The sequence below is a fragment of the Crocosphaera watsonii WH 8501 genome (assembly GCF_000167195.1).
Lineage (GTDB): Bacteria > Cyanobacteriota > Cyanobacteriia > Cyanobacteriales > Microcystaceae > Crocosphaera > Crocosphaera watsonii.
In genome coordinates this window covers 1-57,671 of sequence record NZ_AADV02000003.1, presented here as the reverse complement: position 1 = coordinate 57,671, position 57,671 = coordinate 1, and the positions used below count along the sequence as shown (strand labels likewise).

Here is a 57,671-nt window from a genome sequence, read left to right as displayed (position 1 = left end):
AAGCCATCCATATCCCCCGTCTTACATCACCCCACGTTACCAATAACTCCCGTTGACGTACCCAAAAATAGATAGCAATAACAATAATTCCTGCCACACAGGTTGCCAGAGGATCGATGAGAAACATCACCCCTAAACAGCCGATCGCCCCTAACCAAGATAAGGCCCAATGAACTTTAAAAGAAGGGCGAAAAGAAGGACTATTTAACAACCCTTCTAACCCGGCCGAAACATTTAAGACTAAATAAGTGGTTAAGAAAAACATACTCAATACCGGGGCAATTAAATTTAAGTCCCCAATAAAAACAGCGGCGATCGCTACGGCAAAGGTGACTAAAGTACCTATTCTCGGTTCATCCTTGTCACCACTTCCCTGCCCCAAAAACCGCATCCAGGGGGGTAAAATACCGTCTCTGGCTAAGGCTTGGAGGATGCGTGGGGCCCCTAATATACTGCCAATAGCACTACTGAGGGTTGCCCCCCAAACCCCTAAAGAAATAGCTGGTCCCCAAACCGCCATCTTTTCCATGATGAAGGGTTCGTCGATCAAGGTACCACCACTAGCTCGGGTGGCTAAAAAAAGAGGTAAAGTAAGATAAATAACAAATCCGGTACCAACGGCCGCTAAAGTTCCTGTGGGTAAAGCTTTAATGGGATCACGTAGATCCCCTGACATATTCACCCCGGCCATGATCCCTGTTACCGCCGGAAAAAATACCGCAAATACATCCCAAAAGGGTTCTTTATCCGTTACCCAGAGTTCCATGGTAGTCTCTTCTACAGGCTGTCCAAAGTAAAAAGACAATAGGGATAGAATAATCGCCCCCATGATAAAGTATTGGGCTTTGATGGCGATATCCGCCGAAGCAAAGGCTAATACTCCTACCCCAATAGTAACTATTAAGGCAATATAGAGTTGATTGAGATTATAGGCGGGAAAAGCTGTGACCACACTTTCGGCAAAACCGATGGTATATAGGGCAACGGATAAAGCTTGGGCAAAATAGAGGGGAATACCCACTGCTCCTCCTGTTTCCACCCCCAAAGAGCGACTAATCATATAATACGCCCCTCCTGTTCTTACCACACGATCCGTGGCGATCGCACATACAGAAAGGGCTGTTAAAAGGGTGATGGTGTTAGCTAAAATAACGATTAAGGCGGTTCCAATTAAACCGGCATTCCCCACCACCCAACCGAAGCGTAAATACATGATTACGCCCAGGATGGTGAGGATAGAAGGGGTATAAACCCCCCCGAAGGTTCCTAAACCCGATGGGGGATCTTTTAGGGCTGGTTTGGAAAAAAAAGGCAGTTTCACAGATGACTCTAACCATAATCTAGTTGCTCTCCGTTATTATGCCAGATTTTTTAGAGTTGGGACCTACACATTATTTTCAGATTGTTGAGTTTCTGGAGTTTCTGTTTGCTCAACGACTTCTGCCGATGTTTTGCCTTCAGTTGAAGCTCTTTTTTTGCGATCGGCTTCCAAGCTATCTTCAATAACTGTCAATAACTGCTGCATTTTATCTAGGTTACTGCGATAGAGATCGAGATCCTTTCGCAGTTTTTCTGGGGAAAATTTGAGGGCTTCAGAAACTTCTTTGATGGTTTCGGTACGTTTTTCCTCATCTTTGAGCAGATCAGAGTCAATTTCCATCAATAGGGTATATAAACCGATGGCCAACAAACGACTGTACTTAAATTTGGGGTTAGCTGCGATCGCCCCAAAGGTTCCCCATAAGACACCTTCTCCTACTTGGTTATCGGTAACATGAGTTAGTTTGTCTTTGAAATCAACAATAGAGAGTCCTTTGGCTTCATTTAAGATCGCCTCAGCTTCTTGATGATATTTCTCACTACTGCCATCTACTGCTTGACATAAGGCGTTGAAAATGGAAGGTTTATCGCTTTCGGGACTGTATCCCTGCATAAACCTTTGAAAAGAGGTGACAACTCCCAGAGCGTAGATGGGATCGTAGCTAAAATCGATGTTGACGGACAGGAGGTGCATTTCTACCAGCAATTCTTCTACAAACCGCCGATAAATAGAATTTATGGGCTGGGTGTGGTAGCCATAAAATTTACGCTTGGTATCAGAAACAGTACGAATATTATCCACGAAGTAGAAATAAATAAATTTTCAATAGTCACTTCTATCTATTGTCCCCTGTAAGGAGTCCTTTGCCAAGTGATCAGAGTTCGGAGTTCGGAGTTCGGAGTTCGGAGTTCGGAGTTCGGAGTTCGGAGTTATAATTTTAGCGACGAAATCATTAGGGTTTGAGACTTGTCAATTTTGCCAATTCTGTATCAATTTCCTTATGTCGAACTCAGGTCATCATGAAAGCATCAGCAGTTATAAACAGTTATAAAAATGGAAACGCCGATGCACTGCCCACCTTACAGTAGTGTCCTAATCTTTTTTTGTACTGCTATAACCTCAATAGAGAATGTGGGAAGAATTTTTATGTTGAACGTTTTAGAAAAAAATTATTGTTTATAATCGAGCCATAATGGTTAAAACTGTTCCCTTTCTTGTCTTTCTCAACCCCCATAATTAACCCCGTAGGGGCGAACGGCCGTTCGCCCCTACCTAGAACCCATCAACCTGAGTTCGGTGTTAGGAGTTAGGAGTTCGGAGTTATAATTTTAGCGACGAAATCATTAGGGTTTGAGACTTGTCAATTTTGCCAATTCTGTATCAATTTCCTTATGTCGAACTCAGGTCATCATGAAAGCATCAGCAGTTATAAACAGTTATAAAAATGGAAACGCCGATGCACTGCCCACCTTACAGTAGTGTCCTAATCTTTTTTTGTACTGCTATAACCTCAATAGAGAATGTGGGAAGAATTTTTATGTTGAGCTTTTTAGAAAAAAATATTGTTTATCATTAACCCATAATGGTTAAAACTGTTCCCTTTCTTATCTTTCTCAACCCCCATAATTAACCCCGTAGGGGCGAACAGCCGTTCGCCCCTACCTAGAACCCATCAACCTGAGTTCGGTGTTAGGAGTTAGGAGTTAGGAGTTCGGAGTTATAATTTTAGCGACGAAATCATTAGGGTTTGAGACTTGTCAATTTTGCCAATTCTGTATCAATTTCCTTATGTCGAACTCAGGTCATCATGAAAGCATCAGCAGTTATCAACAGTTATAAAAATGGAAACGCCGATGCACTGCCCACCTTACAGTGATGTCCTAATCTTTTTTTGTACTGCTCACTAACCTCAATAGAGAATGTGGGAAGAATTTTTATGTTGAGCTTTTTAGAAAAAAATTATTGTTTATCATTAACCCATAATGAATGCTTAAAACTGTTCCCTTTCTTATCTTTCTCAACCCCCATAATTAACCCCGTAGGGGCGAACGGCCGTTCGCCCCTACCTAGAACCAATCATGAAAGCATCAGCAGTTATAAACAGTTATAAAAATGGAAACCGAGACTTCTCAGGGCAAAAACTGAGGGGAAAAAACTTTGCTGGACAAAACTTATCAGGTGCCAACTTTAGTAACTGTGATATCCGAGGGGCAAACTTTAAAGGAGCAACCCTTATAGGGGCAAACTTTACTGGAGCAACAGCAGGTCTACAAAAACCCTGGATGATATATTATTGGTGGCATTCTTGTTTATTGGGCTATCTAGTTTCTTTTCTGCTATTGCTGGAGGCTTAGTTGTTTATATTTTTGATATCTCTAGTGTAGAAAACCAGGTGATAGGATGGACAAGTTTACTAATATTCCTGATTCTTTCTATTGTGAGTTACTTTCGTGGACTAGGGCGCGGACTAGTGCAGCTTGGCGAAAGTAATCCACCAGATTTTTACAGAAACTTTCGTGACTAGCCACGACAATGTGTTTCAATGAAACTAACGGAAGAATCTCGAAGTTGATGTCCATGATAAAAGCATTGCCAATTAACCTCTCCAACCTACAGAAAACAGTACTCCAACAAATAGTGAGAGGGACAACAAACCCCTATCGCCTTGTTAGACGAGCCAAGCTAATCTTAGCCGCAGCATCAGGAGAGAGCAATAGTTCGATTAGTCGAAGATTAGAATTAGACCGAGTACAAGTGCGTCAGTGGCGATCGCGATGGTTTGAGGAGAGAGAAAAACTGAGTGCCGCCGAAGAACAACAGGTAACGGAGAAAGCATTAATGGTCTTGATCAAAGGAATTTTAAGCGATCGCCCAAGACCTGGAACAACAAAATCCTTTACGGTCGAACAAGTAGTCCAGATTGTAGAGATCGCTTGTGAAGAATGTGAAAAATCAGACAGACCAGTGAGCCATTGGACACCTTCAGAGTTGGCGGATGAAGCCATAAAAAGAGGAATTGTCGAAAAGATTTCCCCCCGTAGTGTGGGGCGTTTTTTAAAAAGAAGCGACATTACAACCACATCTCGTTCGTTACTGGTTAAATGCCAAAATTGATGATCCCTTAAAATTTAAAAAGCAAGTCAAATATATCTGTGAACTTCATCAAGAAGCTAAAACTTTGTTAGAACAAGGAATTCATTTAATTAGTACAGATGAAATGACAGGGATTCAAGCTCTTGAGAGATTATTTCCGAACAAAAGAATCAAGCCTAAACAAGTAGAAAAAATCGAATTTGAATGTGAAAGACACGGAACTTTAAGCTTGATTGCGAACTGGGATGTGGCAAGAGGAAAAGTTGTTAGTCCCTCTATTGGACCGACAAGAACAGAACAAGATTTTTCTGAACATATCCAGAGAACGATTAAGATTGATGAAAAAGCAGAATGGATTTTTATTGTAGATCAACTCAACACTCATAAATCGGAAAGCTTAGTCAAATTAGTAGCAGAAAGCTGTGGAATTACTATTGATTTGGGGAGAAAAGGAAAGGAGGGGATTTTGCAATCTATGGACAGCAGAGCAGATTTTTTATCAGATGAATCTCATCGAATTCGCTTTGTTTATATTCCCAAACATACATCGTGGCTTAATCAAATTGAGTGTTGGTTTTAGATCTTAGTCAGGCGTTTACTCAAAAGAATTACTGTCCGTTCAACTGAAGAACTATCCCAAAAAATTCTCAATTTTATTGATTACTTTAATCAACATTTTGCTAAGCCGTTCGTTTGGAAATTTAAGGGCTTTAAAGATCATAAGTGACTGGTGGATTATTTTTGCTAAGCTGCACTAGGGTTGATCCTTACGAGTTATTGTTAGAGCAGGGTTATCAATGGGTGAAACAGTGGCCAACTCATCTACAGCAACCTATTAGTGATGAGTTAAAGCAGGTTTTAGATAAGTTATTACAGAAGGATAGAAGCGATCGCTATCAGTCAGCAACGGAGGTTTTAACCGCATTAGAAACTATTGCGCAACAGCAACAGAGTCAAACACCATCTTCTTCATCTCCAACTATTGCGCAACAGAAACAGAGTCAAACACCTTCTGCTGCTCCCTCAACTGTTGCACAACAGTTGAGTCAAACACCATCTTCTTCATCTCCAACTATTGCGCAACAGAAACAGAGTCAAACATCTTCTTCTACTTCCCCAACTATTGCGCAACAGAAACAGAGTCAACCTATACAACCAACTCAGATACAAACTCCTTCTCAACCGCAACAGAAAAATAGACGAAAGTTTTTACAATATTTGGGATATGGAGGGATAGGTGTTGTTTCCGTTGGGGTGTTTGCTGTAATAAGAAAGTTATTGACTCCTTCTCCTATTCCTCCCATTCCTTCTCCGACTCCAACTGTAGGGGGTTTTCCTCTAGAAACCTTTAGTTTTGAGACGGTGAAAGTTGATCCCCAAGGAAACATTATTCAACGACAAACCAAACAAGGGACACAGTTTGCTGTTGACTTAGGGAATGATGTCTTTTTGGATATGGTACAGATACCAGGGGGAACGTTTATGATGGGTTCCCCTGAAAGTGAAGAGGGAAGGGATGATGATGAAGCGCAACAGCAAGTGACGGTAGATGATTTTTATATAGGTAAATATGAAGTTACCCAGGAACAATGGCAAGCTATTATGGGAAATAACCCTGCATCCTTTAAGAAAGGGGGTAAATATCCTGTAGAAAAGGTTTCTTGGAATGATTGTCAAGAGTTTTGTGAGAAACTGTCAGAAAAAACGGGGTTAACGTTTACCTTACCCACAGAAGCGCAATGGGAGTATGCTTGTCGTGGAGGGACAACTACCCCCTTTTATTATGGGGAAACCTTGAGTACAGATATTGCTAACTATAACGGTAAGTATGTGTATGGAGAGAGTAAAAAAGGGGTTTATCGCCAAGAAACAACGGAAGTCGGTAGTTTTCCAGCTAATGGCTTTGGGTTGCATGATATGCACGGTAATGTCTGGGAATGGTGTCAAGATGATTATGAAAAAAATTATCAGGCTAATAATAAGAATTTTCAACAAGACGCAAACAAGGTAACTGCAAACGCAGTGATGCTGGTTTCAGCCTCTTTTGCACCCAATATTCTTCTTGCTAATAATTCTCAATGTAAGAGTCTGCGAGGCGGTTCTTGGGTCAGCATTCCTAATAACTGCCGTTCCGCGATTCGCGTCAACGACTATAGGCGCGAAGACCGCAACGACAATGGCGCTTTTCGGTTAGTATGTGTGTTCGGGAGAACTCTCTAACCCTTTACCCTTTTACCCTTTTGCCCTTTACCCTCTCAACTTTACCCTTATAGACGCGCGTCAGCGCGGATCGATTTTTTGGGGAAAAATGGGGTTTAGGTTGGTTTAACCTTGTGTGGGTTTAACCTTGTGTGGGTTTAACCTTGTGTGGGTTTAACAGTGTTAAACCCCTACGGGTGATTTTGGGTAAAAAATAGGCAATTTATTCATCAATTGTATGATATCACAATTTTGTTTTGATGGTTAATTGTAGGGGCTTAATATTATTAAGCCTAAACCCAGTTATACTCAACTTATAAACCCACGACACTGTTAAACTGACAAGAAAGTTAAAGATTTATCTGTTAATCAATGATCTACCTAGATGAAAATGCACTGATTCCGCAAGCAAAATTAACTCAATATCTACTGGTTAAATTAACTAAAAACGATAAATCAGGCTATTTAGCTCAAGCAGGTTATACAATAGATAATTGGAAACAACTAGAAGAAAAACTGAGACAACAATTAAGCTTACCTGCAACTTTAGATCACGAAACGAACTTTGGTACAATTTATAAAATAGAAGGAGTTTTAAAAGGAGCTAATGGCATAAATCTTAATATTGCCACTTTTTGGATTATTGATAGAGAGACAAAAGAAACTAAATTTGTGACTTTATTACCTAACTAACAAGGAACTTATTATGCAACTACCACTATTCTCAGAAGTTAGACTAACTACTGATTTACCTAACTATAATTTAACTAAAGGTTGTTCTGCTATTATTGTAGAACACTGTAAAAATCAACAAGAAGAAGGTTATTTATTAGAACTGTTAAATGAAAATGGTCAAGGATATACTATTATTGCTGTAACTTCTAATCAAATTGAGCCAATTAATTCATATTATAATATAACAGAAACAGCCAGATAGTTAGAAGAAACATCATGAAAGTTCAATAATGGATAATTACCTCTTCTGTCAAGGGAAGAGGATAAAAAAAAAGAAATGTATCTTTTTTTCTTCTTGAAAGGAGAGGGTTTTTAACAAATTATCAATTATCCATTGATAATTAACTGTTCCAAAATATGATCAAAAAGCTAATAATTATTTTTGATCATTGCAAAAAAACTATCATCGATATCATAGCCAAAAAGTTGAGCTAGAGATTTCAAACGAAACTGGGAATAAAGACCTTGTTTTTGTAACCAGTCAGAAAGAACAAATAACTTATTCATAACAAAAATTTCTAACGCTTCGGGGTTGTATTGAATCCCTTCAACACGGTTAAATTGATGGGGAACTAACATAGCTGTATATCTGGGTAATTCTCCTTGTTTTGCGTCTAAAACAAAGGGTAACCAAGGATAAATAGTGTCTAAACGAACAAACCATAAACGAACTTCAGGAATTTCTGAAAGTTCTCTAGGATCATTAGGTTCACGAGGGTATTGAATTTCAAAGGATAAGGTTTGTTCTAGGGTTGCGATCGCCTTTTTTTCTAATATTGGCTCAATTATTTCTCTGACAGGAGTAATATCTAAAGCAGCTATGTGATCCAGTTGTACGGTAATAGTTTGAGTCATAGAATTTTGAGATAAATTTTAGTTTAAATCCCGTTGTTAATTGACTTGAGAGCATTTATATAATACCGTCAATAATATCAACTAAACATTGAGGACTGTTATGAAAAAGGCACTAAATGTTTTAATGGCATTATTGCTGATTATGGGTCTGACATGGACACCCACTATCATTGTACCTTCTGCACAAGCGGTTATTGAACCTGAATTGGAGGAAACAGTTTTAGAGATTATTCGTAAACACCCCGAAGTTCTGATCGAATCGGTTCAAGCATATCAAAAACAACAACAAGAACAACAACAACAAGCCAGACAGTCCTTTGCATCACAACTGAAAAGCAAACCTCAAACCATTATCGCTGACTCGCCCAGCACCGGATCTCTAAGTGAGAAGATTATTCTCTTAGAATTTTCTGATTTTCAATGTCCTTATTGTGAAAAAGCTTACGAAACCGTTAAAGAATTTATGGATAAGCACGGTGATGAGGTTACTTTAGTGTATAAACATTTTCCCTTATTTACCATTCATCCTCAAGCTTTGCCCGCAGCTAAAGCGTCTTGGGCTGCACAACAACAAGGAAAATTTTGGGATTATTATGATGCTTTATTTGAGCAACAAGACAACTTAGGAGAAGATTTCTATATTGAACTTGCTGAAGACTTGGATCTTGATATGGAGCAATTTGAACGCGATCGCAATAGTAGAAATGCTGATCTTGCCATTGAAAAAGATATGGAACTCGCTCAAGAAATTGGAATTCAAGGAACTCCTTTGTTTATTTTCAATGGTCAAGTTTTTTCAGGGGCAATTCCTTTATCTACCCTAGAAGAAGCTTTGTAAAATTATATTACTCTCTCTCTTATAAAACAGATGAAAATTGTCTGGCTCAGTCTTGGTATTATTATCATTAGTTTCCTGATTCTTGAAGGTAGCTTAAGATTATTTTTTGGACTAGGTAAACGTCCTCTTTATATAGCTGATGATGAAATAGGCTATTTATTAGCCCCTAATCAAAAGGTTAGTCGTTTAGGAAAATTGACGATTATCAATCAATATTCTATGCGAAACGAAATGATTGAACCTAGTCCTTTGAATGATACCATGCGACTGTTTTTCATAGGAGATTCTATTGTTAATGGGGCTTGGTGGACAGATCAAAACGAAACTATTTCCGCCTTGGTACAAAAAGACATTGAAAAAAAACTATCACAAACCATAGAAGTTTTAAACGCTTCTGCAAACTCTTGGGGGCCAAGAAATCAATTAGCCTATTTAAAAAGGTTTGGAACTTTTGATTCTCCAGTAATTCTTTTAGTAATTAATACCGATGATTTATTTGCCACAAAACCCACCCCTTTAAGAGTGGGAAAAGATATCAATTATCCCGATCAACAACCGATTTTAGCCGTAGAAGAAATTTTAGAAAAAGTGTTTTCTCGTAATCCTAACATCCCAGGAATGGATAAAATAATGGGAGAAAGAGGGGATCGAGTGGGATTCAATTTAGAAGCGATCGAGAAAATGAAAGCGATCACCACTGAAAATGAGAGTCAATTTATGATGGTTTTAACCCCTCTTAAACGAGAAATGAACCCAGAACCCAGAGATTATGAAAAAGTGGCTAGAAAACGCTTACAAGACTGGGTAGATACAAATCATGTAGAGTTTATTGACTTTTTACCGATCTTTGCCAAACAGGAAAATATTGACACTTTATATCGAGATCATATTCATCTGAGTCCTTTGGGTGAGCAATTAGTTAGTGAACATATTAGTGAATTAATTATTAATTCTACTAACCAATAGGAGGTTGATAGCTATTAGAAGTAACTTGTTTAAATTTAAGCATTAATTTCAAAGTTTGCTTGTAACCTATCTGGTTATTTTGTTCTTCAAACTGAGCAAGAGCAATTTTAAAATTTTGCCAAGCAAAGTCCTGAAATCCTAAAATTGCAGCAGAAATTCCTCGGTTAATATAGGCATTGGTTGACTGAGGGTTTAAAGTAATTACCTCTGTAAAATCTTGAAAAGCCGCCTTATGATCCCCTGATTTTTGATAAGCATAACCTCGTTGATAATAGGCTTGTTCGTTCTTTGGATTTAAAATAAGAAGATGAGTAAGATTAGCGATCGCTCTTGAAAAATCTTCTAGTTTTAAATGAGCTAAAGCACGATCATGATAAATCAAGGTTTTATGCTCCAAAGAATAGTCCTGATCTATTTCTAAAGCTTGATCATAACTATTTAAAGCTTGCTGATAATTACCTAATTGAAAATGGACTAATCCTTGATTATAATAAGCACGATAATCACCTTTCTGCCGTTTAATAACCTCTTGATAAGCAGCTAAAGATTGATGATAATTTTCCATTCGATAATCAGCTAATCCTTTATTAAGATAAGCTTCCATATTATCTGAATTCATCTCTAAAGCTTTTTCACAGTCTCTTTTAGCAGCTTGATTATTATTCAATTGTAAATGAGCTAAACAACGATTACTATAAGCAAAAGCCATCCACTGACTCTTATCATTAATAACCTGAGTAAATTGAACAATAGCTTCTTGGTATTTTTCTTGTCTTAAATAGTCAATACCTTGAGAAAAATTCGGGGATATTGTTGATTTACCTACACTTGGTGAAGAAAAACCTAAACAAAATAACATAGCTGCGATTAAGATAGAAAACTTGAAGAAATTCTTAACTAGATTGTTCATGGTTTAAGCTTCAGGTGATAATTTCAGTGCTTTCAATCATGCTAGAAAAAATCTCACGATCTTTCCATAGACAGAAGGTCAAAGATTAAGTAAACCTAATCATACTTGCTTGATTTTTAATATTTTAATATGGAATTTTCAATAAGTAATTCAACGATCATAAATTATTAAGAGTTGAATTACTTGACAGAATAAATATTATAATGTATAAATTTGGCACGATCTATTAAAAAAATAATTGTATTCTAGTCTAGAACTAAATATTAAATAATATGACAAAGCCCACCTTATCAGTTATCATTCCCATGCGGGATAATGTTCCTCAAGTTTGGATAGAAGCATTGGCAAAAGTTGAGGGAAATGTTGAATTTATTTTAGTTTATCCCCCTGAAGTTCCCTTACTGAGTAATGATGATCCTCGTATTCATCAAATTACAAGTCCCATTAGAGGAGAAGTTTTACAAAGGATTACTGCGTTATTAAATGCGTCAGGTACTTATGTTTTATCTATTAATTGCGACGAGTATTTATACCCGAAAATAGAAGATGTTGTTGTTGAATATTTCCAAACATTTCCTAATAGTTACTTATTTAAGCTTAGACAAAAGTTTTATCCCTACGGTAGCCAAGAAAAATTATTAGAAGAATGGCAACCATTTACTAATTTAGCAAAGATCCAAGTTAGAAGAGCAGAAGATCGACATTTACCAACAACAGAAACCTTACAAGAAATTCCTATTTGTCCCTTAGAAAACAAATTTAATCTTCTTTGTCTTATTAAAGAACGCAAATATCATCATGGACCCCATCAAGAGAATTTTGACAAAAAAGTATGGAGAAATAGCTTAGTACAAGAGCAAATTAATGACATTGTTAAATTATTTACTCTTTTTGGACCATTCAAATATGTTCCTTTTTGGTGTGCTGATCGACTCCTGGCTTTAGGAATGCAGGCTAAATTGTATCCAAAAGGTCTTGCTAAAAAAGGTGATATTATTGGACACATTCTACCCTTTCCTGAACAGTTTAGGACAGAAAGTAATCCCCCAGAATTTCAGTACACTACCACTAACCGACGCTATGTGTTGGCCGAAGTTTTTCCTGGTAAAACTATACCCTCAGTATGGGTATTTGTGGAACTTAGTTGTTGGTAGTCTGAGAAAGTTAGTTAGGCTCAAACCCAGAAAAGAGTCATTGTTTAAACTGAGACCATTCTCTAATCAATCTTGAGAAAATTTTGGCAATTAAAAGGAGGCAAAAGACTAAGGAATAACGGTGCTATTACTTGTACAAGTCCATTGATTATTTCTCCTTGTGGGTCTAATATCATCAATATTATCTTCTGTGTGATCATTTCCTCGGCAGATAACTACTGCAAAATTATCTTGCTCAGGCATGAATCTGACCCCGGCAGTATAATTTCTTAAACTGTCTGTATATTCATCTATGGCTACTCCCGAATTTCTCACAAAATCTGCGATCGCCAAACACAGAAGCCTTACAGGAAGTGGGTTTGAACAGAGCGATCGCAGATTTCCCCAACCAACAGTCTGTTGTCAGATTTTAAGTTAAAATCAACCCGAATTAGACAAAGATGAAAAGATAAATCAATCACTCATTTTTTCAAAAAAATTATTAATAAAATCTCTAATAGTACTAGATTGTTAGAATAAAATATGCTATAATTTAATTATTAAAGCAATTTACCTTAAACTGATTTAATGAGTCCCAGTCATCCCCGAACCCCTCGTCAAGTAATCAACTTTAGTAAACAGAAAGGAAAAGAAATAATCGCTAATTTTGATGGGGGACTAATCACTTCAGATGCGGGGATTGTCTGGATAGCTGAGTTGGATAAAAAACTGGGAATTACGGAGAAGTTTGGTAACTGTTTTCAAGATCATCGTCATCAATCTTATGTAGATCATTCCGTTCATGAGTTATTAGCACAAAGGCTTTATGGAATTATTTTAGGCTATGAAGATGTCAATGACCATGATAAATTACGTCACGATCCTGCCCTTAAGATCGCTTTAGAAAAGCTTAATGAACTTGAAGATAAAAAGGGATGGTTAGCTGGAAAAAGTACAATTAATAGATTGGAATATTGTCCTGAGACTATTCTCGACCAAAAAACGAGTCGTTATCATAAAATAGAACCCAACTTTGAAGCCATTGAAAAATCTTTTGTCGAATTTTGTTTAGAGTCTTATAAAAAACCTCCCTTAAGTATTATATTAGATATGGATGTCACGGATGACCAAGTACATGGTAATCAAGAAGGGGCATTTTTTAATAGTTATTATCACGGAGTATGTTATGCTCCTTTATATATTTTCTGTGGGCATCATTTATTAGTTGCTAAACTTCGTTCATCTAATGTAGATCCAGCCGATGGAGCCTTAGACGAATTACAAAGAATTATCGGACTAATTAGAGAAAAATGGTCAGAGACTCATATCCTATTTAGGGGTGATAGTGCCTATGCCCGTGAATAAATCTTCTATTTTTGTGAAAATCAGCCTTTAGTTGATTATGTTATAGCTATGGGAACAAATGGCGTTCTTAAGTTACGAGCGGATGATGTAATTGAAAAAGCCAAACATGAATATGAAAAAAAACTAGCTCCAATAACTGAATTAATGGATAGTTTATTTCAGAAAAAAGAAGATTTAGAAGAAGTTAAAAAATTAGTACCAATTTCTACTTGGTATCGCTCTATTCGTTATAAAACAGAAAAGTCATGGAGTTGTCAAAGAAGAGTAGTGACAAAAGTTTGTTATGGAAGTGATGGCTTAAAAATGCGCCATGTGGTGACATCTTTGCCCGCTTCAAAAATTCCACCCTCAAAACTTTATACAAAAAAATACTGTCCGAGAGGCGAGATGGAAAATCGGATTAAAGAACAACAATTAGACTTGTTAGCTCATAGAACTTCAACTCAAACATTTCAAAGTAATCAACTAAGATTATGGATACATTCCTGGGCTTATGTTCTCATAAATGCTTTTCGTCAACACTGTTTAAAAAAAACTTCATTGGCTAAAGCAACTGTGGGAAGAATACGTCTAAATCTTCTTAAGTTGGGAGCCAGAATAAAGATTAGTTGTAGAAGAATTATTATCGCTATAGCTAGTGCTTGTCCTTATCAAGATATTTTGTCTATTGCTAACAAAAGAATTAAAACTATTCCTAATACTGGATAAGTAGAATAAGTTGTTTTTTAAAAAAGATATCTATCATAAGTTGTTGACTGACTGATACTTTCATTTAGTCTTATTTATCGTGGAGAAAATCAAAAGTTAATATAATTATTCCCTCTTAAACTCAATTTTTGGATAATCAAAGTCAATTTTTTTATTCATCTATATTCAAAATTTCTATTAGTCCTAAAAATTATCATTTTTCATCTCTGGATTGGGCTTTCAAATTAATTTGTGAGAAATCCGGGCAATCCATTCTCTGAGTAGACTTGACCAGGAACTATCTTTGCTTCAATTAATGTGGATGCCATTTTAGACTCCTTTTTATGATTGATAATCGTTAACAATTGACAACCATACATTGTAATTAAAGATAATCTATTTTTCTTTAGATTATCTTTAAATTTATTAAATTATAGGACCTATATTAATATTTTGCTCCCCACACTTCCATAAGGGTACAAACTTTGCTGATTGTATACTGGGATACTTATCGGCGTTGACATATCAAATAATTTTGATGTAACGTTAATATATCAAATAATTTTGATATGTTCTATGACCACTCGTACTCGCATTAATCCCAAAGCTGTAAAAGCAGGGGGAAGTCTCAACATTTTTGAAAAATACCTAACCTTGTGGGTATTTGTCTGTATTATTGTCGGTATTGTGTTAGGAAGAAGTTTTCCTAGTGTGGCCGAGACATTAGACGCAATGAGTGTTTATAATGTCTCCATTCCTATTGCTATTTGCTTATTTTTCATGATGTATCCCATCATGGTAAAAATTGATTTTTCTCAAGCAGTGCAAGCAGCAAAAACGCCAAAACCTGTTATCTTAACTTTGGTCATTAATTGGTTAATTAAACCGTTTACAATGGTGGTGTTTGCTCAGTTTTTTCTAGGTTATTTGTTTGCACCAATGTTAAGTGCAACAGAGATAATTAGAGGTTCGGAAGTTACCTTAGCAAACTCTTATATTGCTGGTTGTATTTTATTAGGAATTGCACCTTGTACCGCTATGGTACTGATGTGGGGCTATCTTTCTTATAGTAATCAAGGTCATACTTTGGTGATGGTTGCGGTTAACTCATTAGCGATGTTATTTCTTTATGCACCGCTAGGAAAATGGCTACTTTCTGCTAACAATTTAGTAGTTCCCTGGCAAACCATTGTTTTCTCAGTGTTAATCTATGTTGGTTTACCGTTAGCGGTTGGAATTTATAGCCGTTATTGGATTTTTAAACATAAAGGAAAAGAGTGGTTTGAGCGTAAATTCTTGCACTATCTAAGTCCTATTTCTGTCACTGCTTTATTACTAACATTGGTCTTGCTTTTCGCATTCAAAGGAGAATTAATTGTTAATAATCCTCTGCACATTCTCTTAATTGCGCTTCCCCTATTTATTCAGACTAACTTTATCTTTTTAATTGCCTATGTTGCTGGTTTAAAACTAAACTTAACCTACGAAGATGCAGCCCCGGCGGCATTAATTGGTGCCAGTAATCATTTTGAGGTTGCGATTGCTACAGCAGTCATGTTATTTGGGTTAAATTCTGGGGCAGCTTTAGCAACAGTTGTGGGAGTTTTGATTGAAGTTCCTGTGATGTTAATGTTAGTTGAAGTCTGTAAAAAACCGCTGATAGGTTTCGTAGAAATCCAGAGATAGCAACGTTACTAGATCCCCATTGTATTGATTCTTTGCACTAGAAATAAGTAACAACTTCCATGAGTAATTTTGAACATAAACCCCGTATTTTATTTTTGCACGGTTCATTAAGAGAGCGTTCTTATAGTCGCTTATTAGCGGAAGAAGCAGCAATAATTATTGAAGAAATGGGGGCAGAAGTTAAATTTTTTCATCCCCATGACTTACCCTTGAGGGGACAAGTGGAAGAGTCTCATCCTAAAGTACAAGAACTAAGAGAACTAAGTCAATGGTCAGAAGGACAAGTTTAGTCATCTCCAGAAATGCACGGTAATGTAACGGGGATATTAAAGAATCAAATTGATTGGATACCCTTAAATATTGGTTCTGTTCGTCCCACACAAGGAAAAACCTTAGCTGTGATGCAAGTAAGTGGGGGTTCTCAATCTTTTAATGCGGTTAACACCCTGAGAATTTTGGGGCGATGGATGAGAATGTTTACTATTCCTAATCAATCCTCAGTTGCTAAAGCTTATCAGGAATTTCATGAAGACGGAACTATGAAAGACTCTGCTTATCGTGACCGAGTTATTGATGTCATGGAGGAATTATATAAATTTACTTTATTGTTAAGAGATAAGGTAGATTATCTAACAGATCGTTATAGTGAACGTCAAGAGAAACAACTAAAATTAAAGGAAAAATCATGAAAAAAGTTATGTTTTTTTGTAAACGTAACTCTTGCCGTTCCCAGATGGCAGAAGGGTTCGCTAAGACTTTAGGAAAGGGCAAAATTGAAGTCACCAGTTCAGGTTTACAAGCAAGTCGAGTTCATCCAGTTGCTATTCAAGTTATGGAGGAAATAGGAATTAATATTACTGATCAAACTTCCGATGGTTTAAGTGATTTTGATGCAGATAGTTATAATGCAGTGATTTCTTTGTGTGGTTGTGGGGTTAACTTACCTCAAGAATGGGTGTTAAGGGATATTTTTGAGGATTGGGAATTAGATGATCCCGATGGACAACCGATAGAAACATTTTACCGTGTTCGAGATGAAATTAAGGTAAAAGTTACGGAATTAATTAAGAAAATGGAACAATAAGACAGCTTTGAACATCAGGGTATTCGGTGGATTAGACCAAAAACTTTTCTCCTCTTACTTCTGATTTGGTTGATAATGCTTAGCTATATTATCCCTATTTTCGATCCCACTGTAGAGAAATGGTCTGCACAAGCGCGTTTTTTGCGTTGGTTAACCTTTCTTTGGCTATCTCTCGGATTAATTACCTTATTTTCCGCTTCTTATCCCGTTGCTTTAGCAGAAACTGGCAACGGTTGGTATTATATGATCCGTCAAAGCATTTGGATCTGGATCGGGTTACAAGGGTTCAATGTGATTGTGCGATCGCCCCTACAATACTTCATCAGATTAGCCCCTTTTGGTATTTATTTCTTTTTAGGGTTAATTTTAGCTACCTTAGTTCCAGGGTTAGGGCACGAAGTTTATGGGGCCACCCGTTGGATTAAACTAGGCCCTGTTTTAGTCCAACCCTCAGAACTGATGAAACCTTGTTTAGTAATACAAAGTGCCTATATTTTTGGCTTTTGGGAACGTCATCCTTGGCGAGTGAGACTGCAATGGGTGGGAATTTTTGGGGTAATTTTAGCCTGTATTTTATTACAACCCAATTTAAGTACCACTGCTTTATGTGGCATGAGTTTATGGTTAATTGCATTAGCTTCGGGTATTCCTTCCATGTATTTAACCACCACTGCTTTAGGAGGTTTATTAACAGCTTTTGTCAGTATCAGTTTACGGGAGTATCAGCGTAAACGGATCACCGCTTTTCTCGATCCTTGGGCTGATCCTTTGGGTAACGGTTATCAGTTGGTACAAAGTTTAATGGCAGTGGGATCGGGGGGAACTTTTGGGGTTGGTTATGGCCAGTCTGTACAGAAACTGTTTTATCTACCCATTCAATACACTGATTTTATTTTCTCTGTTTATGCCGAAGAATTTGGCTTTGTGGGTAGCATTATTTTACTGTTATTATTGTTTACCTATTCTACTTTTGCCTTGAGGGTTGCCGTTAACTGTTTGCATCGGGTGAAACGTTTAATTGCTATTGGTGTGATGGTGATGATGGTGGGACAAGCTTTGTTAAATATTGGTGTTGCGACGGGTGGTTTACCTACCACTGGTTTACCATTTCCCTTGTGGAGTTATGGGGGAAGTTCTACCTTAGCTAGTTTAACCTTAGCAGCCTTATTAATACGAGTGGCTAGAGAAAGCAATGAAGCAGACATTCTTCCCTTGAAAAAGACAGTTAAGGGTTAACAGTTAGGAGTTACCAGTTACCAGTTAACAGTTACCAGTTACCAGTTTTGAAAAAATAAATCATTACCGAGAGTTTTGTGCCTGTTTTAGGACAAAACTAGCTGTTTTTTCTAGATTGCCTTTTGCTTCACTATCTTGATCATTATTAATAAAGTAAGTCAGGCTAAAACTGAGCAATCCCACTAAAATTAAATAGAAGAGATAATGAAAGAATATCGTGAAATAATGATTATTATGGTCTAACATGGTCAACTCCCTCCTCAAAAAAAGCAAGGAAAATAAAGGTCATCTTAAAGTAACCTATTCTATTATCATCATAGCTCAGGTTATCAAACGATCGCCTTTTTATTCGTCGGAGAGGCGATCGCACTAAGTTGTAGGGTGTATTAGCGTAGCGTAATACACCAAAAACCAGGATTTTGGTGCGTTATGGCATAAAAAAATTATAGCAATTACTCAAAAAATTATAGTTTGCTAGAGCGCATTACTTTGACACTCCACGGCCTAAAGGCGAGTGGATTCTTGGTTCACTGACTCAACTTACCTTGACAGGTATTGCTACCAACCAAAACAGAGGTCGAATCTCCCCAAGCGTTTAGGTCTTCCGACCAGCTTCCGATATGCCCTATCGTAGCTTTTTTGAGTATATTTAATGCAGCCATTTTGTCTCTATCTTCAGAGTATCCACAGGAACAAACATGAGTTCTAACTGATAGAGATTTTTTAATTAGTTGTCCACAATTGAAGCATTCTTGACTAGTATATGCAGGATTAACGGCAATAGTTAACCTACCATATTTACCCCCAAAATACTCAATCCATTTTCTCAATTGTGACCAGCCAGCATCATTAATACTCTTGGCTAGTTTCTTGTTACGTACAAGGTTTTTGACTTTTAAATCTTCATAGGCTATCAAGTCGTTTGACTGAATTAAACGGAGTGCTAGTCTCTTAGCAAACTCTTCTCGCTGCCTACTTACTTTTAAATGTCCCTTGGCATACTTTATTCTAGCTTTTGTGTAGTTATTGGACTGCTTTTGTCCCTTCCTAAACTTTTTAGACTTTCTTCTATTGAGTTTATTAATACGTTTTTCTGCTTTACGATAATATTTAGGAGGTTCTACAACATTATTGTTGCTATCAGCATAAAGGTATCTTAACCCCATATCTAAACCTACACATTTTTTAGTAGGCTCTAATTGTGGGGTTATATCTCTAACATCAAGCTTCAATATTAACTGAACAAAATATCCATCAGCACGTCTAACTATTCTAACTCGTTGAATTTGCCACTCTTGGAAATAAAACAAATCTCGACTACCTATTAACTTTAACTCCCCTATATTTTTGCCATCAGTGAAAGTTATTCTCTTGGTGTCTCGATTAAGTTTCCACCCTGACTTTTTAAATTCAACAGAACGAGTACGCTTAGAATATTTTGGGTATCCTTTCTTTCCAGGAATATTATTTTTGCAGTTATTGTAGAATTTAAGAATTGCAGTCCAGGTTCTTTCGCAAGCTTGCTGACAAGCAGTAGAGTTGAGAGCTTTGACAAAAGGGTATTCAGTTCTTAATTGAGTGACATATTTATAGACATCCTTTTGACCCACACCTTTGTTATCTTCCCAGTATCTAAGGCATTTATTACGGACGAATTGAACCGTTTTAATTGCCTCATCAATGGCTTGATATTGGCGTTGTTTTCCTCTCAGCTTGTACTCAATGATAAACATCTTGCGTTGTCGACCTACTACGCAATCTATCATAACGCATCTAAGTCAGATTGACAACACCAATTTCACGCCATAAAAAGCCGTCCTAAAAGCGCACCGCCCCGTCTGAGGTTCCCTCAGACATAGGGACGGAGCAAGAAGGACGGGGCTTTAAACCCAGTTTTCCGGTAAGGTGGGCAGTGCATCGGCCTACGGGGTTGTGCAATTTTATCAACGTCCTAACCATAATGCGTAGTGCTATATAATGAATAAAAATCAAATTCTATAGCAATCAGGTTTCAGTTGTGAGAATTAATGTTGAAACTGATCCCCCCTAACCCCCCTTAATAAGGGAGAAACTCGATAATCTCATAAATCATTACTGATTGCTATAGTAGTAATTAACTTCCCTCGCAATGACAATCAATAAATACTATTATTTCCCTACGGATAAATTAGTTTAGGTATTTAATAGTGTTTGAATTACTTATACTAAAATCAAAATATTTGAATAGTTTATGACTTCTGAAAAGCCAGATAAGCCAGAAAAAGAAACATCATCAGATTCCCTCTCACAAGAGCGATAAAACGCAGAAAAATTTATCAAAAGTCTCGGTAATTTATTGGCAGAAATACCCCAAAAATCAGTCCAAGTTTTCATTCAGTGGATGCCATTAGGTGGTAGTAGTGTAACGTTTATTTCCGCTTTATTTGAACAAGAATGGTTTAGGGCTGTTCTTACTTTTCCTGTTATGATAGTTACAGTAATTTGGGCTAACTATACAGAAAGTTTTCTCAAGCGATTAGGAGAAGTCTTTAAAGAAAAAGGACGGCAAGATGTTGATAGTTTGATGTCTTGTCAAAAAAAATGTGGAAAGCTTTTACGGAAACCATTACCTGGCAATTAGCTGGAACTGATAAGAAATATCTAAAATGTCAAGGAAAGGAATGTTTACAATTAAAAACCGAAGGACTCAATACTTTTAAACCTAAATTAAGTGACGTTTTTGTTCCACTTGAATTAAGCGGTAATTTATTTCCCGATTCTCAAGGAAGACTTACTCCACCAGTGTTGCAAGGATTTAATTGGAGACGTAATTTAACTCAAAATGAGGATAGACAAAAGGATTTAAGTATTTGGTATATCCTACGAAAAGCACAACAAAATCCCCTTTATCGCTCCTTAGTAATTATTTCAAAAGGAGGATATGGAAAAACTACTTTAGTTCGTCATATTACCTATATTTATACAACTAATAATCTCTATGAACAAAAAGCTTATAATGCTCCAAAATTATTACCTGTGTTGCTTTATCTAAGAAAATGGCAAGACTTAATTGCTGATGAAAAAGCACCCGATTTACCAACTCTGATTGAAAAGCATCATCTTCCTAGTCTTGCTGGTGGAGACAGTCTTAAATTACCTCCTAATTGGGCTAAAAATCATTTAGATGATGGTACAATGCTAGTTATGTTGGATGGTTTTGATGAAGTGAAAGAAGAATGGCAAAAATCCGTCAGTGAATGGATTAGTCAACAACTCAAGAAGTATTCTAATTCTTTTTTTATTTTGACCTCTCGTCCCGCTGGTTATCATCAATATCAAGGAGAAAATAAACCCCAAACTCCTTTATTTGTCAAACCTCTAAATGAAGACCTACAAAACCGTTTTATTGAAAAATGGTATTTAAGTTGGGAAGGCCATATTAGTCAAGAACTAGACCCCAATGAAGCGCAACGAAAGGCTGCTCATTTAAGTCAACAACTTAAACCTATTGAAAATGAAATTAACCCTTTAAGTGACTTTGCAACAATTCCTCTTCTTCTTAATATGATTGTTAATTTAGATGCTAATTATCCACAAGAAAAATTACCATCTAGACGGACTGATTTGTTTCTTTCTATTGTTCGCTTACAACTAGGAAATAGACCCCTAGCTAAACAAGTAGAAATGCCCTTAGAACCAGGAGAAAGTCAACAAGTTTTACAGCAATTGGCGTTATTGATGATGGAGGAAAATCAAACAAAAATTGAACCTGATTTACGGCTTGAAAATTTAACAAACTATCTTGCTTGTATCGATGAATCAGTTTCTGCTACAAACTTTCTCAAAAAAATTGAAGAAGTAAGTGAATTGCTCGTGAAAATTGATGATCAATACGAATTTGCTCATAAAAATTTTCAAGAGTATTTAGCAGCGGCTGAAATTAAACGAACTAAGCAAGAACAAATACTATACGCCAATTATCAAGAACAATGGTGGCAAGATACTATTCTTCTTTATGCTGCACAACTGAAAAATCCTACTGACTTTATTCGTTATTTATTAAATCTGAACACCAATTCTGCTACTCAGTTAGCTTATCAGTGTTTCCGAGAAACTACTCGTCAACTTGACCCCGAAGTAGAAGTCAAAGTCAAATTAAAGTCCCTCTCTACCGCAGTAAAAAATGCCCTTTACCAAAAAATAGAACAACTCCTCAAAAATCAGCAATTCAAAGACGCTGACTATGAAACCTATCGCGTAATGATTGAAACCGTTGGGAAAGAGGAAGGAGAATCTTTTGATACCAAAGATTTTGATACTTTCCCCTGTGACGACTTACGCACCCTTGATCAACTGTGGGTTAAATACAGCAAGGGAAAATTTGGTTTCAGCGCCCAGAAAAAAATCTATATGGATGAACTTGGTGGAACAAGAGACTATAATAAAGAAATCTGGGACAAGTTTTGCGATCGCATCGGTTGGAGAAAAGGACGGTGGTATGTGAATTACAGTGACCTTATCTTTGAATTACAAGATTCTACACCAGTGGGACACCTCCCTCTAATTGGTGGTTCAGGTTGGTGGATAGGTGGGGGGTGCTGGACGTGGTTCTTGTCTCTCACGCAAAGACTTGTAAACTGTAATATATCCCCACACGCTTCGCAAAGGCAAAAGTAAAAAGGCAAAAGGCAAAAATTAATTCTTTCTTAAATTAGATAGTCAATAACTTCTTGATTAGATAATTTAATTAAGCGATCGCCTTGACCATCTTTCCCCCAAATTCTCACCTTTTTGGCTACTATATTGACCGTATTATTTTGGTTAGTTAATAAGGTCACATTCCGATCATCTGAAGCTTTAATCATCCCCAATAAACTATCAGTTTTCTGGGCAAATTGTAAAGCCTGTGTACCAATATCACCCAGTTTTGTCATGCGTAACCCTGTAATATTTAATCGTTTAGCATAGCCTAATTTAGACACTAATAAAACTGTCTTATTTTCATCCAGGGTAACACAACTAATAATGTTTTCCCCATAGCGTAACTTTAATGCTTGATTTCCTTGAGCATTGCGACCCATAATATGAATAACTTCATCAACAACAGGGAAGCGTAAAACTCGACCACTGGACATGGCTATCGCAACTTCTTCTCCTTCTTTTGTAGGAGAAATAAACTCAAGATAATCATTATCTTTCAGTTTAATTAAGACTAACCCTCGATTGGTTAAACCGTCTAATTCTGATAATTGAATGCGTTTGATTTTTCCTTGATTGGTCAATAATAATAAATCGTGATTTTCCTTGTTTTCTAACACGAAGAAAGCAGAGATAACTTTCTTACTATCCCGTTGTGCGCTTTTAGGTAATAAACTCAGTAAAGAAATTGGTTGAATATCAATGGGAGGAACATCAGCAACATTTACAGGATAGGCTTTGCCGATATCAGTTATAACAACAAACTGCTCCCTTTCTTGGATAGGTTCGCTGTAAATTGGTAAATGGTTATCAGGTATTTTATCGTCAGGCGATCGCCAACATATTGTCCCTTGATAAGTCATTTCTAAGATGGCATTTTTGGGAGGAGTTTGGGGAGTAAATAAGTTAAAGGGTTGAGTTACTGTTTCCGTTTGTTGGTTAGATTTTGATTCTACTTTATCTTTATTTGTACTTTTTCTTTGAGATGTTGAGGTTGTTGTTGATGAACTTTTTTGGGCAGTTGCTTGAACAATACGAGTACGTCTTGTATCCCCATATTTACGTTTGAGCGATCGCAGTTCTTTCTTTAAGACTTTTAGAAATTCTGGGCGATTATTTAACAGGGTTTCTAACTCATTAATTTTCCCTTCTAATTCATCGGATTCTGCCTGTAATTTCTGCCTTTCTAACCCCGTTAAACGACGCATAGGCATGGCTAAAATTGCGTTAGCTTGCGCCTCACTTAAATTCAAATCTCTTTGAAACTGTACCTTAGCAGTAGTGCCATCGGCAGCATGACGTAAAATATCAATGGTGCGATCTAAATCATTGAGGGAAATTAATAATCCTTGCAAAAGATGTAAGCGGTTTTGACATTCTTGTAATTCATTATTGTATTGACGGGTTAAAGTATCTTCCCGAAATTTGAGGAATTCTTCTAATAGTTGACGAAGGGATAATTGACAGGGTTGATTATCAAGCAAGGCTAACATAATCGCCCCAAAATTTTGTTGTAGGGCTGTTTTTTTATACAATTCCTTCAACACCGTTTTTGCCACAGCATCCCGTTTCAACTCGATCACCACTCGCATTCCCGTGCGATCGCTTTCGTCACGAATATCAGCAATACCGTCTAACCTACCATTGTTGACCAAATCGGCGATTTTTTCGATCCAAGCGGACTTATTCACCTGATAGGGCAATTCTGTGACAATGATAGCAGTTCTCTCCTTACGGCGTTTTTTGCCCACATCCATGCGTTGAATTTTCACCACCCCACGCACGGGAATAATACCTTTTCCGTGACGATACGCTTCTTCAATGCCTTGACTGTTAATAATTTCGCCCCCTGTGGGGAAATCGGGGCCAGGAATAATTTTCCATAGCTTTTCGTCGGATAACTCGGGATTATCGATTAAACCAATCAACCCATCCACCACTTCCCCTAAGTTATGAGGGGGTATATTGGTGGCCATTCCTACGGCGATCCCTGTACAACCATTAAGGAGTAAATTAGGTAATTGTGCTGGTAAAACAACGGGTTCTTGTTGAGAATTATCAAAATTACTACTAAAATCAACGATCGCCTCGCTGATCTCTGTCAACATCGATTGATCGGCAATGGGAGATAGTCGAGTTTCAGTATAACGCATAGCTGCCGGAGGATCGTTATCTACCGAGCCAAAGTTACCATGGCCGGCCAAAAGAGGATAACGACTAGAAAAGTCTTGAACCATCCGTACTAGGGCATCATACACCGCTTGATCCCCGTGAGGATGGTATTTACCCAAGACATCCCCCACCACACGGGCGCATTTTCTGAAAGGGCGATCGGGGGTTAAACCTAACTCGTGCATGGCGTAGAGAATACGACGGTGAACAGGTTTTAGGCCATCTCTAACATCCGGTAAGGCCCGTCCCACAATCACACTCATGGCATACTCAAGATAGGAACGCTGCATTTCTGCGTGTAACGCTGTGGGGATAATTTCACCGCTTCCTACGAGTCGTAACTGTTTTGCCATAAGTTTCCTTTCCTGTTGAATGAATCATCTTGGGGGATGTCCCTATTACTTACCATACATCTCTTGGGTTTTTTGGCAAGTATTTTTAGGGTACACCTTCAATAGTATATTTCTAACAGAACTTTTGTGCAGTGTGGGGAGTGTACTTCTACTTCGCTCAGTAACAGGGGAGTATTGGGATTTTATATTTAATCTATGATTTTTTGTAATCCTTTGATAAACATTTTGAAGCTGTAAGATTTATTTTTATCTAAGTTTTTAACTTCTAAATATTCCCCAATTTTGCGAGAACCACTGATGGGTTGGTAACTATGGACAAGTTTTTTTAGTTCTTGTTTTGCTGAGTTAAGTTGATCAGGATTTGTATATTTTTTATTATTTTGTTTTTTACTCAATTTTCCTGTTTTTAGCTCAAATGCTTTTTCAACAGCAGCTAAGTCTCCTAAAAACCATGATTCTAGTTCATGACAAACAATTCCAATTAAAGTATCAGATCGTCCAGACTTATTAGATAAATTTTTTAGGTTATTTTTTATTTCTACACAGTCTCCTGAGTCTTGATCCCGAATAATAACAAATCTACCTGCTGTTTTCCAAGCTTTTAGTTTTCTGGGGATCGACTTTTCTAAGTCTTGCTTACCTTCATGATGGATACACTTAAAGGTAACGGTTTCCGGTATAATTCTCGGTAATAAAACCTCTAATAGTTCTTTCATGGAACGTTCTTCCAATAAAAATACTAAGTCATAGTCTTGGTTCATTTTGGATCAACACCTCCAAAAAGTCCCTGTTTCCATAAATATCCAGGTAAGTCTCCCTCTTGACATAAATTTTTGAGTAATTCTTGTTCAGAAGCACGATAAACTTTAGTAATTCCTTCGTGTTTTTCTAAGATTAGTTGACGGTTAATTCCACTCATAGAATAAAAAGGTGCGCTAAGACAATATTAACGCACCTTGAAACCTGACTAAAATTCACCAACTAAAGCATCATTACACCGTTCGCAAATAGTAGGATCATCTTTAAATTCTCCTACTTTTGTAGAATAGTTCCAACAGCGATCGCATTTCTCTCCTTCTGCTTTAATAACCCCCACAGAAACTAACTCTGACTCGCTTTGATAGTCTGCTTGTTTAATGCTATCTAAACTATCCACTAACTCTACTTGGGACGCTAAGACAAAATAACGTAATTCATCCACCTTGTTTCCACTTAAACTATCAGCAGGATTGAATTTTTCTAGTTTTTGTCTTAATTCTTGCTCGGGGATATAAAGTAAAACTTTTGCGTCTAAAGATGAACCGATCGCCTTCTCTTTTCTGGCTAATTCTAGGGCATTGTTCACTTCATTCCTGATTTCCCTTATTTTCGTCCAGGAAGCCCCTAATTCTGGATTTTCCCACTGTTTTGATGTTTTCAACCATCCCGCCTCAAAAACCGATTTATAGGGGGTTTCGTAGGGTAAAAATTGCCAAATATCTTCGGCCATGTGACATAAAACAGGGGCGATCGCTTTAGCTAAATTTTCAATTGCCACTGCTAGTACAGTTTGACAACTACGACGACGGATGGACTCAAGATGAGAAATATAAAGTCTATCTTTGGCAATATCCAGATAGAAATTAGATAAATCTACCACACAGAAATTTTGTACAGTTTGGAAGAAACGGAAGAATTGATAGGTATCAAACGCATCGGTTACTTCTGTAAAAACTTCGGTGATGCGATGCAACATATAACGATCTAATTCCGGTAATTCTTCATAACTAACAGTATGTTGCTTGGGATCAAAGTCGTGTAAATTACCCAATAAAAACCTGGCAGTATTACGAATCTTGCGATAGATATCAAATAACTGTTTTAGGATAGTTTTACCGATCCGAATATCTGAAGAATAATCCACCGATGACACCCAAAGTCTGACTAAGTCTGCCCCATAGGGTGGTTCTTGTTTGTGATTATTACCTCCATTGATAATCACATTAGGATCAACAATATTTCCCAATGATTTACTCATCTTGTATCCTTTTTCATCTAATACAAAACCATGAGTCAATACTGTCTTATAAGGTGCAATCCCATTTACTGCGACACTGGTTAACAAACTAGACTGAAACCAACCCCGATGTTGATCACTTCCTTCTAAATAAATGTCAACAGGATACTTTAATTCTTCTCTTTGTTTTGCAACCGAAGCCCAAGAAGATCCAGAATCAAACCAGACATCCATTGTATCAGTTCCTTTGCGATATTTGTCGGCATCTGCTTTGTATTGCTCTGGTAATAATTCCTCTATAGACATCTCCCACCAAGCGTCTGAACCCTTCTCAGCAAAAATTTTTTGAATATATTTGATAGTTTCTTCTGTTAGTAAAGGTTCATTAGTTTCTTGGTTGTAAAAAACAGGAATAGGTAAACCCCAACTCCGTTGACGAGAGATACACCAATCTGAGCGATCGCCTACCATAGAGGTAATACGATTTTCTCCTTGAGAGGGAACCCAATTAACTGTTTTAATCGCTGTTAAAGCAGCATCTCTAAATCCTTCCACAGAGGCAAACCATTGTTCAGTTGCCCGAAAAATAGTCGGTTTTTTTGTTCGCCAATCATAGGGATATTTGTGTTGATAAGCTTCTTCTTTCAATAATGAACCTTTTTCTTGTAACTCATTAATAATGACTTCATTAGCATCTTTAAGAACATTTAAACCTGCAAACTGTCCAGCCTCTTCTGTAAAATTACCTTTAGCATCCACAGGAGACAAAACCCCTAAACCATACCTTTGTCCCACCAGATAATCTTCTTGTCCATGTCCCGGTGCAGTATGAACTAAACCAGTACCAGACTCAGTAGTAACATAATCACCACCGATAAGAATTTCACTTTCTCTATCGTATAAAGGATGACGATAAATAGTATGTTCTAAAGCTTTTCCTGGAAGAGTTGCTTTTACCGTTAACTCTGTTTCAAAAGTAGTTGATAATCTTTCCACCAAATCAGCAGCCACAATCAGATACTGATATTTACAAGCATCAGAATTCTGTTCTACCACAGCATAATTGAGATCAGGATTAAGGGCAACAGCTAAGTTTCCTGGTAGAGTCCAAGGGGTTGTTGTCCAAATAGCAACCCCCAAATTATTTAAGAATGGTTTTAAAGTTTCTTCTAAATCTTTTGACACTTTAATGATAGGAAAAGCCGCAAAAATACTTCTGGAAGTATGACCTTCAGGATACTCTAACTCTGCCTCAGCTAAGGCAGTTTGGGAACTGGGACTCCAATGAACCGGTTTCAGTCCCCGATAAATGTACCCTTTTAAGGCCATTTCCCCAAATACTCCGATTTGCGCTGCTTCGTATTCAGGAGTTAGGGTTAAATAGGGGTGTTCCCAGTTTCCCCACACGCCGAACCTTTTGAAAGCTTTGGCCTGTTCTTGTTGGGTTTTAAGGGCAAAATCACTGGCTTTACGGCGTAGTTTGAGAGGGGTTAAACCTTGCCTCTCTTTTGACTTCATACTTTGTAATACTTTGAGTTCGATGGGGAGTCCATGACAGTCCCAACCAGGAACATAACGAACTTTATGACCTCGCATTAGTTTATATTTATTAATAATATCTTTGAGGGTTTTATTTAAAGCGTGGCCCATGTGTAGGGAACCATTAGCGTAGGGTGGACCATCGTGGAGTACAAACACCTCTTCTGGGTTTTCTTGGGATAATTTCTCATAAATTTGATTATCCGCCCAGAATTTCTGTAATTCGGGTTCCCGCTTTACAGCATTGGCCCGCATACTAAAATCAGTCTTGGGTAAATTTACCGTATCTTTGTAGCTTTTGGGTTCTGTCACAGTAGTAATTAGAAGTTATTGTATTGGTTACTTCTTATTATCATATTACAAGGATTAAGATTTATTGCTTGAAATAAAATCAAGACAAAAAGTCTAGATACAATAAAGATTGGTTGAATTTCGGACTAAATATGGCTTCACTACTCGGATTAAGCTATGTTATTTTAGGGATTATCTATATTGTTGTTGCACGTACTATCTGGAAATCCTTATTTCGGCAATTTTTAAACCCAAGTTTATATCATATTCAATCCTTAGCTTTGCCTAGTTTTTTGATTGTAATAGGGTTGATTTTATTGGGTTTTGGATGGCGATTAGATCCTATTTTGCAGTTTGCTTTTTTTCTGCAATTTACTTTATTAATCTATGTTGTTGGTAAGGATAAGATGCTATTTCAAATAATGAGTAATTCAAAAAAACATGGTTAATTATACCTTTAACTTTGCAATATTATTAGGAATAATTGATATTTTTCTTGCTGGGGGACTCTTATTTGTTTATATCGTACTTTCTTCAACTCAAGAAGAAAAAATAGGTTCTAAAGCAGGGACTTTATTTATCATTCAAGGGGTTTCCAGTTGTCTATTATTGGGATTAAGTGGGATAATTTTATTTTTCCAAGGATGGAGACTAGATTCTGTTTTACAGTTTTGTGTATTCTTACAAACTATAATTATCATTTATTTTGCACTAAGAGATATCTTCATATTTACAGTTAAAATTTTCCCTCAAAATAAATCATCAGAAGATTAAAAGTTTATATAGCACTTCTCATACTTCTGAGTCTAAGAAACGCTATATAATCTAACTTATTCTGAATCTGAATTATCAATCCATGTCATCTTTCTCTGACATTGTGCATAAATTTCTTGTATTAATCTATTTTGTATGGGTTCCATGAAATCATCATTGACAAAGTCAATGGGCAATAAATTTCCATTGTCCAATAATTTTCCCATTTCTTGATGATAAATTGCTGTCGCTTGAGGATCTTGATAAGATTCTGTCGTTCCTTCAGTTTGGGAAATTTCTGGTTCTGGAAGTTGACAGATTCTTTGAGCTATATACTTAATTTGAGAGGATGTAGGTACTGCTTGAGCAGGTAAAGATAAGACTGTTAATAGGGTTAACGAAATAGGTAAACGGAAACTCATGTAACTTAGCTCCTTATTTATTGTTCTCAGGGATACCAAATTGATAGTTATTGGCAATTTCATAAACTCTCACAGGACAAGTATCATAAGCTTTTTGAACAACTAAATCATATAAATGATTTTGTTTATCTTCATTTCTAGCCTCTTCAAGGCTAAGGGTTTGATCATACAACCATCTTCCCCTCGAACGTAGGAAAATACTTTCAAGACTTTCAGAAGAGTTTCTCGGAGTATTACATATTCTCTGAGCAGCTTGAGTGATCTGAGAATCACTAGGAAATGCTCGAACTGGTAAGGGAAATAGTATCCATAATACTGAAATCCCTAAGATAGACTTAGGTAGCATAATTAGGGTTTGCTGAATAAAAGCAAAACCCTATTCTTTAAAAGGTTACACCCATATTCGCGATCGCAAAAAAGATCAGCTTTGTCTGCTACAAACCGCTATAATTGGTAGAAACACCTCCCAGTTGTTGGTCAAGAACAAATGTATCGAAAAGAGGAGCAACCTTTACCGCCCCCAGAAAAATTTGAATTACCTTTCGAGGGCAAATTGTCCCCCAATAATCGTTGGGTAATCATGGCAGAGTTGATACCTTGGGATGATTTTGAGGAAGAATATGCTAAACTTTTTTCAGCAGAAAAAGGTGCGCCAGCCAAACTATTTAGAATGGCATTAGGGACATTAATTATTAAGGGAAAATTAGGAACAAGTGATAGAGAAACTATAGAACAGATTAAAGAAAATCCCTATCTACAATACTTTATAGGTTTAAATTGTTATCAACAAGAGCCACCACTGGAATCTTCAATGCTAGTTCATTTTAGGAAAAGAATTGATGGAGAATTGATAAACAAAATCAATAAAAAAATAGTAAAAAGAGAAATAGACAAGAGTGATAAAGAAGTAAAAAAAAAGGATTGTCTCCAAGAAAAAGGAGAAAAAATAAAAAATAAAGGTAAACTAATTTTAGATGCGACTTGTGCGCCAGCAGACATCAAATACCCAACGGATTTAGGCATATTAAATCAAGCCAGAATTGAGACAGAAAGAATAATAGATAATCTTTATAAACCATTAAGAGTAAAATTGAGAAAAAAGCCGAGAACTTCTAGAATAATTGCTAGAAAGGAATACTTAAAAGTAGCTAAAAAACGAAAAGTATCTTATCAAGAAAGAAGAAAAGCTATCGGGAAACAGTTAAAATACCTTAAGAAAAATTTAGGAAATATAGAAGACTTAATTCAAGCTGGGGCTTCCCAGGAAAATCTGAGTAAAAGACAGAAAAATTGTCTAGAGACTATCAAAAAAGTTTATGAACAACAACAGTCAATGTGGGAGAATAAGACCCAGAGTGTTCCTCAAAGAATTGTAAGTTTAACTCAACGGCATATTCGTCCAATAGTGAGGGGAAAAGCAGGAAAACCAATAGAGTTTGGAGCTAAACTCTCAGTAAGCTGTGTAGATAACTATGTGTTTCTAGACAAAATAAGTTGGGAAAACTTCAATGAATCTTGTCATTTAAAAGAACAAGTAGAAAAGTATAAAGAAACGTTTGGCTATTATCCCGAATCCGTCCATGTAGATAAAATTTATCGAACTAGGGAAAACAGAAATTGGTGTAAGGAAAGAGGTATAAGAATCAGTGGTCCGAAGTTAGGAAGACCTCCGAAAAATGTCAGTGAAGAAGAAAAGAAAAAAGCCCACTCCGATGAATGCTTCCGTAATGCTATTGAGGGAAAGTTTGGACAAGCTAAACGAATATTTAGCCTAAATCTCGTGATGACAAAACTCCCTGAAACCTCCATTACATCTATTGCTATTACATTTTTAGTTGTCAATCTTTCTAAACTTCTGAGGCAGTTTTTGTCGCTTTTTTTGTCCTTATTTACTAATAATAGAACAGGGGGAACTCATCAAACCGCCTTTCATTAATTTTGATTATACTTTAAACAATTTTTATGTACTAAAACTTATTGATTTGTCAGAAAATTCTTGGTCAAAAGTGGCATAAATTTTGGAGAAACTTTTTCAGCAAACCCTAATTAGGGGTCGAAGTGGTAGTCACCTACCACGACTCCCATTCCGAACCGTGCGTGAGACTTTCACCTCACACGGCTCTCGGCAATTAGTCCCTTGTCGTGGGTACTGTTAAAACGTCGTCTTTCCATTCATAGCCATTATCTAACCAATCATAGAGATAGTCATTTTTGCTTTTAGCATCATGACAGTGACGATGTAGAGCTTGTAGATTGTCGTACCTGTCCTTTCCACCTTTCGATTTTGGGATTATGTGGTCAACTTCTATCAAGTCATCGGGTGTAAAGTGTTGCTTGCAGATAGGGCAGATACCTTTTTGTTTCTTTAAGAGTTTTGACACTCTCATTGGTGTTCCAGTGTATATTCCCCGTCTTTTGCTCCAGTATGTCCAGTTTCCGTCATATGGTGAGACTTCGGCCCTAACCAATTGATGTCTTTTTATTTCCGTTTCGGCGTGGTAGTAAAGGACCATTCCATTTGTTTGAAATGTCCATTTTCCGCGTCTTCCGTATGAGAAATATTTTCTGAGGGCTTCAATCAGTGGGGTCTTATTCTTTTTCCTGCTGACTGTCCAGGCTCTCAGCATATTCCATAATATGTGGTCTTCGGTGTCGAACGTTTCCTTACTGCATACAGTTCGGTAATAATTACACCATCCTCTTATTATGGGGTTTAATTTTGCAATTAATGCTGCTTGTGGGGCATTCTTGTTGGCATTTATGACCTTTTTGATCGCCTCATGGTGAGCTAGTATTTTCTTTTTGCTTGGTTTGATTATAGTTTTGAATCCAAGTATCTCACGATGGGGTGTTTTCCCAGAGTGGTATTTCCCTACGGGGTAGGACTTTATGTTGAATCCAAGAAAATCGAAACCAGGGTCAATGGTTTTTCCGTCGTGTTCAATACTTTTTAGAGTATGTCTGATGGAAGTCTTTTCTGGTTTTAGTTCCAGTCCGACTTGTTTCAACCATTGTGCAATTAGATTTTTACATTTTAGAATAACGTCGTAGTCCTCATGGAGAACTACGAAATCATCGGCATAACGGATGATTGCAGGTTGGTATCCTGTTTTGTAGCTACCATCTTTCCTCTTTTTATTTGCAGGAAATTGGTTTCTTATATCATTAATCAATCCGTGTAGTGCAATATTAGCCAATAAAGGGCTTATTACACCGCCTTGGGGAGTTCCTGAATCGGTTTCCTCAAATATACCCTTGTCCATAACACCGCATTTTAGCCATTGTTTAATGACTATTTTGACGTTATTAGGACAATCTAATTTGGACAGTAGGTGGTCATGGTTAATCTTATCAAAACATTTGGATATATCGGCATCTAGAGCATATTTGGCTTTTGAATTGATTACCGTGTATATCCTTTGTATAGCGTCTTGTGCGCTTCTGCCTGGACGAAAACCGTAAGATGTTCCCCCAAATTGGGCTTCCCAATATGGCTCTAAGGCTGATTTAACCAAGGCTTGCATTACTCTATCTTTCATGGTGGGAATTCCCAGACCACGTTTTTCTTCTCTTCCAGGTTTGGGAATCCAAACCTGGAAGAGTGCCTTTGCTTTGTAACCTTTTAAAGCTAGTGCAGCTTGGCGAAAGTAATCCACCAGATTTTTACAGAAACTTTCGTGACTAGCCACGACAATGTGTTTCAATGAAACTAACGGAAGAATCTCGAAGTTGATGTCCATGATAAAAGCATTGCCAATTAACCTCTCCAACCTACAGAAAACAGTACTCCAACAAATAGTGAGAGGGACAACAAACCCCTATCGCCTTGTTAGACGAGCCAAGCTAATCTTAGCCGCAGCATCAGGAGAGAGCAATAGTTCGATTAGTCGAAGATTAGAATTAGACCGAGTACAAGTGCGTCAGTGGCGATCGCGATGGTTTGAGGAGAGAGAAAAACTGAGTGCCGCCGAAGAACAACAGGTAACGGAGAAAGCATTAATGGTCTTGATCAAAGGAATTTTAAGCGATCGCCCAAGACCTGGAACAACAAAATCCTTTACGGTCGAACAAGTAGTCCAGATTGTAGCGATCGCTTGTGAAGAATGTGAAAAATCAGACAGACCAGTGAGCCATTGGACACCTTTAGAGTTGGCGGATGAAGCCATAAAAAGAGGAATTGTCGAAAAGATTTCCCCCCGTAGTGTGGGGCGTTTTTTAAAAAGAAGCGACATTACAACCACATCTCATTCGTTACTGGTTAAATGCCAAAATTGATGATCCCTTAAAATTTAAAAAGCAAGTCAAATATATCTGTGAACTTCATCAAGAAGCTAAAACTTTGTTAGAACAAGGAATTCATTTAATTAGTACAGATGAAATGACAGGGATTCAAGCTCTTGAGAGATTATTTCCGAACAAAAGAATCAAGCCTAAACAAGTAGAAAAAATCGAATTTGAATATGAAAGACACGGAACTTTAAGCTTGATTGCGAACTGGGATGTGGCAAGAGGAAAAGTTGTTAGTCCCTCTATTGGACCGACAAGAACAGAACAAGATTTTTCTGAACATATCCAGAGAACGATTAAGATTGATGAAAAAGCAGAATGGATTTTTATTGTAGATCAACTCAACACTCATAAATCGGAAAGCTTAGTCAAATTAGTAGCAGAAAGCTGTGGAATTACTATTGATTTGGGGAGAAAAGGAAAGGAGAGGATTTTGCAATCTATGGACAGCAGAGCAGATTTTTTATCAGATGAATCTCATCGAATTCGCTTTGTTTATATTCCCAAACATACATCGTGGCTTAATCAAATTGAGTGTTGGTTTTCGATCTTAGTCCGGCGTTTACTCAAAAGAATTACTGTCCGTTCAACTGAAGAACTATCCCAAAAAATTCTCAATTTTATTGATTACTTTAATCAACATTTTGCTAAGCCGTTCGTTTGGAAATTTAAGGGCTTTAAAGATCATAAGTGACTGGTGGATTATTTTTGCTAAGCTGCACTACTCAAGTTAGCACCAGTTAAATTTGCTCCGTATAGAGACGCTCCAGTTAAGTTCGCCCCCCTGAGATCGGCTCCAGCTAAATTGGCTTGAGAAAGATTAGCTCCGGCTAAATTAGCCCCAATTAAAGAGGCTCCCCTGAGATCCGCCATAACTAACCCTGAACCGGTTAAGTCACAAAGTTGACATTGTTTTGTAGACAATAATTGGCTTAAATGGGCTAAATTTTCGGCTCTAACGGGTAAAATAAACCCAAAGGTTGTGAACAAGGCAGTTAGACTAATAGAAGTGATTTTTATCATGGCTTTTAAATGGACTTATATCAACAACAGGCTTTAGCATTCTATTATGACGAATTTCTTGAAATTCGACCGCCACATAGACCCTCAGAAAATAGTACAATCTATAATAACAATTAACATTTGAGATAACGATGGCAGCTAACGTTGAAATTTACACTTGGAGTACCTGTCCCTTTTGTATTCGGGCAAAAGCTTTATTAGACAAAAAAGGGGTAAACTATACTGAATACTGTATAGATGGGGATGAAGACGCAAGGGAGATAATGGCTGAACGAGCCAACGGAAAACGGAGTTTACCCCAAATTTTCATCAACGATGGTCATGTTGGAGGTTGTAACGAGTTATATGATACAGAATTAGCAGGGGAACTTGATAGCTTGTTGGAGCAGTCAGTCGCCTCTTGACAAAAAATAGTTTCTCGCCTCCCTTTCCAAGGGGATAAACAGAACAATATTCCTTATATGAAACTTGCTTTTATTATCGATCCCATAGCTAAACTTGATCCTGGCCATGATAGCACTGTGGCTATGATGGAAGCAGCACAAATTTTAGGTCATGAAGTTTGGATCACAGAAGTTCATCAACTCAGTGTCATTGATGGGAAAGCCTTGGCTATTCTCTCTCAAGTTCAGTTAGTTCCTGTTACTTTAAAAGAGGGAAAATGGCTTAGTGTCCCTCAATGGTATGAGTTGTCTTCTCCTGAGTTAAGGTGTCTAGAAGACATGGACGCTGTGTTTATGCGGAAAGACCCCCCAGTGACCATTCGTTATCTCTATGCCACTTATATTTTAGAGTTAATTAATCCAGAAAAAACCCTAGTTATTAATTCTCCTCAAGGACTACGAGAAGCTAACGAGAAGATGTATACCTTACAATTCTACTCGGTTATGCCAGAAACCGTTGTTAGTCAAGATAAGGATATTATTCGTAGGTTTGTTGAGGAAAAAAAACAAGCTGTGCTTAAACCCTTGGGAGGAAAAGCAGGAGAAGGAATTTTATTTTTAGAAACGGGCGATCGAAACTTTAATTCTATAATTGAAGTTAGTACCCATCAAGGTCAAGAACCAGTCATGATCCAGCGATTTTTACCGGAAGCGAAAAACGGAGATAAACGAATTATCCTCTTAGATGGTAAACCCATTGGGGCAGTTAATCGAGTGCCTACAGGTCAAGAATTTCGCGGTAATATGGCTGTTGGGGGACGGGTTGAAAAAGCAGAGTTGACCCCCAGAGAATATAATATCTGTGAAATTGTTGGGCCACAATTGAGTGAAAATGGCTTATATTTTGTGGGTATTGATGTCATTGGTGGTTATTTAACAGAAGTCAATGTTACCAGTCCCACAGGAATAAGAGAAATTGATCTTCTCGATAGCAAAAATTTAGGTCAAGAAGTCATCCAATGGTTATCTAAAGTTAGATTGAAGGGATAATTAAGCCTAAAGCTAGTAACAAGCCACTGAAAAAGTGCAGTCTAACTGCAATAAATTTGCAATTACTAACTCGATCAGGCTGAGCATGATTTTGGTTAACATGACTGACTAATTGATACGCAAGAGGAATACTCAAAAATGTTAGAAAAGTCCAAATAGAAAAGATTCCCAGTAAAGAAAATAAGACAATCAAAGCAAAGAATAAAATGGTTGTTACCATTAAGACTTGAGAGCCTAATTGAGTTCCTAAACGAACAATAGGAGAACGTTTCCCTGCTGCTAAATCATCTTCAACTTGATGAAAATGAGAACAAAAAAGAATAATAGATGTGCTAATTCCGATCAGGGTTCCTGGGGCTAAAATTGACCAAGAAAATTCCTGAGTTTGAGAATAATAAGCAGCAGCGATCGCCATTGGACCAAAAGTGAAAAAACAAATAAGTTCCCCCAAACCTTGGTAACCTAAACGAAAAGGAGGCCCCTGATAGGTGTAGCCCAAAACACAACAAAGTAGTATAATGGATAAGACGGTTATATCTTGTTGCAACCAAGCGATTAACAAAATACCTAAAACTCCTAAACTTAAAAAACCATTAGCCAACCATAACATTAAGGCTTTATTTCCTGTTAAATTAACAAGAGAATGGGCTTTATTTTTATCAATTCCTGTGTCAGCATCAAAAACATCATTGCTAATATTTAGCCAAGCAATAATCAAAATAGCTGAGGTTAGGAAAATTCCCAAGATTTTGGGGTCAAATATTGCGTTTTGTCCAAAAGCCGTTGCAGTTCCTACTGTAATTGGTATAACGGCGACGCTATACATAGGGGGTTTAATGGCAGCAAGCCACAATTTTCCTTTTGATGGGGGTACACTTGATGTTGTGGTCATAAGATGTCTGGTTGGGTTCAATCAAAGTTATGGATAATATACAAGACATACCATCAATATTGGGCTAAAGTGAAACAAATTATAAATAACTTTACGATGTCTGTTGCTACGCCAATCATTCCTGAGACTACAAAGCTCAGGTATAATCAACATAATCTTGAACAACTATTTCTGTCTCATCAAGCAAACTTTGGAGGGGACAAAATCAATCAACTATTGTTAGTTTATATCAGATAATTCCTGAAGTTGATACATTATCTGTATTAGAATGTTTAACCTCTGAAAATAATAGTGATTTATCTCAGAATGAAACTTATTTTTACTGGGAAAATAAGGCTAATCGTGAAGCAATATTAGGGTATGGTATGACTGAATCTTGTCAACTAAATATAGAGAGTAGATTTAGAGATTCAAAAAAATTTGTCAACAATTGTTTTCAGAAATTAACTAAAGTTAATCACGATGATTCATCGACTTCTTCCCCTCATGTTTTTTGTGGATTTACCTTTTTTTCTGAAACTAATCAACTAAAATTTCCCTTTCCCTCAGCTTTTGCATTTTTACCTAAGCTGGAAATTATCAAACAAAAAGAGAAGCAAATATTAATATTAAACCTTTTAATAGATTATCAGACAGATATTAAGAAATTAGTCCATCAAACTATGGCTAATCTTAAATTGATCACTAAAATTAAAACCTATCAAAATCTTGATAAGCCCATTAAAATACCTGTTAACTTAATGAATAAGTACGAAATAGGACAGGGTTTTAAATCATCGGTGGCTTCAGTCTTAGAATCAATTGAAGCCAATGACTTTAAAAAGTTAGTGTTGGCTAGTGCTTTAGATTTAAGCAGCTTTCATGATATCTCAATTATTAATTGCTTAAGAAATTTACGAAATAATCATCCCGATTGCTATATTTTTGCTATTAATAATGGCGAAAATAATTGTTTTCTTGGGGCTAGTCCAGAACGTTTAATAAGCCTAAAAAATAACCAATTATTAAGCGATGCCTTAGCTGGTTCCATTGCCAGGGGAAACACCAAAAGAGAAGATTATTATCTAGCCCAACACCTTTTAAAAAGTAGTAAAGAAAGACGGGAACACCAAGTTGTAATTGAATTTATTGTACAACGTTTAATAAGTTTAGGATTAAGTCCACAAATTTCCCCTTTAAAAGTGTTAAAGTTATCTAATATACAACACCTTTGGACTCCTATTTACACACAGTTAAGTCCTAATATTCACCCGTTGGAAGTGGTTGCTGAATTACATCCCACTCCTGCTGTGTCTGGTTTCCCTACAGAAGTCACTTGTCAGGAAATTAAACGCTATGAAAGCTTTGAGAGAGGGTTTTATGCTGCCCCTTTGGGTTGGATTGATTACAATGGGAATAGTGAGTTTATCGTTGGTATTCGCTCTGCCTTAATTTCGGGTAATCAAGCTAGACTGTACGCAGGAGCCGGAATTGTGGAGGGATCGGAACCAGACAAAGAATTAGCAGAAATTCAGTTAAAATTCCAAGGATTACTCAAAGCTTTATCTTATTGCTAAAATATAAAACTTTTAGGGTTAATGTTATATTATGCTTATGTTGTGCTTAATACTAGCTTTAAAATATAACCCTCTATAACCTATGTTAATCGATAGAAACCTCTCCAAATATATCGTCTTCTCTGAAGACAGTATCCTTAACGCCTTAAAAAAGATTAGTGATAATAAAAGTCGCATCATCTTCTCTGTCACCGAGTCAGGAGTTTTAGAAGGTGTGTTAACAGATGGTGACTTGCGACGATGGTTAGTCGAACAAAATACCATCGATCTCAATCAAGCAGTTTCCCATATTAGTAATAAGCGGTTTAAATACGCTTCTTTTGAAGAAGATCCCGAAAAAATTAATAGTTATTTTTCTGAACAAATTGAGTTTATTCCCCTTCTCGATGATAATGATCGCCTAGTGGCCATCGCCGGAAAACGTCCCAATGAAATTAAGATTGGTGACTTTATTATTAATAACGAGTCTCCCACCTTTATTATTGCAGAAATTGGTAACAATCATAACGGTAGTTTAGACTTAGCTAAAAAGTTAATTGATCAAGCGATCGCTGCCGGGGCAAATTGTGCTAAATTTCAACTTAGAAGCCTCAAGTCTCTATATCATAATGCCGGAAATGCTGACGATGCTAGTGAAGATTTAGGCTCACAATATACTCTAGATTTATTGTCCCGGTTTCAACTTTCTGACGAAGAAATGTTACAAGCTTTTGATTATTGTAAGCAGAAAGGTATTTTACCTTTATGTACTCCTTGGGACTTAGATAGTTTGAATATTCTCGAAAATTACGGCATGGTTGGTTATAAAGTTGCTTCGGCTGATTTAACTAATCATGAACTCTTGAAAGCCTTAGCAAAGACTGGAAAACCCTTAATTTGTTCTACGGGAATGTCCACAGAAGCAGAAATTAGTGAATCGGTTAAACTATTACAGAAACTAGGGGCAATGTATGTCTTATTACACTGTAATTCCACCTATCCAGCACCCTTTAAAGATGTTAACCTAAACTATATTAACCGCTTAAAAGAATTAGGGGATTGCCCTGTGGGATACTCCGGTCATGAACGGGGTATAAATATTGCGATCGCAGCAGTTTCTAAGGGAGCAAAAGTAATAGAAAAACACTTTACCTTAGATAAATCAATGGAAGGAAATGACCATAAAGTTAGCCTCTTACCTGAAGAATTTAAGTCTATGGTGGAGGGAGTAAGACAAGTAGAAGAAGCATTGGGAACTGCTTCAGAAAGGCAGTTAAGTCAAGGAGAATTAATGAATAGAGAAACTCTAGCCAAGAGTTTAATTATTAACTGCGACTTACAACCAGGAGAAGTTATAACTGAAGCTATGATCGAGGTTAAAAGTCCAGGGAAAGGTTTACAACCTAATCGGAGAAAAGAATTAATTGGGAAGAAAGCTAAAAGACCTTTGAAAATCGGCGATTTCTTTTTTGCTAGTGATTTAGAAGAAGCCCAAATTACCGCTAAAAACTATAAATTTAATCGTCCTTGGGGCTTACCAGTTCGCTATCATGATTTTACAAAATTATTGATAAAATCTAACCCCGATTTGTTAGAATTTCATCTCAGTTATAAGGACTTAGAACAGGATATTAAGCAATATTTTGATAATACTTATGACCTTGATTTTGTAGTCCATAGTCCAGAATTATTTGCAGGTGATCATGTTTTAGATTTATGTTCCTTGGACGAAGACTATCGTAACCATTCTATCCAAGAATTACAGCGAGTTATCGATATTACTCGACAACTAAAACCCTACTTCAAAAAAGCGTCACGCCCCCTAATTGTTACCAATATTGGTGGCTTCACCTTGGACGAACCATTACCCATTAACCAACGGCAAAAGTATTATGAATTACTGTTAGATAGTTTATCCAAATTAGACCAAGAAGGTGTTGAAATTATACCCCAAACTATGCCACCTTTTCCCTGGCATTTTGGTGGACAAATATATCATAATCTTTTTGTTGCTCCTCAAGATATTGCCGAGTTTTGTTCTCAGCATAATTATCGAATTTGTTTAGATATATCTCATTCAAAATTAGCCTGTAATCATCATAATTTTTCGTTTAAAGAGTTCGTTGAAAAAGTAGGTTTTTATACAGCACATTTGCACATAGCAGATGCAGAAGGATTAGACGGAGAAGGATTACAAATAGAAAACGGTGATATTGATTTTCCGGCCTTAGCAGAAGACTTAAAGAAAACTGCCCCAAATGCTTCTTTTATACCTGAAATTTGGCAGGGACATAAAAACGAAGGAGAGGGATTTTGGCTTGCATTAGAACGCTTAGAAATCTTTTTTTAGTACATCATAGTAGGGTGGGTTAGACGGCAATGTACAATGTACATTGACCTCTCCTTAAAAGTGAGAGGATTGTTAATTGTTAATATAGGTTATAACAAGAACATAACAATCCTTCGTAACCCACCATTTTAGTGATAAGATTTATGCTAAACTAGGATAGAATAGTTAATTTAACTCAATAAGTTTAAATAATCAAATGTTAGGCAACTTTCAACAAAGTCAATTACGTATTGCCGTTCCTGGAGATCATGATTTGATTCGAGATAGTTTATTAAACAGCAATAACTTAAAAAAATGGTTGATTCCTCAAACTTTATCTTCCGATGTTCCCGATACATTAACCACAGGGTCAAACTTTACTAGTAACCTGGGATTAGTCACCGTTAAACATCACGTTGAGATTGCCAATGACAACTGTTTAAGGATGATTTTACAACAAGGAATCGATGGTTATCATGAATGGTTATGGGGTGACGGTTGGGTACAATCTCGTTTAGAAGGGATTTCTTTATTACCCCTTAATTTAGGTCAAACTTTTAGCTTATTAAAATTACGATTGTTTCTAATGAGTCAGACAGAAGATAAAGAATCAAGTGAAAGTGAAACTGTTTGAGTTAATAATTAACAATCATATATTCCCATAATATCTATGACCTTTGAAGAGAAAAAGTAATGTAAAAAATACTTGCTTTTTCTTGACTTGACATGGTATTATATACCTAATGGAAAAGGTGTGCGCCTGTAATAACCTTTTCAAAGGTAATAATGCTCAAACTTCCAACAGTAAAGTGAACCCAGGTAAGACATTTTCCCCTGATAAAGAGACAGGAAGGCATAAAGTTTCTGTTTGTTGTTTAGGCCGATAAATTTCGACGGTGTTATCTTGAGGATTAATTAACCAACCTAAGTTTAAACCTGCGTCGATATATTCTAGCATTTTGTCTTGTAGAGGTTGTAAGCGATCGCTGGGGGAACGTAACTCGATCACAAAGTCGGGACAAATAGGAGGAAACTTCTGTTTTTCTGTGGGGGTTAAGGTATCCCATCGAGCTTGAGATATCCAAGCAACATCGGGGGAACGTTTTCCCCCATTGGGTAAATCAAACACTGTGGATGAACTAAATACTAACCCTAGTTTACTTTGATAATTCCAGAGACTAACCTGAAAGTTTAAATCAGCTTCTTTGTTTCCTGTTTCTCCTCCCACTGGTGACATAATAATTAATTCTCCATCACGACTTAATTCTAAAGGTAACTCCGGGTTAACTTGACAGAGTTGATAAAATTCCTCTGAGGTTAATTTAATAATCGGTTTTAAGTCTAATACAGTTGTCATGTTTAATTTCCTACTGCTTTAACCCTATGATATCTATTCTGTTTTAAGAGAAGAATTAATGTAAACAATGCTTGCTTTTTCTTGACTTGACATGGTATTACATACATAATGGAAAAGGTGTGCGCCTGTAATAACCTTTTCAAAGGTAATAATGCTCAAACTTCCAACAGTAAAGTGAACCCAGGTAAGACATTTTCCCCTGATAAAGAGACAGGAAGGGATAAATTTTCTGTTTGTTGTTCAGGCCGATAAATTTCGACGGTGTTATCTTGAGGATTAATTAACCAACCTAAGCGCAGGCCAGCGTCTAGGTATTCCAGCATTTTGTCTTGTAGAGGTTGTAAGCGATCGCTGGGGGAACGTAACTCGATCACAAAGTCGGGACAAATAGGAGGAAACTTTTGTTTTTCTGTGGGGGTTAAGGTATCCCATCGAGCTTGAGATATCCAAGCAACATCGGGGGAACGTTTTCCTCCATTGGGTAAATCAAACACGGTGGATGAACTAAACACTAACCCTAGTTTGCTCTGACGGTTCCAAAAAATCACATCTGCAATTAAATTTGCTTCTTGATTACCACTTTCTCCTCCCACTGGTGACATAATAATTAATTCTCCATCACGACTTAATTCTAAAGGTAACTCCGGGTTAACTTGACAGAGTTGATAAAATTCCTCTGAGGTTAATTTAATAATCGGTTTTAAGTCTAATACAGTTGTCATAGTTCAATTATTACTGCTTCACCTCTATGATATCTATTCTGTTTGCAGAAAAATTAATGTCAAAAATGCTTGCTTTTGCTTGACTTGGCATGGTATTATATATACGGTGGAAAAAGCTTGCGCCTACGGTATATCGGTAAGTAAAGCTGTAGAGAAGAAAAAAAACAGCACATTAAAACATTGTGAGAATCTTAAGAAGTGAAGTAACAGGATGATAGGTTGAGCTTAAAACAGCTTAAGGGAAACGCAACTCATGGCCGATCTTGTTGTCTACTTCAAACGTCCTAACTTTTGGAGAGAAAGCGTCAATATTTATTACTGGAATACCCAACCCAAGTCATCTAGTGTTGAATGGCCGGGGGTTGCTATGACAGAAGAAGGTGATAACTGGTATAGTTATCGTTTTTCAGGAATAGAAGAAGCCAGCTTTTTGTTTAATGATGGTAATAGAAGACAAACCGGAGACTTTTGGAGGGATCAAGATGGGTGGTTTATGCAGGATAGCTGGTACGATCGCCACCCTGACACAGAAGCAACTCCTTTAGTAGTCCATTTTAAACGGCCTGCTTCCTGGGAGAAAAACATTAACATCTACTATTGGGAGACTCGTCCCTCTTCCCAGTCAGTATCATGGCCTGGGGTTGCGATGACAGCAGAAGGCAATGACTGGTATCGTTACGAGTTTGCAGAAGCAGAAACAGCCAAGTTTCTCATTAACGATGGAAGTTGGAGACAAACAAAAGACTTAACCAGGAGTAGAGAAGGATGGTATTTAAAAGATAGTTGGTCCGATCAAAACCCACAACGGCCAGCACTTCCTGTGATCATTGCCACACCGAAAGGAGCAACTTATCAACAGTCCCAGCTTATCACCCTTTCCAGTAACAACGATGACGATGCTATCTACTATACAACAGATGGCAGTCAACCCACCGTTAACTCAACCTTATACGAGCAACCTATCTCCATTGAAGCTAACACAACTCTGCGTTGTTTAGGACGTAATGCACTGGGAGAAATAGGTGCTATTTTTGAATTTATTTATACTACCGATCCTAATGCAGACTTCAGAAAACCGAGGATAACTACCAGTGTCAACTCCGGGACTTATTTAGAAGCGATCGCACCCACATTTACTATTAAGGATGATCGAGAAGCAGCAGTGGTTGCTTACTATACCAACGATGGCACAGAACCCACTAGAAATGGCAACATATATATTAGGGGTAATGCTATCAATGGTTTAACTGGGCCGAAAATGATCCTCGACAAGACAACTAATGTGAGGTTTTTGGTTATTGATGGTGCAGGAAATGAAACCTACGCTGATTTTTATTACAATGTGGGGGATAATGTCGAAGCCAGAGACTTTAGGGAAGAGACTATCTATTTTCTGCTGACGACAAGGTTTTATGATGGTGATCCCAGTAACAACTTTTTCTGTCGCGATCGCATTAAATTTAATAACAGAGGAGAAGCAGAAGATCCTCATTGGAGAGGGGACTTTAAAGGGTTAATCCAAAAATTGGACTATATCAAAGACTTAGGGTTTACCGCTATCTGGATAACTCCTCCGGTGGAAAATAGAAGTGGTTTAGATTATCATGGCTATCATGCTTATGACTGGACACAGATCGATGCCCGTTTAGAGTCTCCCGACGCAACCTATCAAGACTTAATCAACGAAGCACACGCAAGAGGTTTAAAAATCATTCAAGATGTGGTGGTAAACCATTCTTGTCAGTATGGGATCAGGGGAAAAGTTTGGATCGATCATCTTCCTGTGAAATATTATGTACCTCATGGACTACAACAGGGAAGGATCAAATATGGTCCCTATAAAGGAAACTTAGGCAACTATCAAAGCGAGTTTCGTGAAGATAATGATAACCCGGTGGCCCCTGACTGGTTTAAAGAGAGACAAACATCTGATCCCGAAGGAATGGTCCCTTTAGTTGATCCTGTGAGTGGAGAAACCGTTCCCAAAGAAGGTTATAACCCCAACCGCTTTTTTGGTATTGATGCCAATAATTTAGATCCTAACTGGTACCATCAAGACGGGTTTATGTCTGGAGGAGACTGGGAAAGTGTAGCTATCCAGACGAAACATTTGGCCGGTGATACTATCGATCTCGCGACAAGACGGGATAATGTCAAAGATTATCTGATCAATGCTATTTGTCAGTATTTAGATATGGGAGTAGACGCGCTACGTATTGATACAGTGAAGCACGTTGAGCGTAATAACTTACTGGAATATATCGATGCGTGGAAAGCACATAAACCCAGTTTATTTGTCTTTGGGGAAAACTTAGTTAAGGGGACAGGATGGGGTGATTTATTTGGGGATGATAATGCACCGTCGTTTTTACGGCCTTGGTGGTATACACGCTTAGGAGACGATCCCAAAGATCCCCACTCAGGAGGAGACTCTGGTTTCTCGGTGTTAGATTTTTCCCTATTTTCTACCTTTCGGGATAACCTTAGTCGGGGGAGTTTTAATGGTATTGGGGCTATATTAGCTAATGATTGGGTGTATGGAGATGCAACTACTTTAGTCACCTTCTTACAAAACCATGATGTTGGCCCCGATAATGATTTTCGCGATCGCTTCCGAGGCAATACAGAATGGGCCGCTGCTGCTTATAATTTGTTGTGGACGATCAGAGGTATTCCTTGTTTATATTATGGGGAAGAAATCGAGTTTATGAAGGGTAAACCCCAGGATATTATGGGCAATGATGATACCTTGGATCAGACAGGAAGAGCTTATTTTGGGGATCATTTAGAAGACGATACGATTCAAAAGACTCAAAGTCATCCTTTGTATCAACATATTAAACGCTTAAACATCATTCGTAGTCGTATTCCTGCGCTACAAAAAGCCCCCATGAGTCAAGTTAATGAGTGGGGTAGTGGGATGAGTTTCGTTAGGGAAGATCAAGGTAGTAATAGTTATGTTGTCGTCGGTTTAACCATCGGTGGCCAACAACAAATTACCATTAATGATGTCCACAACGGTACTTATCGTGATGCGGTGACGGGTAACAGTATTGATGTCAATAGCAACTCCATCAGTTTTGATGTTAAAGCTAACTCAGCCGGTATTTATGTCTTAAACGGAGAGGGCAAAATAGGAGAGGATGGGGTTTATTTGTGTTAATGGATAATTGTCATTCCGAGGAACGAGGAATCTCTTTAACCTCCTGACCATAATAGGTAGTGTCAAGAATAACAAATAACTTGTGTAGGGGCTTAATAATATTAAGCCCCTACACAAGTTATTTGTTCAACACGCCAAATTTTTATCTGTCTGTCAGAACTACTACTAGCTAAATACTTTCCATCTGGACTATATGCTACTGAATTAATGTTACTAGCATGGCCAGTCAGAGTCTGAATGACTTTTCCGGTAGCTACTTCCCAAGTACAAATAGGATGGCCTACATCCCACTTTTTAACCGTATCATCGAGCATCGAATCATGAGAAACTCTTGCGATATTACACCGTGCAGCTAAGTATTTTCCATCCGGACTATAGGATATTGAAGTTAATGAACTCAACCAACCAGAGAAACCAGTTAAAGTACGAATCGATTTTCCTGTTTTTACTTCCCATATTTTTACAGTGTTGTCCCAACTACCACTAGCTAAATATTTTCCATCTGGACTATACGCTACTGATACCACACTATCAGAATGACCTGTGAGAGTCCGAACCAATTTTCCTGTTTTTGCTTCCCATATTTTGATGGTATTCTCGCTCTCAGTAGCTAAATATTTTCCATCTAGACTATAAGCTACTAAGATAGAATAACCTTCAAAAGTGCGAATCAATTTTCCTGTGTTTACTTCCCGTATTTTTACAGGGTTTTCCCAATTACTAATGGCTAAATATTTTCCATCTGGACTATAAGCTATCGAATGAACTCCCTTAGAATGACCTTTGAGAGTACGAAGCAATTTTCCCGTTTTCACTTCCCATATTTTTATAGGGTTTTCAATAGTATCAAAATCAGGTTCCCTGTAAGTAGCTAAGTATCTACCATCTGGACTATAAGCTACTGAGCTAAAATCACCTTCAAAAGTACGAATCAATTTCCCTGTTTTTACTTCCCATATTTTGACAGTGTTGTCCCAACTACCACTAGCCAAATATTTTCCATCTGGACTATAAGCTACCGAATTAACGCTCTTAAAATGACCACGAATGGTTTTATCAAGAAAACGACTACTTCGTATATCAGAGGATAATAGTTTGAAATCATACAATAAATTTATAGGATAAGTAAAATTTTTTAAAATATTATATTTATATTTAAACAAAACATATCCTTCAACTAATATAAATGCCAATACACCGAAAATACTTGTTGAAATCAATCCTGTTTTAATTACTCTAACAAAAATATGTTCCTTCTTCTTAGGTGTTTTTTTCTTAATAACACCTTGAGACTTATTGGAAATAACTTGTGATGGTTTCTGTTTAACTGTTGGTTGAGGAATTTTAGCAATAACTTGAGGTTGCTTTTTAATCGGTTTGGGTGGTGGATTTATCTTTTTTTCAATTTCATCTAACTTTTCTAATATTACCCTAGTATTCTTCGGTCTATGCTTGGGGAATCTTTGCATTAAGTGATCAATTAAATCTAAAAATAATGGATCAATATCTTTTATTTCTCCCCTCCATTTAAACTCATCATTGAGTGCATCATATAAATCTGAGGGATGTTTTCCAGTTAATAAATGAACAAAAGTTCTTCCCAATGCAAAAAAATCTGATTGTACAACCGCTTGACCGTGTTGTTGTTCATTAGGAGTATAACCTGGTGAGTTAATACCTGTAATTGATTCTCCTTTCACTTTTTGATAATAGGTTTGAGTTTCTTCTCTTGCTGTTCCAAAATCAATCAAAACTAATTTGCCATTATTCCGCTTCATAATGTTAGCTGGTTTAATATCTCGATGAAACCAGTTTTGCTGATGAATCTTATCTAAAATTAATGTAACCTCTCTCAAGCAATTTAATGCTTGTTTTTGATGCAATTTATTATCTTTCTTAACCCACTTTTCTAAATCAATACCTTCTACCTTTTCCATCACTAAACAATAGAAAATTTTACCCTCTCTATTTTGATATTGAAAATAATCCTCTGCTTGAGGAATACCTGTTATATTTTGCTGAGTTAAAGATAATAAAACATCATATTCTCGTCTAAATAATTCTACTGCTTTTGTGTCATTATTCCATTTTTCTTGTAAGACTTTCAATATTTTAGAATTAAACCCTGCAAACGCTTCATAAATAATCCCAAAACCACTATTGTCACTCAATAAACGACTAACACGATACTTATTGTTTAACAGTAAAATTGAGCCACAACTGCCACAAAACTTAGTTTGAGTATTATTATTACTAGGATGATTAGGTTCCCGACAATAAGGATTAATACAATAACAATTTTTCATCTTAGTTAGTATTGGTTTTAAATAATAGTGATAAGTCAAACTTACACTTTGTAGGGTGGGTTAGGTCCAGGGTTGATTTTTATGAAAATGGCATAATTTTTTGTGTTTAATCTAACCCACTATTTTAAGTATTTAGTCTATTATACTTTTTGTTTTACAATGTCGGGAGAAACCTATTTCGTTTGATTTAGTTAATTCCATGTCAGTTTTTCTTAAGCTTAAATAGGAGCAAAGTCAGTGTATTGACGAACTTCTGGGGGATGGAATGCCAAGACAATATCATTTTTGGGGATACCTGCTGTTACTAAATCGTTAGCAACTCCATCTTCAGTGTTATCACATTGAATCCAAACTTTATCATCAACAATTTCGAGATGGACTAAACAACTGTGAAGATGCTCACTTTTATTCCATCCTTCAGAAATAATTAGATATTGGTCGTTTTCAACGTCAAATGCTGCACGGTTATGAACAGGAACATTAGAGTAAGTAATATTCCTATAGGGGGTTAAGGTTTGACAAATGATTTGACGATATTTTTCTAGTTTATCCATTGTGTAATCATCTCCGTTTCAGGGTCGAAAATAATAATTTTTAGATAGTCATCTGACAATAAAATTTGTCCAATTTCTTGACTAAATAAGCCATCAAAAATATCTTTTCTAATAGCTAAATAAAGAGTGCGTTCTGATAATTTTGATCGGAGAACTTTTTCATATAAAATATATTGTCCCAAGGCGTTTTTGAGGTCTTCTATTTCTGAAGTACCAATAAAACTCTTAACTTCTACAGCTATTTTTTTATCCTTTTTTTCAGCCACTAATAATTTATTAGCAGCTAAATCAATAAAAATGTCTTTCTTCCCAACTTTCAGGCTTAAGGGATCATCTGTGATTGTCCAACCATCCTTGATGAGAGCATTTTTAACTGTATCATGGTAAATATCTTTGGCTGGCATTATATAAGAGTTGATCCGTTAGTTATTAAATACACTCAAGAAGCCTAAGAACAAGCCTAATTTCAAATACTGCGGATATTGGTTACAATAAGGAGTATGACGTTGGCTTTCAGAGTCAATATACTAATATCATCATCTACTCCATTTTAACATATAGCAATCAGGTTTCAGTTATGAGAATTAATGTTGAAACTGATCCCCCCTAACCCCGACCCACCCCTACCCCCTCCCAGGAGGGGAACGGGAGGGGGAACTGAAGGGGGGATCTCGACAATCTCATGAACCATGACTGATTGCTATAGATAAAATTTTTTTTCTTTTTTTAACAAAATCCAACTCTTCGCTAAATGGTTTGGAGCATTTTTCACACTTAAATTGCCTTCTATTAACTCTTAAAAATACTGAAGTCAAATCTGACTTACATCATTAAGTTGTCAGAAATAAACCCTAATCACATAATTTCTTATCCCTATCATTAAGCTTAGAGTTATTCTTTAGATAGTCCCCAATCCAAATGCAATAGTAATTCCGTAGCCCTTCTATATCTAAGGTGATTTCTGATAAAGGAGATCCCTTACGATCCCCCCTAACCCCCCTTAAAAAGGGGGGAATAATTGGAAAAGCAGGTATATTCAAGTGTGGAAATCACCTTGTTTTAAGTCTGGTCTATGATCCCGAGAATATCCTTTCTTAATAAAAATTGGTCTTTCTTTAATAATTTTTTTTTCTTCCTGTTTCTCTTTATCTTCTTCCCTTTTATATTCTCCATCTAAATGAAATGATGTGGAATCTAAATGGGAGTATTTAAGGTCTATTTTAAATTTTTTAATTACTTCTAAAACTACTTCAATAAAAATATCATTTAGTCCATATTTATATAATTCATCCATTACTCTCCCAATTTTATCATCATTAAGGTAATCAGGTTTGATTCTTTCTCCTAACAATTTCTCAATGGCTTTATCTTGAAAAAACTGACTGAATAAATATAGAGGTCTTGAAACAAATCCTAGTGCAGCTTGGCGAAAGTAATCCACCAGATTTTTACAGAAAGTTTCGTGACTAGCCACGACAATGTGTTTCAATGAAACTAACGGAAGAATCTCGAAGTTGATGTCCATGATAAAAGCATTGCCAATTAACCTCTCCAACCTACAGAAAACAGTACTCCAACAAATAGTGAGAGGGACAACAAACCCCTATCGCCTTGTTAGACGAGCCAAGCTAATCTTAGCCGCAGCATCAGGAGAGAGCAATAGTTCGATTAGTCGAAGATTAGAATTAGACCGAGTACAAGTGCGTCAGTGGCGATCGCGATGGTTTGAGGAGAGAGAAAAACTGAGTGCAGCCGAAGAACAACAGGTAACGGAGAAAGCATTAATGGTCTTGATCAAAGGAATTTTAAGCGATCGCCCAAGACCTGGAACAACAAAATCCTTTACGGTCGAACAAGTAGTCCAGATTGTAGCGATCGCTTGTGAAGAATGTGAAAAATCAGACAGACCAGTGAGCCATTGGACACCTTCAGAGTTGGCGGATGAAGCCATAAAAAGAGGAATTGTCGAAAAGATTTCCCCCCGTAGTGTGGGGCGTTTTTTAAAAAGAAGCGACATTACAACCACATCTCGTTCGTTACTGGTTAAATGCCAAAATTGATGATCCCTTAAAATTTAAAAAGCAAGTCAAATATATCTGTGAACTTCATCAAGAAGCTAAAACTTTGTTAGAACAAGGAATTCATTTAATTAGTACAGATGAAATGACAGGGATTCAAGCTCTTGAGAGATTATTTCCGAACAAAAGAATCAAGCCTAAACAAGTAGAAAAAATCGAATTTGAATATGAAAGACACGGAACTTTAAGCTTGATTGCGAACTGGGATGTGGCAAGAGGAAAAGTTGTTAGTCCCTCTATTGGACCGACAAGAACAGAACAAGATTTTTCTGAACATATCCAGAGAACGATTAAGATTGATGAAAAAGCAGAATGAATTTTTATTGTAGATCAACTCAACACTCATAAATCGGAAAGCTTAGTCAAATTAGTAGCAGAAAGCTGTGAAATTACTATTGATTTGGGGAGAAAAGGAAAGGAGGGGATTTTGCAATCTATGGACAGCAGAGCAGATTTTTTATCAGATGAATCTCATCGAATTCGCTTTGTTTATATTCCCAAACATACATCGTGGCTTAATCAAATTGAGTGTTGGTTTTCGATCTTAGTCAGGCGTTTACTCAAAAGAATTACTGTCCGTTCAACTGAAGAACTATCCCAAAAAATTCTCAACTTTATTGATTACTTTAATCAACATTTTGCTAAGCCGTTCGTTTGGAAATTTAAGGGCTTTAAAGATCATAAGTGACTGGTGGATTATTTTTGCTAAGCTGCACTAGAGACAACCATTCGTATTCCTTCTTTAACTCAGGTATAAGTTTTTTAATCTCATATCCTGACAAGCCTTTTCCAGTATCTACATAAGTTTGGTTCATCAAGTTAAGGCAATGATTCCACAGCCAACGGGCATTACCAAAGCTTTGCTCTAGTGACTGCTTTTGTTCTGTATTTGGATATAGCCTGATTTTGACGACCTTGAGCATATTAGAGTAAACTGGGTTTTGTATAAATTATGATAACACATATTTGGAAAATGTGGACGCTACGCGGTTAATTTATTGCTCGAAATTCATGAGGTTGCTCAAATGATTTGTCGTTGCACGGCAAATCATTTGAGCAACCGTCCCACGCCGAAACGTGGTTTTTTATAGTGTTTACGGCGTGGGGCTTCTTCCGAGATTTAAGCTAAAAGGGATAAGCTTTGAAAATCCTTACTCTTTCCCTGTGACTGAAAGGGTAAGGATTCTAAATGTTATTGTTGAAGAAATTAACAACTTCTTAGGTGTTTATTTAGTAAAAATAAGATTGAAAACTTCCATGAAAGTACCCCCATAATCAATTTAAGATCATGGGGGAGATTATCAATACAACCATTACCAATGGGTTGACTAACTAAAGGCTTTTTTCGTCAATTACCTTATCAATCAGGCCATATTCTTTGGCTTCTTCAGCAGACATAAAATAATCTCGGTCAGTATCTTTTTCGATCTTTTCGAGAGACTGTCCACATTGATCTGCTAACAGTTGATTCAACTGGGCGCGAATACGAAGAATTTCATTGGCTTCGATCTCAATATCCGTCGCTTGTCGTCTTCCTCCGGTTCCCCCCAGAGGTTGGTGAATCATAATTCTGGCGTGGGGTAGGGCTAAACGCTTTCCAGGGGTTCCTGCGGCCAATAAAAATGACCCCATAGACGCAGCCAAACCAACACAGATGGTAATGACCTCAGATTTTATGTACTGCATGGTATCGTAAATGGCCATACCCGCAGTCACAGAACCCCCAGGGGAGTTTATATAGAGATAAATGGGTTTATTGGGATCGTCGGAATCAAGATATAACAGTAAAGCAACAATACGGTTAGCGATACCATCGCTTACTTCTTGACCGAGGAAAATGATTCTTTCTTGGCCTAAACGAGTATAGATATCAATCCATCGTTCGTATTGACTACCAGGAAGACGATAAGGAACACTAGGAACACCAATAGGCATAAGCTTAACTCAAAGTAAAAGTAAATAAGGTGAGTTCGGAGTTAGGGGTTCGCAGTTCGGAGTTAAATGATTTTTTGCGAGAATATAATCTTTATCACCCACCACTTGGTCTGACTCCCAACTTATTGTGAACTCGGGGTAAACAGTAATTAACCAACAGGACTTAAGGCTTTAGGAAGTTCTTTTGTACTTTCTAAGACGCGATCAATTAACCCATATTCTTTGGCTTTTGCGGGGGTTAAATAGAAAGTGCGATCGATATCTTTGGCAATTTTTTCAGCAGTTTGTCCGGTATTTTCGGCCAATATTGTTAACATGGTCTGCTTATTTTGCAAAACCTCTTTAGCGCGAATTTGAATATCTGTTGCTTGACCTTGCGCGCCGGAACGGTTTTGATTAAGGACGATGGTAGCATGGGGAAGACTGGCACGACAGCCCTTTGTACCAGCAGATAAGATCATGGCTGCGGTTCCCATGGCCTGACCAATACAAATGGTATGGATGGGGGGTTTAATGTAGTTCATGGTATCGCAAATGGCAAAGGCTTCAGTTTCAAAACCAATGGCATCCCCTGTGTACCAAGATGTCCCCGTAGAGTTGATGTAGAAATAAATGGGTTTCTCGGGGTTATCGAACTGTAAATAGAGCAATTGAGCGATAATCAGTTGAGTAACGTCAATACCAACTTGTTGTTTAATTTCATCTGAAGAGAACAGAGGTAATCCTAAATAGATGATACGCTCTTTTAGTAGTAAGGATTCTAAATCTGGTGGGGGAGTACGAAAATTAGTATCTCCGTAATAACCAGCTTGAACGGCTTTAATCTCCATTGGTCGGTTGTTTTGGCTAGATGGATGACGAGCAATAATCACTCTGACTTTGATTTTAACGAATTATTAGGAGTATTCCCCAAAAAAAAGCTGCTCAATGATCCAATTTCACAATCATGAGCAGAAATATTAGAGACGGAAAAACTTGATTTTGAGGAATTTGTCGGGAAAAAGGACTCAGTATCACCTAATTTGTAGGTTTCTGTTAGGAACTAAATCCTTGAATGGTCAGTTTAAGCATCATGGGTTATTCTGAAACGGTAGCATGATGAGTATGAGGCATTAAAGAGCTTTGGCTCATCCGAGTTAACAACTCATGGAGAATAGCTTTACGAGTTTCTGGATCTAGCACATCTTGAGCGTACTCACAAGGACAGTTAACCATTAATTCTACTTCTGTGTTCTCTGGTAAGTCGTAAGGACTGTTAGGGATAAATGTGCCGTTGCGATAGGTAGCTTTTACTTTCTTGAACATGATTCTATACTGAGTAGGTTTTTATTATGAGTTTTGGCTCTCAATAATTCTCCTAAGTTTCGATTTCTCCGAGGAACCCTAGAAAAAATGCGCTATTGCCTTTGCTCTTAACTTAATTTTCATTGATTTGACTCGATGACGCAATAATACGAGTCACTTGTGGGATGTGATATACCTCACCTATTTTACCATTTGGATTGTCTGTATCATTGTCTGGCAATAATGCTTTAATCGGTAGTATGGTGACGTTCTCCCGCCGTTAACCGCTTAGGCGGTATAACGGGGGCTTCTAAAATAGAGATAGCTGAACATACTCTTTTTCAGAAGTTTCCTGCTTTACAGGCTGTCCATCGACTAAGCCTCCACAGGCAGACAGGATGAGACCCACCCCGTGCATTTGCAATGCCTTATTAAGAACATTAACTGCGGCGTTTTCATCCCTGTCCATCGTCAAATTACATCTCGGACATTCATGTAATCTAACTGATAGTGTTTTCGGGACTTTATGACCACAGCTTGAGCAATTTACTGTCGTTCCATGAGGACTAACCTTAACAAACCAGACACCGCGTTTTACCGCCACTGCTTCTAGTTTTATTAAGAAATTTCCCCAAGCGACATCTAAAATGCTCTTCGCTAATTTAGTTCTAGCTAACCCTTTGATGTTTAAGTCTTCACAAGCGATAAAATCATAATTATTTACCAACAAATGTGCTGTTTTGTAGTGCCAATCTTTTCGATGGCGTTGAATTTTCTGATGAGTTAAAGCTATTCTTTTTTGTTGTTTATCATAGTTTTTTGAACCCTTAACTTTTCTGGCTAATTTACGTTGCTGCCGAGCTAAATGATTTTGGAGGGTTAGATAAATCTTTTTAACGGCAACTGTTTCTCCTTTACTGGTCGTTAAAAACTCTTTCAATCCCACATCAATTCCCACTGCTGATTTGATATTCTCTATGGGTATAATATTGGGAATATTATCATCTTCTGCCGTTAAGCAAACATAATATCCATCAGCTTTTTTGACAATTGTAGCGGTTTTTAGCTTAAAACCATCAGGAATTGGGCGATGAACGACTACGGGTATAGCCCCCCATTTCTTTGTCCAGATACAATTGGATGAGAATTTAATAACAGCTTTCGGATGATTAACTCTGGAAAAACTAAAAGACCTTAATTGACCAGCTTTCTTAAATCTAGGTCGTCCTCCTCTCTTTCCTTTTTTATCGGGTATTAGCCATCTTTTCCAGGCTTTATCCAATCTTTGAAGGTTCATTTGTTGAACTTCGCAGTAGATATTCTTATAGTCAGGGAAAAGAATTTTTGTCTGTTTTAAATCTGATTGTTGAGTGTAATAATTAACTTGTTCTGTTATTTCTCCTATAGGTTCACTAATTAAATTACATCTATCAATGGCACAGCGAGTCCGTCTTAACCAGTCCAAACGTTGCCCCAGTGCATAGTTCCAGTGACGACGCAGGAGTTCTAGCCACTGTTCAAATGACTGTGCTTGGTTTGAGTTTGGCTTGATTCGGTACTCATAAGTAAGTATCATAATAATATTATTGTAACAGTTATCGTTGTTAATGAACAATAGTTATAGTAAAGAAAATAGGTCGGTTTATTTACTTACCGTACATATTGTCTTAGTGACTAAATATCGCAGAAAAGTCATAACGAACGATCTTCTGTCTCGTTTGCAACGAATCTTCACAGATACTTGCAGTAAATGGGACTGTCGATTAGTAGAATTTAATGGTGAAACTGATCATGTTCATCTACTTGTTGAGTTCAATCCTAAAGTTCAATTAAGTAAATTTATTGCTAATTTAAAAACTGTTTCATCTCGTTTAATCAGGAAAGATTACTCAGAACATTTAACTAAATTTTATGGACAAAAATCTGTATTCTGGACTGGTTCTTATTTTGTTGCTACTTGTGGTGGTGTAACTATTGAACAACTTAAACAATATGTTGAAAAACAACAATCTCCTGCTCTTTAAGGACTCCCTACGGTCGGTTTATTTGTTGGTCGGTAATTCCCCTCCCGCTAACATCTGTATAGCGGGAGACCCCTTACCGACATTTAAGTTGGATGATGATAATGGAAATGATAACGGACGTTGACCCCTACAGTATCAAAAATATAAAATTATGAATATCAAGGTGATTGTCTGGCAAGAAGAAGATGTTTGGTGTGCTAAAGTACCTGCTTTGTCTGGTTGTCATACTTGGGCAGAGAATTATGATGATTTGATGGTTATGGTAAAAGAGGCCATAGAAGGTTGGTTAGAAGTTGCTCATGAAAAAGAATTACCTGAGCAAAAAGATAATGAGCAATTGGTGGAAATCTCTTTATGAAGTCAATTTCAGGAAAAAAATTATGTAACGTTCATGAAAAATGTGACCAGGCTCATTCAGTGCGAAAAAAATCGGGGCGG

The 57,671-nt window shown here is 37.1% G+C and carries 49 protein-coding genes and 8 pseudogenes (1 of these 57 running past the window's edge); 31 read left to right on the top strand and 26 right to left on the bottom strand.

The genetic code is table 11. The features are described 5' to 3' along the window. Together CWATDRAFT_RS07310 and psb29 are read right to left on the bottom strand one after the other, a co-directional pair. Positions 1 to 1,321, bottom strand: partial view of an APC family permease gene (locus CWATDRAFT_RS07310; protein ID WP_007304402.1) — the 5' portion only. It extends 914 nt beyond the left edge of the window; only the first 1,321 of its 2,235 coding nucleotides appear in the window; it begins with the start codon at positions 1,319 to 1,321; its stop codon lies off the left edge, out of view. A gap of 63 nt (positions 1,322 to 1,384) precedes the next feature. After that, the gene (psb29, locus tag CWATDRAFT_RS07305; RefSeq protein ID WP_007304401.1) at positions 1,385 to 2,122 is read right to left on the bottom strand and encodes a photosystem II biogenesis protein Psp29; all 738 of its coding nucleotides are present in this window, start codon (positions 2,120 to 2,122) and stop codon (positions 1,385 to 1,387) included. Positions 2,123 to 3,399: 1,277 nt separating this feature from the next. On the opposite strand from psb29, the gene CWATDRAFT_RS38340 reads away from it, so the two are divergent. The 6 genes and pseudogenes from CWATDRAFT_RS38340 (at position 3,400) to CWATDRAFT_RS07275 (ending at position 7,550) form a co-directional block, all read left to right on the top strand. Then, positions 3,400 to 3,675 carry a pentapeptide repeat-containing protein gene (locus CWATDRAFT_RS38340; RefSeq protein ID WP_007304400.1) on the top strand — a complete coding sequence of 92 codons (276 nt, stop codon included), beginning with the start codon at positions 3,400 to 3,402 and terminating at the stop codon, positions 3,673 to 3,675. A gap of 178 nt (positions 3,676 to 3,853) precedes the next feature. Next, positions 3,854 to 4,435, top strand: coding sequence for a helix-turn-helix domain-containing protein (locus tag CWATDRAFT_RS07295; RefSeq protein WP_007303067.1), 582 nt, complete (start codon positions 3,854 to 3,856; stop codon positions 4,433 to 4,435). Positions 4,436 to 4,499: 64 nt separating this feature from the next. After that, positions 4,500 to 5,141, top strand: a pseudogene (locus CWATDRAFT_RS07290) (transposase). Further along, entirely contained in the window at positions 5,138 to 6,634 is a 1,497-nt protein-coding gene (locus CWATDRAFT_RS07285; protein ID WP_157134054.1) for a formylglycine-generating enzyme family protein, read from the top strand. The pseudogene CWATDRAFT_RS07290 and the gene CWATDRAFT_RS07285 overlap by 4 nt, the downstream one beginning before the upstream one ends. 351 nt (positions 6,635 to 6,985) lie before the next feature. Next, complete coding sequence (locus CWATDRAFT_RS07280; RefSeq protein WP_007304397.1) at positions 6,986 to 7,306, top strand: DUF6883 domain-containing protein; 321 nt, start codon at positions 6,986 to 6,988, stop codon at positions 7,304 to 7,306. Positions 7,307 to 7,319: 13 nt separating this feature from the next. After that, positions 7,320 to 7,550: a DUF4926 domain-containing protein gene (locus tag CWATDRAFT_RS07275; protein WP_007309814.1), complete on the top strand. Its 231-nt coding sequence runs from the start codon at positions 7,320 to 7,322 to the stop codon at positions 7,548 to 7,550. A gap of 167 nt (positions 7,551 to 7,717) precedes the next feature. Here the strand turns inward: CWATDRAFT_RS07275 and CWATDRAFT_RS07270 are convergent, their stop codons facing one another. After that, positions 7,718 to 8,203, bottom strand: a complete 486-nt coding sequence (locus tag CWATDRAFT_RS07270) for a CRR6 family NdhI maturation factor (protein ID WP_007304396.1) — start codon at positions 8,201 to 8,203, stop codon at positions 7,718 to 7,720. Between the two features lie 100 nt (positions 8,204 to 8,303). Here CWATDRAFT_RS07270 and CWATDRAFT_RS07265 point away from each other — a divergent pair, with 100 nt between their 5' ends. Beyond that, positions 8,304 to 9,041, top strand: a complete 738-nt coding sequence (locus CWATDRAFT_RS07265; protein WP_007304395.1) for a DsbA family protein — start codon at positions 8,304 to 8,306, stop codon at positions 9,039 to 9,041. A gap of 30 nt (positions 9,042 to 9,071) precedes the next feature. Then, positions 9,072 to 10,007, top strand: a complete 936-nt coding sequence (locus CWATDRAFT_RS07260) for an SGNH/GDSL hydrolase family protein (protein ID WP_007304394.1) — start codon at positions 9,072 to 9,074, stop codon at positions 10,005 to 10,007. On the opposite strand, the gene CWATDRAFT_RS07255 is transcribed toward CWATDRAFT_RS07260, so the two are convergent. Further along, on the bottom strand, positions 9,997 to 10,917 hold the full coding sequence (locus tag CWATDRAFT_RS07255) for a tetratricopeptide repeat protein (RefSeq protein ID WP_007304393.1): 921 nt from the start codon (positions 10,915 to 10,917) through the stop codon (positions 9,997 to 9,999). The genes CWATDRAFT_RS07260 and CWATDRAFT_RS07255 overlap by 11 nt on opposite strands. Before the next feature lie 272 nt (positions 10,918 to 11,189). Between CWATDRAFT_RS07255 and CWATDRAFT_RS07250 the strand changes: the two genes are divergently transcribed. Next, positions 11,190 to 12,071: a glycosyltransferase family 2 protein gene (locus CWATDRAFT_RS07250; protein WP_007304392.1), complete on the top strand. Its 882-nt coding sequence runs from the start codon at positions 11,190 to 11,192 to the stop codon at positions 12,069 to 12,071. 108 nt (positions 12,072 to 12,179) lie between these two features. Here CWATDRAFT_RS07250 and CWATDRAFT_RS36600 read toward each other — a convergent pair whose 3' ends face one another. Next, entirely contained in the window at positions 12,180 to 12,386 is a 207-nt protein-coding gene (locus tag CWATDRAFT_RS36600; protein ID WP_198138951.1) for a hypothetical protein, read from the bottom strand. Between the two features lie 252 nt (positions 12,387 to 12,638). Here CWATDRAFT_RS36600 and CWATDRAFT_RS33105 point away from each other — a divergent pair. The 5 genes and pseudogenes from CWATDRAFT_RS33105 to CWATDRAFT_RS07215 all read left to right on the top strand — a co-directional run bounded on the left by CWATDRAFT_RS33105 (position 12,639) and on the right by CWATDRAFT_RS07215 (position 18,108). Beyond that, positions 12,639 to 14,123, top strand: a pseudogene (locus CWATDRAFT_RS33105) (IS1380-like element ISCwa5 family transposase). A gap of 555 nt (positions 14,124 to 14,678) precedes the next feature. After that, positions 14,679 to 15,829 (top strand): annotated as a pseudogene (arsB, locus tag CWATDRAFT_RS07230) (ACR3 family arsenite efflux transporter). 18 nt (positions 15,830 to 15,847) lie between these two features. Beyond that, a pseudogene (gene arsH / locus CWATDRAFT_RS07225) lies at positions 15,848 to 16,477 on the top strand (arsenical resistance protein ArsH). Continuing rightward, positions 16,474 to 16,872: an arsenate reductase, glutathione/glutaredoxin type gene (gene arsC / locus CWATDRAFT_RS07220; protein WP_007304386.1), complete on the top strand. Its 399-nt coding sequence runs from the start codon at positions 16,474 to 16,476 to the stop codon at positions 16,870 to 16,872. Before arsH ends, arsC begins: the two are co-directional and overlap by 4 nt. A gap of 75 nt (positions 16,873 to 16,947) precedes the next feature. Continuing rightward, entirely contained in the window at positions 16,948 to 18,108 is a 1,161-nt protein-coding gene (locus tag CWATDRAFT_RS07215) for an FtsW/RodA/SpoVE family cell cycle protein (protein WP_007304385.1), read from the top strand. Between the two features lie 527 nt (positions 18,109 to 18,635). On the opposite strand, the gene CWATDRAFT_RS07205 is transcribed toward CWATDRAFT_RS07215, so the two are convergent. Then, positions 18,636 to 19,841 carry an RNA-guided endonuclease InsQ/TnpB family protein gene (locus CWATDRAFT_RS07205; protein ID WP_007304384.1) on the bottom strand — a complete coding sequence of 402 codons (1,206 nt, stop codon included), beginning with the start codon at positions 19,839 to 19,841 and terminating at the stop codon, positions 18,636 to 18,638. Positions 19,842 to 20,443: 602 nt separating this feature from the next. Between CWATDRAFT_RS07205 and CWATDRAFT_RS07200 the strand changes: the two genes are divergently transcribed. Both CWATDRAFT_RS07200 and CWATDRAFT_RS07195 read left to right on the top strand, forming a co-directional pair. Next, on the top strand, positions 20,444 to 20,728 hold the full coding sequence (locus tag CWATDRAFT_RS07200) for a hypothetical protein (RefSeq protein WP_021834566.1): 285 nt from the start codon (positions 20,444 to 20,446) through the stop codon (positions 20,726 to 20,728). Further along, a complete protein-coding gene (locus CWATDRAFT_RS07195; protein WP_007304383.1) occupies positions 20,689 to 22,764 on the top strand; it encodes a GUN4 domain-containing protein in 2,076 nt (691 codons plus the stop codon). Before CWATDRAFT_RS07200 ends, CWATDRAFT_RS07195 begins: the two co-directional genes overlap by 40 nt. 29 nt (positions 22,765 to 22,793) lie before the next feature. On the opposite strand, the gene CWATDRAFT_RS07190 is transcribed toward CWATDRAFT_RS07195, so the two are convergent. The 4 genes from CWATDRAFT_RS07190 to ileS form a co-directional block, all read right to left on the bottom strand. Then, positions 22,794 to 25,310 carry a DNA gyrase/topoisomerase IV subunit A gene (locus CWATDRAFT_RS07190; protein WP_007304382.1) on the bottom strand — a complete coding sequence of 839 codons (2,517 nt, stop codon included), beginning with the start codon at positions 25,308 to 25,310 and terminating at the stop codon, positions 22,794 to 22,796. Positions 25,311 to 25,498: 188 nt separating this feature from the next. Then, positions 25,499 to 26,071: a DUF4276 family protein gene (locus CWATDRAFT_RS07185; protein ID WP_007304381.1), complete on the bottom strand. Its 573-nt coding sequence runs from the start codon at positions 26,069 to 26,071 to the stop codon at positions 25,499 to 25,501. Continuing rightward, positions 26,068 to 26,229 (bottom strand): hypothetical protein, encoded by a 162-nt coding sequence (locus CWATDRAFT_RS38335; RefSeq protein WP_007304380.1) that lies wholly within the window; start codon positions 26,227 to 26,229, stop codon positions 26,068 to 26,070. Before CWATDRAFT_RS38335 ends, CWATDRAFT_RS07185 begins: the two co-directional genes overlap by 4 nt. 48 nt (positions 26,230 to 26,277) lie before the next feature. After that, positions 26,278 to 29,157 carry an isoleucine--tRNA ligase gene (ileS, locus tag CWATDRAFT_RS07180; RefSeq protein ID WP_042711307.1) on the bottom strand — a complete coding sequence of 960 codons (2,880 nt, stop codon included), beginning with the start codon at positions 29,155 to 29,157 and terminating at the stop codon, positions 26,278 to 26,280. A 113-nt stretch (positions 29,158 to 29,270) separates the two neighbouring features. Here ileS and CWATDRAFT_RS07175 point away from each other — a divergent pair, with 113 nt between their 5' ends. Next, positions 29,271 to 29,585: a hypothetical protein gene (locus CWATDRAFT_RS07175; RefSeq protein ID WP_157134053.1), complete on the top strand. Its 315-nt coding sequence runs from the start codon at positions 29,271 to 29,273 to the stop codon at positions 29,583 to 29,585. After that, positions 29,578 to 29,910, top strand: a complete 333-nt coding sequence (locus CWATDRAFT_RS07170) for a hypothetical protein (protein ID WP_007304378.1) — start codon at positions 29,578 to 29,580, stop codon at positions 29,908 to 29,910. The genes CWATDRAFT_RS07175 and CWATDRAFT_RS07170 overlap by 8 nt, the downstream gene beginning before the upstream one ends. Before the next feature lie 56 nt (positions 29,911 to 29,966). On the opposite strand, the gene CWATDRAFT_RS07165 is transcribed toward CWATDRAFT_RS07170, so the two are convergent. Then, on the bottom strand, positions 29,967 to 30,311 hold the full coding sequence (locus CWATDRAFT_RS07165) for a hypothetical protein (protein ID WP_007304377.1): 345 nt from the start codon (positions 30,309 to 30,311) through the stop codon (positions 29,967 to 29,969). 13 nt (positions 30,312 to 30,324) lie between these two features. Next, on the bottom strand, positions 30,325 to 30,657 hold the full coding sequence (locus CWATDRAFT_RS07160; RefSeq protein ID WP_007304376.1) for a hypothetical protein: 333 nt from the start codon (positions 30,655 to 30,657) through the stop codon (positions 30,325 to 30,327). A gap of 141 nt (positions 30,658 to 30,798) precedes the next feature. Between CWATDRAFT_RS07160 and CWATDRAFT_RS07155 the strand changes: the two genes are divergently transcribed. After that, positions 30,799 to 32,326 (top strand): IS5-like element ISCwa2 family transposase gene (locus CWATDRAFT_RS07155; protein WP_085961743.1). Its coding sequence is split into 2 segments (ribosomal slippage): positions 30,799 to 32,217 and positions 32,219 to 32,326, totalling 1,527 coding nucleotides; the frame shifts between segments, so codons are not numbered across the junction. 114 nt (positions 32,327 to 32,440) lie between these two features. On the opposite strand, the gene ltrA is transcribed toward CWATDRAFT_RS07155, so the two are convergent. After that, positions 32,441 to 34,000 carry a group II intron reverse transcriptase/maturase gene (gene ltrA, locus CWATDRAFT_RS07150; RefSeq protein WP_081450933.1) on the bottom strand — a complete coding sequence of 520 codons (1,560 nt, stop codon included), beginning with the start codon at positions 33,998 to 34,000 and terminating at the stop codon, positions 32,441 to 32,443. A 4-nt stretch (positions 34,001 to 34,004) separates the two neighbouring features. On the opposite strand from ltrA, the gene CWATDRAFT_RS07145 reads away from it, so the two are divergent. Further along, a complete protein-coding gene (locus CWATDRAFT_RS07145) occupies positions 34,005 to 34,586 on the top strand; it encodes a helix-turn-helix domain-containing protein (RefSeq protein WP_007304373.1) in 582 nt (193 codons plus the stop codon). A 64-nt stretch (positions 34,587 to 34,650) separates the two neighbouring features. Further along, positions 34,651 to 35,292, top strand: coding sequence for a transposase (locus CWATDRAFT_RS07140; RefSeq protein WP_007304372.1), 642 nt, complete (start codon positions 34,651 to 34,653; stop codon positions 35,290 to 35,292). A gap of 23 nt (positions 35,293 to 35,315) precedes the next feature. Here the strand turns inward: CWATDRAFT_RS07140 and CWATDRAFT_RS07135 are convergent. Beyond that, positions 35,316 to 35,621, bottom strand: a pseudogene (locus tag CWATDRAFT_RS07135) (pentapeptide repeat-containing protein); the annotation flags it as partial. A gap of 131 nt (positions 35,622 to 35,752) precedes the next feature. Here CWATDRAFT_RS07135 and grxC point away from each other — a divergent pair. Further along, a complete protein-coding gene (gene grxC / locus CWATDRAFT_RS07130; protein WP_007304370.1) occupies positions 35,753 to 36,025 on the top strand; it encodes a glutaredoxin 3 in 273 nt (90 codons plus the stop codon). 57 nt (positions 36,026 to 36,082) lie between these two features. After that, the gene (gene gshB, locus CWATDRAFT_RS07125) at positions 36,083 to 37,054 is read left to right on the top strand and encodes a glutathione synthase (RefSeq protein ID WP_007304369.1); all 972 of its coding nucleotides are present in this window, start codon (positions 36,083 to 36,085) and stop codon (positions 37,052 to 37,054) included. Here the strand turns inward: gshB and menA are convergent. Next, on the bottom strand, positions 37,038 to 37,946 hold the full coding sequence (menA, locus tag CWATDRAFT_RS07120; RefSeq protein WP_007304368.1) for a 2-carboxy-1,4-naphthoquinone phytyltransferase: 909 nt from the start codon (positions 37,944 to 37,946) through the stop codon (positions 37,038 to 37,040). The genes gshB and menA overlap by 17 nt on opposite strands. Positions 37,947 to 38,311: 365 nt before the next feature. On the opposite strand from menA, the gene CWATDRAFT_RS07110 reads away from it, so the two are divergent. The 3 genes from CWATDRAFT_RS07110 (at position 38,312) to CWATDRAFT_RS07100 (ending at position 42,444) form a co-directional block, all read left to right on the top strand. Then, a complete protein-coding gene (locus tag CWATDRAFT_RS07110; RefSeq protein ID WP_007304367.1) occupies positions 38,312 to 39,502 on the top strand; it encodes an isochorismate synthase in 1,191 nt (396 codons plus the stop codon). A gap of 82 nt (positions 39,503 to 39,584) precedes the next feature. After that, positions 39,585 to 41,831, top strand: coding sequence for an N-acetylneuraminate synthase family protein (locus CWATDRAFT_RS07105; RefSeq protein WP_007304366.1), 2,247 nt, complete (start codon positions 39,585 to 39,587; stop codon positions 41,829 to 41,831). Positions 41,832 to 42,027: 196 nt separating this feature from the next. After that, a complete protein-coding gene (locus CWATDRAFT_RS07100) occupies positions 42,028 to 42,444 on the top strand; it encodes a hypothetical protein (protein ID WP_007304365.1) in 417 nt (138 codons plus the stop codon). Positions 42,445 to 42,600: 156 nt separating this feature from the next. Here the strand turns inward: CWATDRAFT_RS07100 and CWATDRAFT_RS07095 are convergent, their stop codons facing one another. Together CWATDRAFT_RS07095 and CWATDRAFT_RS07090 are read right to left on the bottom strand one after the other, a co-directional pair. Continuing rightward, positions 42,601 to 43,167: a Uma2 family endonuclease gene (locus tag CWATDRAFT_RS07095; protein ID WP_007304364.1), complete on the bottom strand. Its 567-nt coding sequence runs from the start codon at positions 43,165 to 43,167 to the stop codon at positions 42,601 to 42,603. 155 nt (positions 43,168 to 43,322) lie between these two features. Further along, positions 43,323 to 43,889: a Uma2 family endonuclease gene (locus CWATDRAFT_RS07090; protein ID WP_007304363.1), complete on the bottom strand. Its 567-nt coding sequence runs from the start codon at positions 43,887 to 43,889 to the stop codon at positions 43,323 to 43,325. 253 nt (positions 43,890 to 44,142) lie between these two features. On the opposite strand from CWATDRAFT_RS07090, the gene CWATDRAFT_RS07085 reads away from it, so the two are divergent. Beyond that, a complete protein-coding gene (locus CWATDRAFT_RS07085; RefSeq protein WP_007304362.1) occupies positions 44,143 to 47,052 on the top strand; it encodes a starch-binding protein in 2,910 nt (969 codons plus the stop codon). Positions 47,053 to 47,153: 101 nt separating this feature from the next. On the opposite strand, the gene CWATDRAFT_RS07080 is transcribed toward CWATDRAFT_RS07085, so the two are convergent. The 4 genes and pseudogenes from CWATDRAFT_RS07080 to CWATDRAFT_RS07060 form a co-directional block, all read right to left on the bottom strand. After that, entirely contained in the window at positions 47,154 to 49,358 is a 2,205-nt protein-coding gene (locus CWATDRAFT_RS07080; RefSeq protein WP_007304361.1) for a serine/threonine-protein kinase, read from the bottom strand. A 218-nt stretch (positions 49,359 to 49,576) separates the two neighbouring features. Next, positions 49,577 to 49,912, bottom strand: a complete 336-nt coding sequence (locus tag CWATDRAFT_RS07075) for a XisI protein (RefSeq protein ID WP_007304360.1) — start codon at positions 49,910 to 49,912, stop codon at positions 49,577 to 49,579. Further along, complete coding sequence (locus CWATDRAFT_RS07070; RefSeq protein ID WP_007304359.1) at positions 49,900 to 50,316, bottom strand: element excision factor XisH family protein; 417 nt, start codon at positions 50,314 to 50,316, stop codon at positions 49,900 to 49,902. The genes CWATDRAFT_RS07075 and CWATDRAFT_RS07070 overlap by 13 nt, the downstream gene beginning before the upstream one ends. 650 nt (positions 50,317 to 50,966) lie before the next feature. After that, positions 50,967 to 51,329 (bottom strand): annotated as a pseudogene (locus CWATDRAFT_RS07060) (DUF4277 domain-containing protein); the annotation flags it as partial. Between the two features lie 61 nt (positions 51,330 to 51,390). Between CWATDRAFT_RS07060 and CWATDRAFT_RS07055 the strand changes: the two are divergent. Next, the gene (locus CWATDRAFT_RS07055) at positions 51,391 to 51,972 is read left to right on the top strand and encodes a helix-turn-helix domain-containing protein (protein ID WP_007303150.1); all 582 of its coding nucleotides are present in this window, start codon (positions 51,391 to 51,393) and stop codon (positions 51,970 to 51,972) included. A gap of 64 nt (positions 51,973 to 52,036) precedes the next feature. Beyond that, positions 52,037 to 52,678: pseudogene (locus tag CWATDRAFT_RS07050) on the top strand (transposase). Positions 52,679 to 52,706: 28 nt separating this feature from the next. Here the strand turns inward: CWATDRAFT_RS07050 and CWATDRAFT_RS07045 are convergent. From CWATDRAFT_RS07045 to CWATDRAFT_RS07025, 5 genes and pseudogenes are all read right to left on the bottom strand, one after another. Further along, positions 52,707 to 52,913, bottom strand: a pseudogene (locus CWATDRAFT_RS07045) (helix-turn-helix domain-containing protein); the annotation flags it as partial. 409 nt (positions 52,914 to 53,322) lie between these two features. Further along, positions 53,323 to 53,925 (bottom strand): ATP-dependent Clp protease proteolytic subunit, encoded by a 603-nt coding sequence (locus CWATDRAFT_RS07040; RefSeq protein ID WP_007304356.1) that lies wholly within the window; start codon positions 53,923 to 53,925, stop codon positions 53,323 to 53,325. 149 nt (positions 53,926 to 54,074) lie between these two features. Further along, positions 54,075 to 54,755 carry an ATP-dependent Clp protease proteolytic subunit gene (locus CWATDRAFT_RS07035; RefSeq protein WP_007304355.1) on the bottom strand — a complete coding sequence of 227 codons (681 nt, stop codon included), beginning with the start codon at positions 54,753 to 54,755 and terminating at the stop codon, positions 54,075 to 54,077. A gap of 247 nt (positions 54,756 to 55,002) precedes the next feature. Then, the gene (locus CWATDRAFT_RS07030) at positions 55,003 to 55,230 is read right to left on the bottom strand and encodes an antitoxin family protein (RefSeq protein WP_042711299.1); all 228 of its coding nucleotides are present in this window, start codon (positions 55,228 to 55,230) and stop codon (positions 55,003 to 55,005) included. 289 nt (positions 55,231 to 55,519) lie between these two features. Beyond that, positions 55,520 to 56,785 (bottom strand): RNA-guided endonuclease InsQ/TnpB family protein, encoded by a 1,266-nt coding sequence (locus CWATDRAFT_RS07025; RefSeq protein WP_007304354.1) that lies wholly within the window; start codon positions 56,783 to 56,785, stop codon positions 55,520 to 55,522. A 31-nt stretch (positions 56,786 to 56,816) separates the two neighbouring features. Here CWATDRAFT_RS07025 and tnpA point away from each other — a divergent pair, with 31 nt between their 5' ends. Then, the gene (tnpA, locus tag CWATDRAFT_RS07020) at positions 56,817 to 57,233 is read left to right on the top strand and encodes an IS200/IS605 family transposase (RefSeq protein ID WP_007304353.1); all 417 of its coding nucleotides are present in this window, start codon (positions 56,817 to 56,819) and stop codon (positions 57,231 to 57,233) included. A 151-nt stretch (positions 57,234 to 57,384) separates the two neighbouring features. Next, entirely contained in the window at positions 57,385 to 57,591 is a 207-nt protein-coding gene (locus tag CWATDRAFT_RS07015; RefSeq protein WP_007313013.1) for a type II toxin-antitoxin system HicB family antitoxin, read from the top strand. Positions 57,592 to 57,671 lie beyond the last annotated feature (80 nt).

Excerpts from the sequence above, each read along its gene's own strand:
- CWATDRAFT_RS38340 (WP_007304400.1), top strand. The coding sequence starts at position 3,400 with ATGAAAGCATCAGCAGTTATAAACAGTTATAAAAATGGAAACCGAGAC.
- CWATDRAFT_RS07295 (WP_007303067.1), top strand. The coding sequence starts at position 3,854 with ATGTGTTTCAATGAAACTAACGGAAGAATCTCGAAGTTGATGTCCATG.
- CWATDRAFT_RS07280 (WP_007304397.1), top strand. The coding sequence starts at position 6,986 with ATGATCTACCTAGATGAAAATGCACTGATTCCGCAAGCAAAATTAACT.
- CWATDRAFT_RS07275 (WP_007309814.1), top strand. The coding sequence starts at position 7,320 with ATGCAACTACCACTATTCTCAGAAGTTAGACTAACTACTGATTTACCT.
- CWATDRAFT_RS07270 (WP_007304396.1), bottom strand. The coding sequence starts at position 8,203 with ATGACTCAAACTATTACCGTACAACTGGATCACATAGCTGCTTTAGAT.
- CWATDRAFT_RS07265 (WP_007304395.1), top strand. The coding sequence starts at position 8,304 with ATGAAAAAGGCACTAAATGTTTTAATGGCATTATTGCTGATTATGGGT.
- CWATDRAFT_RS07260 (WP_007304394.1), top strand. The coding sequence starts at position 9,072 with ATGAAAATTGTCTGGCTCAGTCTTGGTATTATTATCATTAGTTTCCTG.
- CWATDRAFT_RS07255 (WP_007304393.1), bottom strand. The coding sequence starts at position 10,917 with ATGAACAATCTAGTTAAGAATTTCTTCAAGTTTTCTATCTTAATCGCA.
- CWATDRAFT_RS07250 (WP_007304392.1), top strand. The coding sequence starts at position 11,190 with ATGACAAAGCCCACCTTATCAGTTATCATTCCCATGCGGGATAATGTT.
- arsC (WP_007304386.1), top strand. The coding sequence starts at position 16,474 with ATGAAAAAAGTTATGTTTTTTTGTAAACGTAACTCTTGCCGTTCCCAG.
- CWATDRAFT_RS07215 (WP_007304385.1), top strand. The coding sequence starts at position 16,948 with ATGCTTAGCTATATTATCCCTATTTTCGATCCCACTGTAGAGAAATGG.
- CWATDRAFT_RS07205 (WP_007304384.1), bottom strand. The coding sequence starts at position 19,841 with ATGTTTATCATTGAGTACAAGCTGAGAGGAAAACAACGCCAATATCAA.
- CWATDRAFT_RS07195 (WP_007304383.1), top strand. The coding sequence starts at position 20,689 with ATGTGGAAAGCTTTTACGGAAACCATTACCTGGCAATTAGCTGGAACT.
- CWATDRAFT_RS07190 (WP_007304382.1), bottom strand. The coding sequence starts at position 25,310 with ATGGCAAAACAGTTACGACTCGTAGGAAGCGGTGAAATTATCCCCACA.
- CWATDRAFT_RS07185 (WP_007304381.1), bottom strand. The coding sequence starts at position 26,071 with ATGAACCAAGACTATGACTTAGTATTTTTATTGGAAGAACGTTCCATG.
- CWATDRAFT_RS38335 (WP_007304380.1), bottom strand. The coding sequence starts at position 26,229 with ATGAGTGGAATTAACCGTCAACTAATCTTAGAAAAACACGAAGGAATT.
- CWATDRAFT_RS07170 (WP_007304378.1), top strand. The coding sequence starts at position 29,578 with ATGGTTAATTATACCTTTAACTTTGCAATATTATTAGGAATAATTGAT.
- CWATDRAFT_RS07165 (WP_007304377.1), bottom strand. The coding sequence starts at position 30,311 with ATGAGTTTCCGTTTACCTATTTCGTTAACCCTATTAACAGTCTTATCT.
- CWATDRAFT_RS07160 (WP_007304376.1), bottom strand. The coding sequence starts at position 30,657 with ATGCTACCTAAGTCTATCTTAGGGATTTCAGTATTATGGATACTATTT.
- CWATDRAFT_RS07145 (WP_007304373.1), top strand. The coding sequence starts at position 34,005 with ATGTGTTTCAATGAAACTAACGGAAGAATCTCGAAGTTGATGTCCATG.
- grxC (WP_007304370.1), top strand. The coding sequence starts at position 35,753 with ATGGCAGCTAACGTTGAAATTTACACTTGGAGTACCTGTCCCTTTTGT.
- gshB (WP_007304369.1), top strand. The coding sequence starts at position 36,083 with ATGAAACTTGCTTTTATTATCGATCCCATAGCTAAACTTGATCCTGGC.
- menA (WP_007304368.1), bottom strand. The coding sequence starts at position 37,946 with ATGACCACAACATCAAGTGTACCCCCATCAAAAGGAAAATTGTGGCTT.
- CWATDRAFT_RS07110 (WP_007304367.1), top strand. The coding sequence starts at position 38,312 with ATGACTGAATCTTGTCAACTAAATATAGAGAGTAGATTTAGAGATTCA.
- CWATDRAFT_RS07105 (WP_007304366.1), top strand. The coding sequence starts at position 39,585 with ATGTTAATCGATAGAAACCTCTCCAAATATATCGTCTTCTCTGAAGAC.
- CWATDRAFT_RS07100 (WP_007304365.1), top strand. The coding sequence starts at position 42,028 with ATGTTAGGCAACTTTCAACAAAGTCAATTACGTATTGCCGTTCCTGGA.
- CWATDRAFT_RS07095 (WP_007304364.1), bottom strand. The coding sequence starts at position 43,167 with ATGACAACTGTATTAGACTTAAAACCGATTATTAAATTAACCTCAGAG.
- CWATDRAFT_RS07090 (WP_007304363.1), bottom strand. The coding sequence starts at position 43,889 with ATGACAACTGTATTAGACTTAAAACCGATTATTAAATTAACCTCAGAG.
- CWATDRAFT_RS07085 (WP_007304362.1), top strand. The coding sequence starts at position 44,143 with ATGGCCGATCTTGTTGTCTACTTCAAACGTCCTAACTTTTGGAGAGAA.
- CWATDRAFT_RS07080 (WP_007304361.1), bottom strand. The coding sequence starts at position 49,358 with ATGAAAAATTGTTATTGTATTAATCCTTATTGTCGGGAACCTAATCAT.
- CWATDRAFT_RS07075 (WP_007304360.1), bottom strand. The coding sequence starts at position 49,912 with ATGGATAAACTAGAAAAATATCGTCAAATCATTTGTCAAACCTTAACC.
- CWATDRAFT_RS07070 (WP_007304359.1), bottom strand. The coding sequence starts at position 50,316 with ATGCCAGCCAAAGATATTTACCATGATACAGTTAAAAATGCTCTCATC.
- CWATDRAFT_RS07055 (WP_007303150.1), top strand. The coding sequence starts at position 51,391 with ATGTGTTTCAATGAAACTAACGGAAGAATCTCGAAGTTGATGTCCATG.
- CWATDRAFT_RS07040 (WP_007304356.1), bottom strand. The coding sequence starts at position 53,925 with ATGCCTATTGGTGTTCCTAGTGTTCCTTATCGTCTTCCTGGTAGTCAA.
- CWATDRAFT_RS07035 (WP_007304355.1), bottom strand. The coding sequence starts at position 54,755 with ATGGAGATTAAAGCCGTTCAAGCTGGTTATTACGGAGATACTAATTTT.
- CWATDRAFT_RS07030 (WP_042711299.1), bottom strand. The coding sequence starts at position 55,230 with ATGTTCAAGAAAGTAAAAGCTACCTATCGCAACGGCACATTTATCCCT.
- CWATDRAFT_RS07025 (WP_007304354.1), bottom strand. The coding sequence starts at position 56,785 with ATGATACTTACTTATGAGTACCGAATCAAGCCAAACTCAAACCAAGCA.
- tnpA (WP_007304353.1), top strand. The coding sequence starts at position 56,817 with ATGAACAATAGTTATAGTAAAGAAAATAGGTCGGTTTATTTACTTACC.
- CWATDRAFT_RS07015 (WP_007313013.1), top strand. The coding sequence starts at position 57,385 with ATGAATATCAAGGTGATTGTCTGGCAAGAAGAAGATGTTTGGTGTGCT.